The sequence below is a fragment of the Nonomuraea sp. 10N515B genome (genome assembly GCF_052245915.1).
GTDB lineage: Bacteria > Actinomycetota > Actinomycetes > Streptosporangiales > Streptosporangiaceae > Nonomuraea.
Map to the genome: position 1 here is coordinate 1 of NZ_JBQQBQ010000069.1, position 45,250 is coordinate 45,250.

A 45,250-nucleotide genomic window follows, 5' to 3' on the forward strand; every position below is an offset into this window, starting at 1 on the left:
CGAAGAACAGTTCGATGACCTCCAGCCGTGTGCCCGACCGGCGCACGGTGCCCGCCCCACCCCCCAACAGGGGTGGACAGCGTCCGGCGGGCCAAGCACCCCAGACGACCCGCCCACCCGCGGGACGCACAGGACTTGCACGCGATCCTCACCAGCGGACCGGCTTCCACCGCGTCGCGGCCACCCCCGTACTCCCCCTGGGACAGTACGCAGACGGCCCGCCACGGCCACGCCCGCCCGACTTGCCGGAAATACTCAGGTAAACATAGAGAATCGCAGACGCTGGAGGCGAGATGGATGAGACACAGCTGCTCGACACCGCGACCGAGGCGGCCAGGTCCGTCGGCCCCCGGCTCTGCAAGGCGTTCCGCTCCCGGCCCGAGGTGAGCACCAAGCGCGACTTCCACGACCCCGTCACCGAGCACGACCGGGCCGCCGAGGAGGCCATCCGCGCGGTCATCGAGGCGCGCGTGCCCGGCAGCGCGATCGTCGGCGAGGAAGGCGGCGCGACCGGCTCCGGCGACCTCACCTGGTATGTCGACCCGATCGACGGCACCGCCAACTTCGCGACCGGGCTGCCGTTCTTCTGCGTCTCCATCGCCGTCGCCGTGCGCGGCGAGCTGGTCGCGGGCGTCGTGTACGACCCCGTGCGCGACGACGAGTTCACCGCCACCACCGCCGGCGCCTGGTGCAACGGCACCCCGATCCGCAGCCGCGGCGCGCGCGCCGACCGCGAGGCGATGCTCCTGTGCGCCTATCCCACGCCGCTCGACCTCGCCACCGAAGGGGAGGAGGCGCTGCGGCGCTACGGGCGGCTCCTGGAGTCGTTCTCCACGGTGCGGCGGCCCGGCAGCGCCGCGCTCAACCTCGCCCACGTCGCCGCCGGGTGGTCGGACGCCACGTACGGCACCGGGTCCCACCCGTGGGACGTGGCGGCCGGGGCGCTGCTGGTCCGCCAGGCGGGCGGCGTGTACGTGGGCGACCCGCTGGCGAAGGGCGACTATCTGGCGCACGTGGGCGGCTTCGACCTGGCCGGATCGGTGCTGGCCGAGGTGAGTGTGCGCTCCTCCGGCTGAGCCGCGCTAGTGCGGGAACGGGTCAGCGGACCAGGCCGGGCAGGTCGGTCAGCGTCGTGATGCGGGGGAAACCCGGCGGCGCCGGCTCGACGCCGAGGCGGTCGAGCCAGACCGAGCGCATCCCGGTCGGCGCCGGCCCGGTCACGTCCTTGTCCACGTCGTCGCCCACCAGCAGCACCTCCTCCGGCGCCAGCCCGAGCGCGGCGGCCGCCCCGGTGTAGGCGGCGGGCGACGGCTTGAAGAAGCCGCCGAGCACCTCGCCCGTCAGCACCGTCCCCAGCGGCCCGGCCAGCCCGATCGCGTGGACCTTCGCCTCCTGCATGCGCTGCCCGCCGTTCGTCAGCACGCCGAGCGCGAGCCCGGACAGCGCCGCCACGGCCTCGGCCGCGTCCGGGTAGGCGGCCCAGCCCTGACGGTAACGCTCGGCGAAGTCGGCGTAGGCCGCGTCCAGATCGCCCGGTTCGTCCACCAGCAGCTCCCGGCAGAGCGCCCGCAGGCGGTGGCGCCGCTGCTCCTGCAGCGAGCACTCGCCCGCCTGCCACATCGCCAGATAGGGCCCTTCCAGCCCGGCCCAGAGCCCGGGCACATCGGCCAGGCGCGGGTGGCCGGGGGAGTGCGCCGACAGCCAGCCGATGATCGCGGCGTCGGCGGCGGCCCGGTGGTCGAGCAGGGTGCCGTCGAGGTCGAACAGGATGCCTTTGATCATGACCCTCCCAGCCTACCGGCTCACGCCATGGCCTCGGCGGCGATGCGGGCGGCGGTCTCGCCGGGCGGGTAGCCGAGGGTGAGGCCGCGTACCGACAGCGGGGTCAGCGCGAAACGGGCCTCGCCGTCGTCGCCCAGGACGTAGTCCAGCGCGGGGGAGCGGTGGCGGTGCGCCTCCAGCGCCGCGGCCTCCCGCTCGGCAGGCTCCGGCGGGAGCACGTCCCGGTAGTCGGCGATCAGCGCGTCCAGGTCGAACAGGTGCGCGTACGGCTCCGCCCGCCCGGCCACCACCCGGATCACCTCCCCGATCACCCGCGCCTGGTACACCAGCCCGGCGCCGCCGCATTCGGCGAGCCAGGCCAGCGCCTCCTCGGGCGGCAATGTGAACGCCCCGTACGGCTTGCGCCCGTACAGCAGCGCCTCGGCGATCCACCGGTCGCACCAGAGCTCATCCGCGTACGGCACGGGCGCGGTGGGGTCGAGCGCCACCCCCAGGGACAGCACCGGGTTCCACGGCGACACCATGGGGTTGCTGAAGCGCGGCATGCGTGGGCCGAGCCAGCGGCTGAGCGGGTAGCCGAACCAGACGGTCACGATCTCCGCCTGCCGATCCGGCAGGAGGCGCTCGTAGACGCCGTTCATGAGCTGGCCCCCGTCAGGGTGCCGCCAGGGGCCGGGCATGACACCCTGGGGGATCGGTGGAGTGCGGTAGTCGGGATGCAGGATCCACGCGTCCGCCACGGTCTCCGTCCTTCCGGGTCGCCGTCTGCCAGAGCACCAGAGTGGCACATGGGTCAGCGGTGGGCGCGGAACTCGCCGGCCTGGCGGACGTGGTCGATCATGATGCGCTCCGCGGCGGCGCCGTCGCCGGACTCCAGGGCGGCCAGGATGCCCTCGTGCGCCTCCAGCTGCACCTTGACCTGGGCGTCGTCCAGCCACAGCGACGCCTCGGCGGGCACGGGGAGGCTGTTGCGCACCGCCCTGGCGTGCGCGCCCAGGAACGCGGGCCCGCCGATGTCCACGATGCGCAGGTGGAAACGCCTGCTCTGCTCGCCGAGCCGGCCGTTGCCGCCCTCCGCCGCGTCTGCGGCCATCGCGGCGTGCAGCTCGCGTAGCTCCGCCAGCTCCTCCGGAGTGATCCGGGCCGCCGCCAGGCGCGCGCCGAGGCCCTCGACGACCGCGCGCAGGCCGTAATACTCCGCCAGGGCGTCGTCTCCCAGGTCCACCACGGTCGCCCCGTGATGTGCCTCGTAGCTGATCAGCCGGTCCTTCTCCAGCCTGCGCAGCGCCTCGCGCACCGGCGTCACCGACACACCGAGCCGCCTGGCCACGTGCCCGGCGCGCAACGCCGTGCCGCCGGGGATCCGCGCGCTGCGGATCTCGTCGAGCAGCACGGTGTAGACGTAGTCGGCCTTGCTCATGGGCGGCCGCGGCTCGGTGCCTGACATATCCCCAGTGTCCCGTATTGCAGTCACAAAGGTTGACCTATGACATATTTCTTATAAGTTACATACCCATGACGAGCCTGGGCGACCTGCGGGTCATCGACGCGGCGACGTTGTTCGCCGGTCCTTCCGCCGCGATGATGCTGGGCGACTTCGGCGCCGACGTGATCAAGATCGAGCATCCCCGGCGCGGCGACCCGTCGCGCGGCCACGGCGCCTCCGTGGACGGCGTGGGCCTGTGGTGGAAGACGCTGTCGCGCAACAAGCGCAGCGTGGCCGTCGACCTGTCCGGCGCGGAGGGGCAGGAGATCCTGCGCCGCCTGGCCGAAGGCTCCGACGTGCTGATCGAGAACTTCCGCCCCGGCACCCTGGAGCGCTGGAACCTCGCCCCCGACGAGCTCATGAAGCTCAACCCGCGGCTGATCGTGGCGCGGATGACCGGGTTCGGGCAGAGCGGGCCGATGGCCCGGCAGCCCGGGTTCGGGACGCTGGCGGAGGCCATGAGCGGGTTCGCGGCCATGACCGGGCAGCCCGACGGGCCGCCCACCCTGCCGCCGCTGGCCCTCGCCGACGGCATCGCGGGCCTCGCCATGTCGTACGCGATCATGGTGGCGCTGCACGCCCGTGACCGCACGGGACGCGGCCAGGTCATCGACATGGCGATCATCGAGCCCATCCTGGGCCTGCTGGGACCGCAGATGACCGCCTACAAGGCCCTCGGCGTCGTGCCGCGGCGGACCGGAAACCGCTCGAGCAGCAACGCCCCGCGCAACACCTACCGCACCCGCGACGGCCGCTGGCTGGCGATCTCCACCAGCGCCCAGCCCATCGCCGAGCGCGTCGTCACCCTGGTCGGGCGGCCCGACCTGGTCGAGCAGCCGTGGTTCGGCACGGGGCACGGCCGGGTCCAGCACGTGGACGAGCTGGACGAGGCCGTCGGCTCCTGGATCGCCGAACGCGACGCCGCCGAGGTCATCGCCCGCTTCGAGGAGGTCCAGGCCGCGGTCGCGCCCATCTACGACGTGACCGACATCGCCGAGGACCCCCAGTACGCGGCGCTGGGCACGTTCGTCGAGCTGCCCGACGAGGAGCTCGGCTCGCTCACCATGCAGAACGTGATGTTCCGCCTGTCGGACACGCCCGGCGAGATCCGCTGGCCGGGGCGGCCGCTCGGCCGGGACACCGACGAGGTGCTCGCCGAGCTCGGCTACTCCGGCGAGCGGATCGCGGCGCTGCGCGCGGCCGGGGTGATCGCATGAGCGTGCCCTGGGCGCCCGTGACCTGGTTGTACGTCCCCGGCGACCGGCCCGAGCGGTTCGCCAAGGCCGTCGCGTCCGGCGCCGACGTGGTCATCATCGACCTGGAGGACGCGGTCGCGCCCGCGCGCAAGGACGAGGCCCGCGCCAACGCCGCCGCCTACCTGCGCGCGGGGACAACCGGCGTCCCCGTGCACGTGCGGATCAACGACCTGGCCACCGAGCGGGGGCAGGCCGACCTCGCGGCGGTGGGGGAGCTGGCCGCCGCCGTGCGGGTGCCCAAGGTGGAGTCGGCCGCGGTGCTGGACATGGTCGCCGGCGCGCGGGCGTACGCGTTGCTGGAGTCGGCGGCGGGGATCGTCGCCGCCCGGGACATCGCCGCGCACCCGCGTGTGGCCGGCGTCGCGCTCGGCGAGCAGGACCTGGCCGCCGAGCTGTCCATCACCGACGAGAGCGCCATGAACCACCTCAGGCTGCAGGTCGTGCTCGCCGCCGCCGCGGCCGGCCTGCCGCCGGTCTCCATGTCCGTCTACCCGCACGTCAACGACGAGGCCGGGCTGGTCGCCTCCTGCCGGGCCGGCCGTGCGCTCGGCCTGTTCGGCAGGACCGCCATCCACCCGCGTCAGATCCCCGCGATCAGGCGGGCGTTCCGCCCCACCGAGGAGGAGGCGGCCAGGGCCGCCGAGATCGTCGAGGCGGCCGAGCATGCCGAGCGTTCGGGGATCGGCGCGGTCGCGCTGCCCGACGGCCGCTTCGCCGACGCCCCGATCGTCGCCCGGGCCCGCCGCACCGTGGCCTTGAACCGACAGCTCGCGGACGATGACCGTGGCGGCCGGGGCCTGTTCCACCGGACGGGCCGCGAGGACTAGGACGGCTGCCACCAGCGGGCCGACAGCTCCTCGTCCTCCGGGGCCGGCCCCGGGAGCCCTCGGTGCGCCGGCGGCACCCGCAGCGAGTCCATGACAAGCGCCAGGTAGCGGTGGCGCAGCTGGGAGGTGCGTTCGTCGTCGCCGAGCTTGATCGAGGCGATCTGCTCGAACAGCAGCGCGATGTCCGCCGGCGTCACGTCCGGGCGCAACACCCCGGCCTCCACCGCCCGGTGGTGCATCTCGGTGGCCAGGCCGCCGGCCCTGACCGCCAGCCGGCCCAGCTCCTCCGTCGGCTGGAACGTCCCCGCCAGCTTGATCGTCAGGGAGTTGGTGTCGGCGTCCACGATGCCGCGCAGGTATCCGGCGAACGCCTCCCACGGGTCTCCTTCGTCGGCCAGCGCCCGCTCGGTCACCTCGATGTAGAGCTCGAGCCCGTCGCCGCACAACTTCTGCAGGAGGGCTTCCTTGCTGGGATAACGGCGGTAGAGTGCGCTGATCCCGACGCCCGCCTTCTCGGCCACGGCCGCGATGGGCGCGCCCGGATCGGCGGTGAAGACCGCGCGGGCCGCCTGGAGGATCAGCTCGTCGTTACGCGCTGCCTGGGCCTTGCGGCCGCTCATGGGAGTGGTGGTCATACGTCCATTATACGGGAACGAATAATTCCGTTCTGCTAGTGGGGCCGCCGCGCCGCGACCATGCGGCTCAGCGCCGGGGAACGATCCTGAGGGACCGCACCAGGGTGTCGACGTCCGGCCACAGGCGTTGGTGCGTGTCGGGAATGGTGATCCACAGGACGGCGGGCCGGGGGCGTCCGGTGTCGACCGCGATGGCGACCGACAGCTCCCGCCTGGCCTTGCGGCCGTCCGGGCTCGGTGGCATCTGGATCATCCGGGCGATCAGCCAGCCGCGCCGCACGGCTGCGAGGCGAGGTCACGGCCCGTCGTCCCCGCGGGGAACGCGCCGGCCTGTTTGTGGTCGAGCATCGCCCGGGCGGCATCGTAGAGACTGTCTCCGGCGTCGAGGTCGGACCATAGATGCTGGGAGTCGATGTCGGCCCACCACTCGCGATCGTCGTCCGGGCCGTAGGTCTCGGTCAGCAGCGTCTGGCGCAGGTTGTAGCGGCCGTCCTGGATGGGACCGTCATCGATCGGGCGGCTGCGCCGCCACGGGGAGCCCAGCTCGGCGAACGACAGTCCGGTTTTGGCGTCGGTCACCCTGCCGATTACGGGAGAGCCGCGGCCCCGGTGGCGGCGGAGCTCGACGACGGTCCCCTCGGGGATTCTCGTGACCTCGGGCCCGCTCGGGGACGGAGTGGGCGTCACGCGGGTGGGGGTGGGCGACGGCTCGGAGGACGGAGGATCGGGAGTGGCGGCCGTCACGCGCGGGGACGGGCTCGTCATCGAACGGGGCGCCGGGGCGGATCCGCTGCCGACGGCCATGGGGATGCCGATGACGAGTTCGGCGAGGAGGACGGCGGCGCCGAGGAGCGGGATCCACGCCGGGAACGGCGCCATGAGGCGCCGCATGCGATCGGAGGTACGCGGCACGGGTCAGCCCTCCCGGGGGATCAGGGTGAGGCCGGCGAGCCGGGCCTGTTCGACGCTGTCGCGCAGGGACGCCTCGAGCCGCCCGGCGCGCTCGGCCAGCTCGCCGACCTCCTCGGCCGCCAGGTCGTCGCGCACGGTCCTGGAGAGCAGCTCGCGGTAGGCGTCGCCGTCATCGGCCAGGTCCTGCAGGGTCCGCCACTCGGCGTACACCTCCTCGGCCTCCTCGGTGCGCCGCGCGTACTCCTCCAGGGACGAGATTCGCTGGGCCAGCGCCCGGGTGGCCACCTTGAGCGCCTCCTCCTGGGATTCGAGCATGGCGGAGATGCGCTCGGTGACGCGGCCCGACCGCGCGCCCGCCTGCTCGCGCCGCAGCCGGGTCAGCTCGGTCAGCGTCTCGGCGATCTCCCACTCCTGGCGGGGCAGGATCACGCGGTTCGCGATGCCGTCGAGCAGGCCGTCCCGATCGAGCCTGGAGCGCAGCACTGTCGCCGTGGCGTCCACCGTCCGTTCCAGCAGCGCGGCATCCAGCGGCTCCAGCATCGCGGCGCTCACGTACCGGCCGCGGTAGCGGCGGCCGTACCTCGCCACAGGGGACTCCCCCGCCAGGGCCACGAGCACCAGCAAGGCTGTGGCCTGCACCGTCAGGGCGGCGAGGAAGAACGTCGTGGGGCCGTACCGGATCCAGACGGCGAGCAATGCGGCCTGCAGCAGCAGCCCGGTGAGGAGGACGCGCCGGCCACGGTGGACGAGGCCGACGACGAGCGGGAGGACACCCCACAGTGCCGATAGGGGCAGGGCGGTCAGGACGTCACCGGGCATCCGCCCGCCCCAGGCGGGCCGCTCCGGATCAGGGGGCAGGAGCTCGGGGCGGGTGGCCATCAGCAGGCGGTGCCCCTCGGGAAGACTGGGGTCGAGGACGAGCGCGCTCACGAACCCTGACTCTCCCGGAACACTGTTTCGGCATGCTTGCGGGCCGCTTGCACGAGCACGGCCCGCAGACGGCCTTTACCTGGGGGCGCGTGGGAGGACCATCCTGGCCGGGTTGACGAGGAGGAGGCCTGCGACGCCGACGATGGGGAGGAGGGTGAGCTGCCAGAGGCCGGCGCCATCCCAGCCGAGGGCGCCTACCAGGCGGGCGAACAGGAGGCCGGAGAAGGCGGCGGCCACGTAGTAGGACAGGATGAACAGCCCAGCGCCGCGGCCGACGTGGTGCGGGCGGACGGCCCGCTGCATGGCGGTGGAGCAGTTGGTGAACAGGAAGCCGCTGGCGAACGTGCCCATGAGGAAGGACAGCAGATACTGCGCCTGCGCCGAGGTGGCGACCTGATACATCAGGTAGGCGGTGGCCGAGGTGGCGACCATGGCGAACATCAGCAGGCGGGGCTGGTTGAGCCGGTCGCCCAGCCAGCCGGCCGGCAGGGCCATCATGGCGCCCAGGCCGCCCATGGACACGGCGAAGGCCGCCTGGTCGGGGGCGAAGCCGAGCCCGTCGCGCAGGAAGGTGGGGTAGAGGCCGAGGTAGCCGTAGAAGACCAGCCCGGACACGGCGCACGCGATGCCCATGCCGAGGGTGTTGCGGTTGTAAGGGGAGGCCGGCACATGGTCGTAGGACGCGGCGTCGCGCTCGGTGGTCGTGCCGGTGACCGCCTCGGTCATCGTGCGCGACACCGTGGCCGCGATGAGCAGGCTCATGACGAGACCGGCGGCGGCGAACAGGAAGAACGGCGCCCGCCAGGTCCCCCAGCTGCCTGCCACCGAGGAGCCGAGGAGCGGACCGAGGAAGACGCCCAGGCCGAAGGCCACCCCCACGACGCCGGCGGCCAGCGCGCGGCGGTGGAAGAAGAACGCCCCGATCACCGCGTACAGGACGGTGGCCTGGACGCCCTCACCGACCCCGGAAACCAGGCGGTAGACGCTCATGTCGACGAAGCCCGCGGCCAGCGGGATGGCCAGCGTGCCGAGCGAGTAGACGAGCACGCTGACGAGGATGATGGCCTTGCGTGAAAGCCGGTCGGCCAGATAGCCGGCCGGAGGCCCGGCGAGCGCGAGTCCCAGCGTGAAACCGGTGGCCAGCAGCCCGCCCTGGTCAAGGGAGAAGCCGAGCTCGGCCCGGATCTCCGGCAAGAGGGGATAGAAGATCTGCCGGTCCATCGCGTTGAGCATGTACGAGGCGCACAGGACCGCGAACCCGATCGCGACGGAGGCCTTCGTCACCTGCTGGGAGCTCACGGGGGAGGTGCCGCCTGGGGGACGGTCGGTGGCGCTGCTCATGGAGTGCTCCTAGGTGCTGGGGGAAGTGAGCCAGCGGCGGACAATCGTCCGTATACCGGTCGCACGGCTGGCCTCAGAATGATGTGCGGCGCGATTGCTGTCAAGAGCCGGGCAAGCGTGACGGTACGCAGCGTCACCACATTCGCGGACAGTCGTCCGTACCATGGCGAGATGTCGGCCGAGCCACACGGTCGCGGGGGCGCCGAAAGCGCAAGGAGCCGGATGGGACGTGGGGTCCCATCCGGCTCCGGACGCACGCCGCGAAGGAGCGGACGTCAGAAGGCGAGCTGCCGCCAGTTCTTCACCTCGTCGGCGGTCAGCGTCCTGGCGATGATGGCGGCCCTGTCCAGCCCGCCGGTCAGTCGCTGGCCGCCGCCCTGGTCGGCGCCGAAGCGCAGCGGGCGCGAGGTGCAGCCGGTGATGCCGTCGGAGGTGGCCTGGCCGGTGGCCTTGCGCTCGCCGTTCACATAGGCGGTGAGGGCGCCGCCGCGGTCCAGGGTGACCACGAGGTCGATCCAGCGGCCGGTGGGCAGGGTGGTGTTCAGGGTGACGTTCACGCCCGCGCCGATGAAGCGCAGCGTGTTGCTCGGGGTCACGTCGAGGAGCACGCCGTCCGTGCCGGGGTCACCGGACCGCTGGGAGTCGAACAGCCGGCGGTAGCCGCTGCCCGCGATCTTGACCTCGGCGGCGAACGTCGCCTCGCGTACCAGTCCGAGGGTGGTGTCCGCGGTGGTCAGGTAGGTGGTGCCGTCGAGGACGAGCCCGCTGCCCGATGGGGCGGTGGCGTCGTACGCGGCGGCGCCGGTGACGGTGGCGTTGCGGCCGTTGCCCGAGGCGTCGGCGACCGTGCTGCCTTCCTGCGGGTCCCAGGCGACCAGGACCGAGCCGCTCTCGGGCGGGGCGCAGGGTTCCAGGGCGAGCACGGCGGAGGCCGCGCCCTTCCAGGAGTCGCCGGTGACCGCCGTGGACAGCACCGCGCGGCGCGAGCCGTCGGCCGGTCCGGGCGTGACGGTGAAGGCGGCGGTACGCCTCTCGCCGGGCGCCACGGCCACCAGGTGCCGGGTGACCGGCTCGACGGTCCAGCCCTGGGGCACGGTGAGCGTCACGGCGGCGGCGGGCACCGCACGCCGCCCGGTGGCGGTGACCGTGACCTGGGCCTCGAAGGCGATGCCCGGCCTGGCCGTGGCGGGCGTCTTCAGGGCGACGGCCGCCTCGTTCTGGATCGTGTACGCCTTGCCCGCGCGGGCGTTCCAGCTCAAGGTGTCGCCGTCGCGGTGCGGGCCGACCTCGTGGCCCTGCTCGTCGTAGACGCGGTAGCGGCCGGCGATGAACGGCGACCTGACCTTGATGGGCCCGGTCTTGCCCGGGCGCACGGTGACGGTGGCGGGGGCGCCGTCCTTCCAGGTGGCGTCCACGGTGACGTCGCCGCGGGCGCGCAGGCCGGACACCGAGCCGTCCCGCCAGGCGGAGGGCAGCGCGGGCAGCACGTGCACCACGTCGTGCTGGCTCTGCACCAGCATCTCGGCGATGCCGGAGGTGGCGCCGAAGTTGCCGTCGATCTGGAACGGCGGGTGGGTGTCCCACAGGTTGTCCAGCGTGGAGGCCTTGAGCTGCTCGGCGAGCATCTTGTGCGCGTGGTCGCCGTCCAGCAGCCGCGCCCAGAAGTTGATCTTCCAGGCCTTGCTCCAGCCGGTGCCGCCGTCGCCGCGCGCGGTCAGCGAGACCTTGGCCGCCTCGGCCTCCGGGGTGCCCGGGGCGATCTGGTTGCCCGGGTGGAGGGCGTACAGGTGGGAGACGTGCCGGTGGGTGTCGGTCTTGGAGTCCCAGTCGCTCTTCCATTCCTGGAGCTGGCCCCAGGAGCCGATGCGCAGGCCCGGGTCGAGCTTGGCCAGGGCGGCGCTCACCTCGGCCTGGAAGTCCTCGTCCACGTTCAGCTTCTTGGCGGCGGCCAGGGCGTTGGTGAACACCTCGCGGACGATCTGCTGGGACATCGACGCCCCGGCTGAGAAGTCGCCGTGCTCGGGGGAGTAGCTCGGGGAGACGAGCAGCTTGCCGTCGCGCGGGTCGGTGTGCAGGAAGTCCAGCCAGAACTCCGCCGCGCCCTTGATGACCGGGTACGCGGTCTCACGCAGGTAGCTCACGTCGCCGGTGAAGCGGTAGCTGTCGTAGAGATGCTGGGTGGTCCAGGCGGCGGCGTCGGGGAACCAGAAGGCGGTGGCCCAGTTGTGCACGCCGGTGAAGCCGAAGGGGTTGGTCTCGTTGTTGACCACCCAGCCGCGGGCGCCGTACATGTCCTGGGCGGTCTTGCGGCCCGGCGCGACCAGGGCCGAGATGTAGCGGTCATACGGCGTGGTGGTTTCGTGCAGGTTGGTCTGCTCGGCGAGCCAGTAGTTCATCTGGAGGTTGATGTTGACGTGGTAGTCGGCCGACCAGGGCGGGCTGGTCGACTTGTTCCAGACGCCCTGCAGGTTGGCGGGCAGCAGGTCGTTCTCCCGCGAGGAGGAGATGAGCAGATAACGGCCGTAGGCGAAGAACAGCGCCTCCAGCGCACGATCGTCTGGCGAGGCGCCGCCGGTGTAGTTCCTGCGCAGCTGGTCGGTGGGGATCGTCGGAGCGGTCTGGCCGAGGTCCAGCTTCACCCGGTCGAACAGCTTGCGGTAGTCGGCGACGTGCGCGGCCTTGAGCTCGTCGTAACCCTTCGCGGCGGCCGCGTCCACCGCGGCGGTGACCGTGGCGTGCGGGTCCTCGCCGCGGTAGGCGGGGTAGGTGCCGGCGTAGTCGGTGCCGGCCGAGAGCACGAACACGGCGCTGTCGGCGCCGGTGACGGTGATCTTGTCCCCGGCGTCGGTACGGGTGCCGCCCTGGGTGATCACCTGCACCTGGGCCTCGAAGGTCATCTTGTTGTCGCTGAGCTGCCCGCGGATGGTGAGCCGCCCGCCGGCGGCCGTGACCGTCTTGTCGTTGCGCGGCGAGGTGTGGCGCAGGGTGAACGTCACCTTGCCGCCCTGGTCGGCGGAGAGCCGGCCGGCGATCACGTTGCCGGGGTTGCCGGCGAAGTACTCGCGCTCGTAGCGGACCCCTTCGGCGGTGTAGCCGACGCGGGCGACGGCCTCGCGCAGGCTTAACTCGCGGCGGTAGCCGGCCGGGTTCTGGGGCGCGCCGGCGAAGTCGAGGTGGAGGTCGCCGAAGGTCTGGTAAGCGCCGAAGCCCGTCTTGGGCTGGCCCAGCTTGGCGGCCACGGCGCCCGGCGCCATCTTGCCATCGCGGTCGATCTGCTGCTGCACCTCGGCGATGGCGCCCGGCCGCGGTGTCTTCCAGTTGCCGAAGTCGTAGCCCGGGGAGCCGGGGCCGCCGGTCCACAGGGTCTTCTCGTTGAACTGGATCTGCTCCGACGCCACGCCGCCGAACACCATCGCGCCCAGGGGACCGTTGCCGATGGGCAGGGCCTGCGTCTCCCAGTCATTGGCGGGCTTGTCGTACCAGAGCGTCAAGTCATCGGGTGTCCAGCCCGAACTGGCCGGCGGCTGCGGGCCTGGTTGCGCGGACGCAGGGGCTGAGAGCCCGGCTGCCAGGGCGAACGCGACCATCAGGCTGACGCTGATTCGTCGCCTCGAGGGGTGAGCCACGGAGTCCTCCGATCACATGGGACATCGATCAAGGAGATAGCACCGAAATGAGCTCGTAACAAGAGTTGACATCCGATGTATTTGGCGCAGCTTCACGGGATTGGCGGGATCCCGCAGAAACAATGCACTAAGCGGCCATATTGATCCGATGTCATGGCGGCGATGGAACCCTGGGGACCAATTAGTCGAGCAGCGCGCGCCGTGGCGACGTCGGTGATGAGTCGCCGTGCTCGGGGGAGTAGCTCGGGGAGACGACCCAGCGCGGGTGCGAAACACCGGGCATGGACCCGGCCGCCGTCCCGGAGGTCACCGGCGAACACATACAGGTGCGGCGACCATCCTGCGGCGATGCCGGCCGACCACTCGCCCCGGTCCAGCACCGCGCGGTCCACGGTCTCGGCGCTGGTCACCTGGACATAGCAGAAGTTCACGCCGACGCCGGCGTACCAACATGCCGCGATGTCGTCCTCGGCCAGCGACAGGGCCGCGACCGCCGCCTGCCTGGCCGGCGCGGCTTTCCGCTTTATGCGGTGTGAGCCGGGAGAGACCTTCGTCCCCGGCAGGTCATCGTCACGCCGCAGCAGCCGGCGCCGCCGCTACTGAGCAGTCCACAGACAGGCGCCCTCGTGGCGCCCTCACGGCCCTGCGCGATGGGGTTCCTTGCGGCGGTTCAAGGCCGCCCGCCCGCGTAGCCGCTTCCATTCCTCGAAGTCTGGGCACACGCACATGATGACGCCCTCACGGCGTGGCGAGCGTGCCGAGCCAAGTGGTCACTCCCCACAGCACGGCATAAGTGGCCACCGCGACGCCGAACACGGCGAGCAACCGCCCGCGTAAGCGCTTCATCCCAGCGATCGAGCAGGCCTGACGGCGCCGCAACGACCGCCACACCAGCACTACGAGTACGGCGAGCCCTGCCAGGCGGAACCACCAGGCGTAGGAGTCGTAGAGCTCGGTCGCCCAGGCGAAGGCCGTGCCCGCGCTGACGAGTCCGAGCAGGGCCAGGACGGTGGGGCCGACGCAGCACAAGATCCCGGTCAGACCGCTCACCAGCCCGATGCGCAGCACCGCGAAAGGGCGATGAACCGACGCGGGACTGGGCGCGGGGTCGCTTTCTTGCGCGTTCTGGAGGTTCACCGCTCACCCGCCATCCGTCCCCGCAACCGTGACATCCACCCGCCGGAGCGGGCCGTTTCCCGGCCGCAGGAGGTCCATGTTCAGCGCTTCCTTGGGGAAGTAGTGATTGCCCTCCACCCGGACCGTCCGCTCGCTTTCGGCGATTACGACGCCGTTCCACACCGCTCGTATCGTCACACGTCCACTCTGCCCGCTATGGCAGGTGGGGCCGACCGGCATTGTCAGCCAGCTGACACGATCCCCGAGGGGCAACGCAGTTTTGTCAGCGGGCGAACACTTGCAATCACGAGGGATGTCTCCGCGTCCATCCTGGTGAAAGGGAGCCATCCCGATGAGGGAGGGAGCAGCGCCATGCTCACGTCCCGGATCGCTGCGCTTACCGTGATCGCGCTGGTCACCGCCGCTTGTGCCAGCGGCGATTCCACTGGAACGCGTCCCACCGGCGCCTCGCCGACGCCGGTCGTGCTGGAGTGGTCGCGGCCCTCTCCCGCTGAGGACGTGCCATCGGCGCTGGACGACCCGGCGGGCAAAGACCTGCCGCGGCCGCTGGTCAAGGTGGATCGGCTGGTCAGCGGCGGCCCGCCGCCGGACGGCATCCCCTCCATCGACCGGCCCCGTTTCCAGCGATCCGACCAGGTCGGCTGGCTGGCCGATCAGGAACCGGTGCTGGCGGTCGAGGTCGGAACGCACCGCCGCGCCTATCCGGTGCAGATCATGATCTGGCATGAGATCGTCAACGACACCATCGGCGGCGTGCCGGTCGCGGTCACCTATTGCCCGCTGTGCAACTCGGCGCTGGCCTTCGATCGTCGCAGCGCGGGGCGGACGCTGGACTTCGGCGTGTCCGGTCTGCTGTACAACTCCGACCTGGTCATGTTCGATCGGCAGACCCGCTCGCTGTGGTCGCAACTCGAAGGCCGCGCCGTGGCCGGGATGCTGACCGGCACGCGGCTGCAGCGCGTGGCGGTGGCGACCGTCCCCTTCGGCCAATGGCGCCAGGCCAACCCGCTGGGCTGGGTGCTGTCGCGCGACACCGGCGTTGCGCGCGACTACGGGCGCAATCCGTACCTCGGCTACGACCAGCCCGGCGAGGATCCCTTCCTCTTCGATCAGAAAGCCGACCCGCGACTGCCACCCAAGACGCGCGTCGTGGGTCTCGGCCACGGCACCGACGCCGTCGCCGTCGCCGTCGCCGTCACGCTCGACCGGCTCGCCCGCGAGCGCGTTACCGAACTCCAGGTCGCCGGGCGGCCGGTGACCATCTGGGCGCAACCTGGACTGGCCTCCGCGCTGGACACCGACCAGATCGCCCAGGGCCGCACAGTGGCAGCCACCGGCGCGTTCGATCCGGTGGTCGACGGGCGGCGGCTACGCTTTTCGGCCCAGAGCCAAGGCGAGCACGTCACCGACGACGCCACCGGCAGCCGCTGGAACCTGCTCGGCGAGGCGATCTCCGGCCCGCTGAAGGGCACGCGCCTGGCCAAGGTCGATCACGTGGACACCTTCTGGTTCGCCTGGGTGGCCTTCTCGCCCAAGACGGAGATCCTTTCATGAAGCACCGGATGCGCGCCTGCGCCCTGTTCATCGCGGCAGCACTCATGCTGACCGCATGCGGCGACGGCGGCCGAACGGCGCCCACGCCGGATCGCCTTGACTTCAGCCTGACGACCCTGGACGGCGGCACCTTCGACGGCTCATCACTGCGGGGCAAGCCCGGCGTCCTGTGGTTCTGGGCGCCCTGGTGCACGATCTGCCGAGCTGAGGCGCCCGAGGTGGGCCACGCGGCCGAACGCTTCAAAGGCAAGGTCACCGTGGTGGGAGTGCCCGGACGAGGGCAGGTGGCGGACATGCGGCAGTTCGTCAAGGACACCGGCCTGGGACACCTCACCCACGCCGTCGACTCCGACGGCAGAGTGTGGGCCGCCTTCGGCGTCGCCTCCCAGCCCGCCTTTGCGTTCATCGACCGGACAGGGGCCGTCGAGATGTTCACCGGATCCCTGCCACCGGCCGACCTCACCGCCCGGATGACAGCGCTCGCCTCCTGAAAGACATTAGGCCAGATCAAGCCGGCTTCCCTCGCCGAACGTGTCAGCTTGCTGACACAACAGCGGCCGCGCCGGCCCGGCTGCGCTGAGTTGGAGATAGGCGCAATCAGTGCCCCCTGTCACCCGTCCGTAGAGGTGATGGGAAAGGGAACGAACGATCGCGTAAGGAGTCGATGATGGCTGCTGAACCTCTCTTCGCCCGGCTTGTCCGCGGCGCGGTGGGCGGCCTGGTCTCCGGCATGATTTTCGCCGGAGTGACCATGTGGTTCGCTTCCACCCAGCCGCCGGGCAAGGCGGACATGCCGCTGCACATGATCGCCAGCATCGTCCAGGGCGGCAAGCCGGCGATTATGGCCGGTGCGACCAGCGCCGGAGTGGGGCTGGCGGTGCATGTGGTGCTGTCCATGGCCTTCGGCGTGATGTTCGCGCTGATCGTGCCGATGCTGCGCACCAACGGCACCATCGCCCTGGTCGCCACCGTGTACGGCGGGCTGCTGTATGTGGTGAATTTCTGGCTGCTGTCGCCGCTGCTGTTCCCGGTCTTCCAGGACGCCAACCAGCCGTTCGAGTTGTTCGCCCACCTGGTGTTCGGCACCGTGCTGGGGTTCTTCTTCTACGGCTCCGGCGCCCGCCGCCAGGAGGGCTTCGTCTCGATCGGCCCGGCCCAGCACACGGCGCCCCGGTGAGATGATGGCCCAGCGGCACGACCGTTTCCTCCAGGCCACCATGCCCGCAGCGGACCTGGTCTTCAACCTGGCCCGGCAGCTGACCCGCAGCCCCGCGGACGCCGAGGACCTGGTGCAGGAGACCTATGCCCGGGCATGGGCGGCCTGGATCGACGGCCGCACGCCGCGCAAACCGGCGCCGTGGCTGGCCACCATATGCCTCAACCTGGGCCGTGACCGGCTGCGCCGGACCGCCACGCACACCGAGACCGCCTGGCAGCCCGGCTTCGACCCGCCAAGCCAGGCGGATGTGGAGAACGAGGCGATCACTCATACGGTGATCGAGGCGGCGCTGCGCAGCCTGCCGCAGGAGCAGCAGATCGCGATCACGCTGATGGACCTGTGCGGGTTCACCGCGGCCGAAGTCGCGTCCATCACCCAGACTCCTCGGGGCACCGTGCTGGCCCAGGTGCACCGGGGCCGCAAGAAGCTGGCGCAAGTCGCAAAGGAGGTGAAGCCGAATGCGCCACGATCCTGAACGCGACTCTGCCGCCTACCTGGCCGACGAGCTCGGCATGTTCGCCCGGCTGCGCTTCGAGCGGCACATGCTCGACTGCGACGACTGCTGGCAGGAGGCCAACACCGCGCGTCAGGGGCGGATGCTCGCCGAATCCCTGCGCGAGGTGGCCCCGCCCTCGACGCGCGAGCGGATCCGGGCGGTCGCCGAGTGCGTGGAATTCCCGACGAGCCCCCCGATGCGCTGGCCGTACCTGCTGGCCGCCGGGGCGGCGGTGCTGATCGTGCTCGCCGCCGTGCTCGTCCCCCTGGCAACCGAGCGCGGCCCCACGGAGACAGATCGCGGCTCACCGGCTCCGTTGACGGTCGCCGCCAAGCTGATGGAGTCGGACACGCTGAGCCTGAGCCCGGAGCCGGCCCCAGCAGCGAAGCACATCGGGGCGTATGACTGGCGCGGCACGGCCCAGCGCGACGTGGGCGGACTGCCCGCCACCATCTACAGCTACACCGATCCCGCCGGTCGCCGGATGCTGGTCCTGGCCTCCCCGCAGGCGTTTCCGCGTGCCGAGGGCGCCCGCGACATCGAGCCGGCGCCCAGTTGGCTGGCCACGGTCAACGGCGCGTCGCTGTTGTGCGCGGACCGGAACGGGGTGTCCTGGCTCGCCGTAGCGACCGACGACGCCACAGCTATGACGGCAGGCCGCACCCTCGGCCTGACCTGAACCCCACGTGCCGAAAGCCGTACGGAAGTCAGAAAGCGAGACGGTACAGAGTGCTGGTGATCTTCATGAGTCTGACCGGAAGGGAGCGCCGCACCCTCGCCGAGATCGAGGACGCGCTCGTGCGGGAGGACCCCGCGTTCGCCCAACGGATCGCCGCGATCAACAGGATCGAGGCAGGAGACACCCCTGTCAGGCCGGCGTCTTCGGCTTTTTGGCCCAGACCGTGGATCGAACGCCGCGTCGTGCTCCTGCTGCTGGCCGCGCTGGGAGTCATCACCCTTCTGGTGATTGCCGTGCTCCTGACATGATCGCCCACGGCCGTTTCACGATCGATAGGTCGTTGGCTTGATGGCTGGGCGATGAGGTAGGCCATGATCACAGCGGGACTCAACCAGGAGGAACTATATGCAGCAATTTCCCATTCATCCCGCAATCGACATTCATGGCGACACGGTGTATACGGGATTGGATGCCCGTGTGGCTCTGCAGGTTCCTCCTGTCCCGAGTCTGGAAGGGGCATGATGTACCTGCCGTCGCTGGCGGAGAACGCGACGCTGCTCGACGTTTTCCGGGCCTACCCAGACACTGCACGACCGCTGCTCGACTACCATCAGGCGCTGATGCGCGGCCCTTCGCCGCTGGAGGTGGCCGAGCGGGAACTCATCGCCGCCTATGTGTCGGCGCTCAACGCCTGTGGCTACTGCCACGGCATCCACAGCAAAGTCGCCGAGTCATTCGGAGTAGGTCAGGACACCTTGGCTGCCGCGCTCGACGACCTCGAAACCGCACCGGTCGCCGAGAAGATGAGACCGGTGCTGCGCTATGCCCGAAAACTCACCCTCACCCCGAGCCGCATCACGCCGGAGGACGCCTCCGCCGTCCTTGAGGCGGGCTGGGCCGAGCGGGCCCTCCATGATGTGGTGGCGGTGTGCGCACTGTTCAACTTCGCGAACCGCTTCGTGGACGGTCTCGGCGTCACTGCCGGTCCCGACTATTTGGCCATGTCAGCCCAGCGACTCACCTCAATCGGGTATGCGGGGCTGAAGGACATGTTGTAGGCAGGATCGCGCGCACGGTGGGCCATGAGGGGGCCAGGCCTTAAGGTATCGACCTCCGGTTGGCGGGAGAGGAGATCGGCTGGGCGGTATGCCCACCGTAGGTCCCGAAGAACTGCGCGGCGGCCTGCTGCACCGCCATGGACCAGGTTGGGTATGCGTGGGTGGTCTGGGCAAGGCGGCCGGTGAACATGCGGGTGCGCATGGCCAGAGCGAGCTCGTTGATCATCTCTCCGGCTCGTGGGGCGACGATGGTGGCGCCCAGCACCCGTCCGCCGCCCACCTGGCGCAGGATCCGGCGCGGGCCGGCGATGATTTTGATGAACCCGTCCGTCGCGCCTTCGGTGACGGCCCGGTCGAGCTCGCTCATCGGCAGGTAGGCCGCCCGTGCGCCCCGTCCGGCGGCCTCGGCTTCGGTGAGGCCGACCTGCGCCACCTCCGGGCCGGTGAAGGTGACCCGCGGGATGGCGGATTCGTCATAGGCGCGTTTCCTTCGATGCAGAGCGTTGTGCACGGCGGTGCGGCCCATCAGGTACGCGGCATGGGTGAGCTGCAGTCGCCCGGTCACGTCACCGGCGGCATAGATACCGGGCGCGGTGGTGGCCAGGTGGCGGTCGGTGCGCACGCCGCCGCGGTCGTCATCGACCCGGACGCCTGCCCGCTCCAGGCCCAGCCCATGGATGTCCGGGCTGTGCCCGACCGCGAGGAGCAGCCGCTGGACGTTCAGGGTCGTGTCGTCGTCCAGCGTCAGGCGCACGCCATCGCCGTCCCGTTCGACGCGCGCCACGGTCGCATCCGTCACGAGCGTCACCCCCTCCCCGGTCAGCGTCGCGGCGATCACCTCCGAGGCCTGCCGATCCTCACCGGGCAACACACGTTCCGCGGCCTCGACGAGGGTGACGTCGACACCGAGACGGCCGAAAGCCTGAGCGAGCTCGCAGCCGATCGCGCCGCCGCCCAAGACAGCCATCGAGTGCGGCTTGTGTACCAGCTCGAAGACGTCGTCACTGGTCAGATAGGGCGAGGTGGCCAGCCCGGGAACGAGTGGGACGGATGGCCGGCCGCCCGTGGCGATGATGAACGCTGCTGCCCGCAGCCGACGGTTGCCCACCTGGATGGTGCTGGGCGAGTGGAAGGCGGCGTAGTCCCGGCATACCTCGATGCCTTCCTGGGTGAGGGCGTCGGCGTCCTCGGTTGCCGCGATGTGTGCTACGGCGTGCCGTACACCGCGCATCGCCTGGTCGAACGGCTCGCCCCGGGCCGCGGCCGCGATCAGTGTCTTGGACGGCACGCAGCCGGTGAAGGTACAGTCGCCGCCCGGCTCCCCGCCTGAGACCAGCAGCGTGCGGGCGCCGTATCGGACCCCGGTGCGGGCGGCGGCCAGCCCGGCCGCGCCCGCGCCAATCACGATCAGGTCGTAGTCCTCGCCCACGGAACGCCTCTCCCATCGGTTCGTCCGGTCCTGGATCGATCTCATCCCGTCATGCCCCCTCACGCCGGGCGTGTGTCAGGGCACTGACGGGGTCGCCTGCCCGGCAGGATCCCGTCCTCCTGAGGGAGGGTGATGTGGCCGACCGTCGCGGCCACAGCGGCGGCAGGCGGCAACGGTCTCGCGTTCAGACGGCGTGCAACCGGCGTGGCCGCCACCACGAGGGCAGGCCCCAGGCCGGCCGCCCATGGCCGTCGGGAACGGCCGTCCCGTGCGGTCACGGGCTCCACCCCTGCTGCGGCGTAGACGTCAGCGGCTGACGGGTTGACCATGGCGTGGCGGCGGACGACCACGGTGGGCACGATCTCATCTCCTCCGGTGATCTGTCGAACCCTGGCGGCGGCTTGCGGGTCCGCCCAGATGTTGACCTCTTCGATGTCCAGGTTGTCGCCGGCGCGCAACTCCCAGCGCAGCATGGTGCAGCAGGGGCAGCCGGGCCGCCAATACAGCCCATCCAGCCTCAGAGTGCGGCGTGGCCGGCGTGCGGCAAGTGTCAGAAATGCGGCAAGGTCTGCTGGTTCGGCCCGCTGGTGGACCGTGGGGTCCGGCGAAGATCAGGCTGCGGCCGTCGCGGTCTTCCCGGCCTCCGACTGCGGCGCTCGCGGTGCCCGCCCGCAGGCTGATCCCCCGACCCGCACCCCGAGGACCTCTTCCCGCAGGCGTGCATGGCCTGCTCGCCGCTCATGGCCGGGACCGGGCCAGCCGCCACGCGACGACCACGACGACAACGAGGGAGGCGAGCGGCACCACCAGCAGGTCGGGCAGTTGCAGACCGGCGGCGAACTCCTGCAGCCCGGCCTCCCAACTGTCCGGGAACGGCACGCTCAGGCTGCGGGTGCCGTCGAAGACGAGGAAGACGATGCCAAGGCCGATGAAGGTCAGCCCGGACAGCAGGGTGGTGGTGTGCAGGTGCAACGGGCCGAGCCGGATGCCGCGCCCACGCAGCCAGCGTCGGCGGCCGAGGTCGAAGCGCTGCCACAGCACGGCCAGGATGAGCAACGGCGTAGCCATGCCGGCCGCGTAGAGCGCCAACAGTATGGCTCCGCGCAGCGTGTTGCCTGAGGAGGCGGCGATGGTGAGTACGGCGCCGAGCACCGGCCCGGCGCAGAACCCGGCCAGCCCGGAGACGGCTCCCAGCGCCAGCACCGCGCCGGGCGAGTCGCCGCGGATGCGGTCCCGCAGCCGCTCCAACGGGCCGATCGCCCAGCCCTGCCCGGCCCATTGGAGGACTCCCAGCGCGATCAGCAGCACCCCCGCCCCGGTGATCAGTAGCTCCTGGTGGCCGTAGAACAGGCGGCTGACCAGGGCCGAGCCCATGCCCAGCGGCACCAGTACGGCGCACAGGCCGATATAGAACAGCAGGGTGCAGCCGATGAGCGCGCTGCGGCCGGGGAAGGCGTAGGCGAAGAACGCCGGCAGCAGCAGCGCGCTACACGGGCTGAGAAGCGCGAACAGCCCACCCAAGAAGGCGGCGGCGTAACCGATGTCAGTCATCGCCGTTTGCGGGCCTTCTCGATCGCGGCGACGAACTTGGCCAGCGGCTGGGCGCCGAAGAAGACCTCGCCGTTGATCAGGAAGGCCGGGGTGCCGGGTACCCCGAGCTGGGAGCCGAAGGCGAAGTCCTGCTCCACCGCCTGGCGCAGCGCCGGGTCGCGCCGATCGGCATCGAACCGGGCTACATCCAGGCCCACCCGGGCGGCGACGGCGCGCAGCCGCTCGTCGGTGAGGCTCCCGGACTGCTCGGCGTACAGCGCGTCGTGGAAGGGCCAGAACTTGTCCTGCCGGGCCGCGGCCCGGGCAGCGATCGCGGCCCGTTCGGACTCGCGGCCCAGAGCGGGAAAGTCACGCCAGAACAGCCGCACGACGCCGGTGTCGATGTAGCGGCGGCGCAGCGCCGGTTCGACGGTGCGGGCGAACCGCCCGCAGTTGACGCATTTGAAGTCGCCGAACTCGACGATCGTCACCGGCGCCGAATCCACGCCCTGGGCCAGTTTCATGTCGATCGGCGGCACTGTCGGGCCTTCCCAGGTCGGCGTCGGCCGCGCGGTTTCGGTCGCAGGCTCGGCCGTCTGGCTGATGCCGCTCTGTTCAGGCTCGAAGACCGCCACCGCGCCGCCGGGATCGGCAGGCTGATCCAAGGCGGTGACGGCCAGAACCGCCAGCAGCGCGGCCGCCGCTCCCGCCGCGGCGAGCAGGCGCATGCGCGGGCCGGCGACGGCTTTCCTGACAGGTTCTAGCCCCACGTTCTCCATCCCTTCCCCACTGGCAGGATAGGATCTCGCAGCCGGGGACCGGTGCTGGAAGGAATGTCAGCAGCACAACAGTCCCCGTGATCCGTTGGTGCTGGGCAACAGCCGTTAACGGCTCACCAGGTGGCCAAATCGGCTGATGCGCCTGTGCTTCGCCGCCCACGACCAGCGTCATAGCATCCCGTACCAGGCTCCCGAGACAGCCTTGGAATACCTCGGGCACCGCAGGGTTGGCCCGTCGCGCAGACGGCCGAAGCGCCATCGCGAGAAAGCGCCGCCGCCTTCTTGGGTGGGTGGGCCGTCCGCGTTTCGTAAGGGCACGGAGCCGCCCTGGCCGCGATGCTCTTTAGGGCGCCGCACTGAGGAGCACGCATGGACAGACAGGGTCGATCCCGACGAGGAGGGGTCGCTGCGGGAGCGGCCTCCGGCCTGCTGGCGGGCCTGATCGTCGGGCCGGTTGCCGCCTACTCGGGCATGATGCGGGCGGCGCCCATGGCGCCCGGGTGGCTGCTGTTCGGCATCTACGCCGCGATCACCGGTGCGGCGCTCGGCGCCGTCGCAAGGCAGCGCCGCCTGGCCCCGATGATCGCGGCCGGGCTGCTGATCGGGCTGCTGGCCTGGGTGGGGTGGACTCTCACCGTGGAGCCCCTGCTGCATGGCCGGCTGCCTACCTGGTCGGTCCGGGCCGCCGCGGACGGTTACCGTGCGCTGGTGGCCGACTCGCTCCATGGGGCGCTGATGGGGGCGCTGCTGTATGGGCTGTCGGCCCTGGTCCGCGCCGCCGCGCCGGTGCAGGAGGCGGCGGGCCGGCGCGTGGTCGTGGTGGGCGGCGGCTTCGCCGGGGTGGCCACGGCGCGGCGGCTGGAGGATCACGCCGCGCGAGGCCGCCCGTTCGAGGTGACGATCCTCAGCGACTCCAACTACCTGCTCTTCACACCGATGCTTGCCGAAGTCGCCGGAGGCGCGCTGGAGGCCCAGCACATCAGCGCGCCGGTGCGTGCCGCCTGCCCGCGAACCCGCTTCGTCAAAGACCGCGCCGAGACAATCGACCTGGAGCAACGGCTGGTGCACACCGCCCGAGGAGCGGTGCTGCCCTACGACCACCTGGTGCTCGCGGTCGGTGCGGTACCGCACTTCTTCGATCTTCCCGGTGTCGCCGAGCATGCCTTCACCCTCAAAAGCCTCGGTGCCGCCACCGCGCTGCGCGAGCACGTTCTGGGGCTGCTGGAGCAGGCCGACGCCGAGCCGGACAAGGACCGCAGGGCGGGGTTGCTGACCTTCGTCGTGGCCGGGGGCGGATTCGCCGGGACCGAGACCATCGCGGAGCTGTTCGACCTGGTCCACGGGGTCTTGCACTTCTACCCCGGCCTGGATCCCAGCGAGCCACGCTTCGTGCTGGCGCACCCGGGGACGCGCATCCTGCCCGAACTGTCGGCGGAACTGGGCGCCTACGCGCTGGAGCGGCTCCGGGCGCGCGGAGTCGAGTTCCGCCTCGGCACGCGGGTGGCCTCGGCCGACGCTCAGGCCGTGCGGCTGGCGGACGGCAGTGTGATCAGCACCAGGACCTTGGTATGGACCGCGGGCAACCGGCCGAGCCCGCTGATCCAGCAGTTGCCGATCGCCAAAGGCCGGGGCGGGAGCGTCGTCACCGATGCCTGCCTCCAGGTCATCGAGGCGGGGGGTGTGTGGGCGGTCGGTGACTGCGCGCAGATTCCCGCCGACGACGGCTCCGCCCAGCCGCCGACGGCTCAGCACGCTCTTCGGGAAGGGCGCGCGGTGGCCGACAACATCGCCGCCGTGACCGCCGGACGTCCGGCCTCGCCGTTCCGGTTCCGGACGCGGGGAACGCTCGTCGCGCTGGGCCACCGTACGGCCTGCGCCGAGATCCGGGGGCGCAGGTTCTCCGGCCTGGCCGCCTGGCTGCTGTGGCGCGGCATCTATCTGGCCAAGTTGCCCGGGCTGGAGAAACGCCTCAGGGTGCTGTTCGACTGGCTGCTCGATCTCGCCTTCCCCCGCGACATCACCGTCACCACGTCCCGGCCGGCCAAGGAGCCGGTGTGATCGCCCGGGGCGCGCTGGCCGGCCTGGCCGGAGGATTGGCGTTCGGGGCTGCGATGGCACGGCTCGGGATGCTGGAGACCGTGGGCTCGATCATCCGGGTGGAATCGACCCTGGCCGGCTTCGCCGTGCACATGATGATCGCCGCGGTGATCGGAGCCCTGTTCGGGCTGCTGATGAACGGACAGGATCCGCGAGCCGGGCAGATGCTGCTGTGGGGGCTGGTCTACGGGGCTCTGTGGTGGTTCATCGGGCCGCTGACCCTCATGCCGCTGCTGCTCGCGCGGCCGGTGGCGTGGGATCTGGGCGCGGCGCAGGCCCTATTCCCGAGCCTGGTCGGCCATCTCCTCTACGGCGTGGTGACCGCGCTGGCTCTTGCGGCGCTCACGCCCGCCGGTCCCCGGGTTTACCGGCGGGAAGGCGTCGGTCCCGCGATGATCCGCGGTGTGGCCTACGGGTTCATGGCCTGGCTCGCGGTCGAGCTGACCCTGCGGCCGCTGATCGCCGGCGGGGGGCTCGGCTGGGCGCCGGGGTTCGCCAAGGCCGCCGCCGGCACCCTGCCCGCGTACCTGCTCGGCGGTGCGGCCGCCCTGGGCGCCGTCACCTGGACGAGCGGCGTTCGCCGAGCGCTGTTCACCGACGACATCCGCCTGCTACGCGAGGAGGGCGCGGGGCCACGGAGCCTGCGCGCGATCGGCCACGGCGCTCTGGCCGGGCTGGTGGGCGGGCTGGTCTTCACGCTGGTCATGCTCCCGCTCGGGCTGCTCCCGATCATCGCCCGTCTCGTCGGCGGCGACTCAACCGGCGTCGGGCTGTTCATCCATCTGCTCATCGCTCAGATCATCGGGATCTCCTACGCCCTGCTGTTTCGGGGGCGCTCCTTCGACCCCGCCTCAGCACTCGGCTGGGGAGTCAGCTACGGATTCCTGTGGTGGATGCTGGGCGGGCTGACGCTCCTGCCGCTGCTGCTCGGCGCCCCTCCCGGCTGGAACGCGCCCGCCATGGCCGCGGCGTTCCCGTCTCTCATCGGGCATCTGGCCTACGGGGCAGCGCTGGGAATCGTCTACTACCGGCTGGAGAGCCGGGTGAGCCCCTGGTGGATCAGCCGCAACCGGCTTGAGAAGGACCGGACGGAGCAGGGACGGCTGCAGACCCTCGGCTCCGCGCCCGCTCTGTGGACGGTCACCGCGCTGATCGCGCTCACTGTTCCGCTGCTGTTGGGCGGCTGAAAGCCGGCACATCCTGGTTCGCGAGCGTGCTGCGCGACAGTTCCGCACTCGCCCCGGCGGGCGGTTGCGCCCAGTTCGCCCGGGCCGCGCGCCGGTTCGGTTCGGTTCAACGGTAGCGGCGCGGGCTGGCCTGTCGGCGGGGGATGTGGGCGCTCCACCGGTCGGGGCCGGTGAGGCCCGCCATCACCCAGCGCGGCACGATCCCCGCAACAAGCGCCGCCCCCGTCAAGACGAGGGGCCGGGGCAGGCGCTCGCGCCGCTCGGCAGCCTGCAGCAAGGCCATGGTCGCAATCTTGTGGAGCCAGTGGTGTAGCGGCGCCCGGTCCGCGTAGCCGCCCAGGCCGCGCCAAGCCCGCAGCAGCGTCTCCTGCACCACCTCCTCGGCCTGGTCGATCGAGCCAAGCATGCGATAACAACGCAGGTGCAGGGCCCGCCTATGCGGCGTGATCAAAGCGTCGAAGGCAGCATGATCATCGCCCATGCGGCGGCCAGCAGGCGCGGGAAAGGCCCTGCGCCCGGCCGCTGAGGGTCACGCTGGTGGTTCGGTGCCCTTGGGCGTAGTGGTCAGACGGGTGAGGAGGGGGGAGCGGCCGCGGAAGCCGCGGTGGAAACGCCCAGGTGGCCCTGAGCCGAGGAACTCTTCCAGCCACGCCTGGTGTTCGATCTTCTCGTTGCGGATCGCCTGGGCGAGGAGATGAGTGCGTGGGTCTTTGCCTTCGGTGAGGTCACGCAGGCCGTCATAAGGGTGGACGGCGCGTCGTACGTCTTCGATGAGTGTCGTGACCGGATCCCGTGCGTCGACGGCACTGTCCTGCGGCGGTTCATGCCTGCTTTTCAGGAACTGCCGGATGTCGTCGGGGAGCGTTCCGTCCAGTTCGTAGATGCGGCCCACGAGCGCGTCGAAATGGTGTCGGTCCTCATCGCGGATGTCCTTGAGGATCTGGCGTAGTTCCTCATCGGCGAAACCGAGCGGATGAGCGGTGAGGATCGTGTAGCGGTAGACGGCGCTCAGCTCCGCTGCGGCGGCGGAGGCGAGCCGGTCGATCAGGATGTTCACATCGACGCCCGCTCGCTCGACGACTTCGCGTGCGCTGATCATGTCGGCTCCAGGATGGGTTCCGGGCGGTCAGGTTGCGGAGGGTTCCAGCGGGGCGCGTTCCTTGGGGTTGAGCGCGAGGAAGGCCAGCCCGGCGAGGGCGCCGCCTGCCAGGTCGGCCAGGAGCCAGATCCAGATCTTGCTCCAGGCGAACAGCCCCATCCAGGCGGCGCCGACGGCGACCGCCGGGTTGAAGGCCCCGCCGGAGATGCCGCCGACGGCGAACGCGCCGGCGGCCACGGTGAATCCGATGGCCAGGCCGTAGAAGCTGTTGCCCGGGTGGTCCCTGCTGGTGGCGGCGTTCAGCACCACGTACGCGAGTGCGAAGGTGAACAGCGCCTCAGCCAGCAGCGCGACCCCCAGCTCCCGCCCGGAGGGCGACAGCGCCGGCACGCTGCCGGGATTGACCATGTAGGTAGCGGTGAGCGCGGCGAGAACGCCTCCGGCCAGTTGGGCGATCCAGTACGGGACGGCGTCGGCCAGGCTGATCCGGCCGCGGAGCAGCACGGCCAAGGTCACGGCGGGGTTGTAGTGGGCGCCGGAGACATGTCCTCCGGCGTACACCATGACCATCAGGATCGCGCCGATGGCCACCGGTGCCAGGGGCGTCTTCGTCAAGACCGTGGCGCCGATGGTGAGTACCAGGAAGAACGTTCCGATGAACTCCGTGATGTAGCGGCGCATGGGCTGTCCTCTCCGCTTGTGGACCGAGACCGATCACGCTCCGCGGCAGCGCATCCAGATCGTGCCATGCGCCTCAGCCTCAGGAGATTGCGTGCTCCTTACGGACGCTTACGGCTCTTTACGGCCCGGCAATCAGAAATGAGGGCTCTTGCCGGACGGCCCGGGCATCCGCTAATGATGCGCGCGCTCAATCACCCGCCCCAGCGCCGATCGGCATAAAGGCCGACGGCACGAACGCTCAGGCGAGCGGTGGTGCCTTCCAGCAGCCCGGTGGCGCTTCAGGACCACCGCCTGGGCGTGTCCGGGAGAGCACCGTACGAGCATGTGCCCGGTCGCCCGGGTGGCTGTCACCGTCATGGGGTTGTAAGAAGTGACGTAGAGCACCGCCTCTAAGGTGGGGGGCATGTTCCCAGTACGAACGGCGGCTGCCTCGGCGGCACTTGCCCTGCTGGCGGCCGGGTGCGGCGGCACAGGGCAGCGCGAGGCGGCGAGTGACACCACGTCGGCCTCTGCGACCGCCACCATGACCTCCGCGCAGACGACGTCCCCCTCGACCTCCGTAACACCCGAGCCGACCGCGTCGCAGGAGACGGCGAGCAACGGTTCCGTGCCCGCCACGCTGGAGTTCTCCGCCCGGACGCTGGACGGTGAGACCTTCCAGGGAGCGAGCCTGGCCGGCAAGCCCGTGGTCTTCTGGTTCTGGGCGCCGTGGTGTCCCAAGTGCATGTCCGAGGCGCCGCACGTCAAGGCCGCCGCCGCCCAGTACGGGGACGTCGCCTTCGTCGGCGTGGCCGGGCTGGACACCGAGGCGGCGATGAAGGAGTTCGTCCAACGCACCAAGACGGAGAACTTCCCGCATCTCTCGGACGAGAAGGGAGCCGTGTGGACGAAGCTGGGCGTCAGCCAGCAGTCCACGTTCGTGTTCATGAAGCCGGACGGCACCACCGCCAAGGCGTCCGGGCCGCTCGGCAAGGAGCAGCTGGACGAGCTCGTCCGCGCGCTGCGCGACGGGTGACGGCGGTGCCCGGACCTTTCGACGGGGCAGCGACGCCCAGAACCCGCGGAGGGGGAGCGCCCGCGTGAGCTCCGCCGACCTCCCGCTCGCCCTGGCGCTCACCGCCGGCACCGTGGCCGCGTTCAACCCGTGCGGCTTCGCCATGTTGCCCGCATACCTCACTCTGCTGATCAACGATGAGGAGACCACACGCCGCGGTCCCGTCGGACGGGCGTTGACGCTTTCGGCGGCCATGACTGCTGGATTCGTCACGGTCTTCGGCCTGTTCGGGCTCGCGGTGACCGCTCTGGCGGTGTCGGTGGGCGGCTACCTGCCGTGGGCGAGCCTGGTCATCGGGGTGGTACTGGCCGGGCTGGGCCTGTGGTTGCTGTCCGGCCGCGAACTGCTGCTGCGCCTGCCAGGGCTGGCCACCGGCCGCCCCACCACTTCGCCTCTGTCCCTGTACGGCTACGGGCTGTCGTATGCGCTGGCCTCCCTGTCCTGCACGGTCGGGCCGTTCCTCGCGGTCACCTCGGCCTCCCTGTCCGGCAACGGGCTGCTCGCCGGCGTGGCCGCCTTTGCGGCCTACGCGCTCGGCATGGGCATGGTCGTCGCTGTGCTGTCGCTGGCGGTGGCGTTCGCCCGCGCCGCCGTGGTCGCCCGGCTGCGGCGCCTGCTGCCGTACGTGTCCAGAGCCAGCGGCGGCCTGCTCACCCTCGCCGGCCTGTACGTCGTCTATTACGGCTGGTACGAGCTACGCGTCTTCGCCGGAGGGTCCGCCGACGACCCGATCGTGAACACCGCGACAGTCGTACAAGCGACCATCGCCGACTGGCTGGCAGGACTCGGCACCGGCTGGATCATCGTCGCGCTCGCCCTGCTCATCGCCGGGGCGCTCGCGCTGCGCAAGGCACGACGGCGCGATCGGACCCCTGAGTGATGCCGCAGGGCGTTTCAGGGACGTCGGCTGGACCAGCGGGTGAAGACCCCTCGGGCCTGCGCCTGCCAGGTCGACGGCTTGTCAGCGATTTCCGTCACGGACACCGTGGCACGTCACGGCTTGGCCGAGGACGAGCTGCAGGCCGCAAAGTGTTCGGCTCCTGACAATCTCGCGCGTTCGCGGAGCCGAACCGGGGAAAGTTGGCAGGTAGATCCCCCTGATCGACGAGGAGACCCCGGTGAGCGACGCTGTGCCCGTGCCCGTACCCGGCAAGGTCGATCGCGACGAGGTGTTCCTGGAATACACCAAGTCGATCTGCCCGGTGTGCAAGGTCGTGATCGATGCCCAGGTCAACATCCGCGACGGCAGGGTCTACCTGCGCAAGCGCTGCCGCGAGCACGGGTCGTTCGAGGCGCTGGTGTACGGCGACGCGCAGATGTACACCGAGGCGGCCCGTTTCAACAAGCCCGGCACGATCCCGCTCGCCTTCCAGACCGAGGTGGCCGACGGCTGCCCGTTGGATTGCGGGCTGTGTCCGGAGCACAAGCAGCACGCCTGCCTGGGCATCATCGAGGTCAACACCGGCTGCAACCTGGACTGCCCGATCTGCTTTGCCGACTCCGGCCATCAGAGCGACGGGTACTCGATCACCCTGGAGCAGTGCGCGACCATGCTGGACGCGTTCGTGGCCAGCGAGGGCGAGGCCGAGGTGGTGATGTTCTCCGGCGGCGAGCCGACCATCCACAAGGACATCCTGGCCATGATCGACATGGCCCAGGCGCGGCCGGTCCGCTCGGTCAACCTCAACACCAACGGCATCCGCCTGGCCTCCGACAAGGCCTTCGTGGCAGCGCTGGGTGAGCGCAACCGCGTGCCCGGCCGGTCGGTGAACGTTTATCTGCAGTTCGATGGCTTCGACCGGGACACCCATCTCGCCGTCCGGGGCCGGGACCTGCGCGAGATCAAGCAGAAGGCGCTGGACAACTGTGCGGCCGAGGGGCTGACCGTGACGCTGGTCGCGGCCGTGGAGCGGGATCTGAACGAGCACGAGCTCGGTGCGATCGTCCGCTTCGGTGTCGGCCATCCGGCGGTACGCTCCATCGCGTTCCAGCCGGTCACCCACGCCGGGCGCCACCGGGAGTTCGATCCGCTGACCCGGCTGACCAACTCCGACATCATCCACCTGCTGGCCGAGCAGCTGCCCGACTGGCTGCGCGCCTCGGATTTCTTCCCGGTGCCGTGCTGCTTCCCGGCCTGCCGCTCGATCACCTACCTGCTGATCGACGAGGACGGCGTGGTGCCGATCCCGCGGCTGGTCAAGGTGGAGGACTACCTGGACTACGTCTCCAACCGGGTAGTGCCCGACTACGGCGTCCGGGCGGCGCTGGAGAAGCTGTGGAGCGCCTCGGCCACCATGGGCGCCCCGGCCACCGATGAGCAACTGGAGTGCGTGGCCTGCGGCATCGATCTGCCGCAGGCGGTCACCGAGCTGACCGACAAAGCGTTCATGATCGTTATTCAGGATTTTCAGGACCCGTACACGCTCAACGTCCGCCAGTTGATGAAGTGCTGTGTGGAGGAGATCACCCCGGACGGCCGGTTGATCCCGTTCTGCGCCTACAACTCCGTCGGCTACCGCGAACAGGTCCGCGCCCAGATGTCCGGTGTGAACGTGGCCGGCGTCGTGCCCAACGCGACCCCGTTGCAGCCGATCCTCACGGTGTCGCCGTACGGCTCGAAAATCGCCGCCGACGGCGGGAACAGCACACGTAAGGACGCCACCAACACCGGCCGCGGACTGAACGACAGCGGGGAATCGCATGACGCATGACAGGGCGCCTGTCACGCCTGAGGCCATGGCCCAAGAGATCAAGAGGTGCTGTGCGGCGGCCTACTCCAGCGATGTGGTCGCGCTCGTCCTCGGCGACTCCTTCCACCCCGGCGGGCCTGCCCTGACCCGGCGGCTGGCCGACCGGCTGGCCCTGTCGCCCGGCATGCGCGTGCTCGACGTGGCCTGCGGGCGCGGCACCAGCGCGCTGCTTCTGGCCAAGGAGTACGGCGTACACGTGGACGGAGCAGACCTCGGCGCCGACAACCTGGAGCGGGCCCGTACGGCTGCCCAACAGCAGGGGGTCGGCCACCTCACCGCCTTCCACCTCGCAGACGCCGAGAAGCTGCCCTTTCCCGACGGCTGCTTCGACGCGGTGATCTGCGAGTGCGCCTTCTGCACCTTCCCCGACAAGCTCACCGCGGCTCGCGAATTCGCCCGCGTGCTGCGGCCCGGCGGACGGGTGGGCATCACCGACATCACCATGGCCACCGACCGGCTGCCCGACGAGCTCGCCGATCTCGCCGGATGGGTGGCCTGCCTGGCCGACGCCCGGCCCATCGACACCTACACGCACCTCCTCGCCCAAGCCGGGCTGACCGCCGGCCTCACCGAGGAGCACGACCAGGCGCTGGCCGAAATGATCGATCAGGTCGAAGCTCGGCTGCGGGTCCTGCGCATGGCCTCGACCGGCCTGGACCTGACGCGGGCGCTGCAGCTCACCCGGTCGGCAGCCGGTGCCGTACGCGACGGCGTCGCCGGGTACTGCCTGATCGTCGCAAGCAGGTGAAGGCGCTGGTACAAGCTGCCGGCGGCGGCGATCGAGCAGGCCGCCCGGCTGCTCGGCGGATCCCAGGCCGATGCGCGCATCCGCGAGGCCGCCTGGGTGGCCCGCTGCGTCGGCGCGGCGAGGCCGCCCCGCTCACCCCGGACGACCTCGACGCGCTCGCCCAGACCCTGCACAGCGATGACTTTCCGCGTGGTGCGCTGATCTTCCCCGGTGGGCGGTGACATCCAGCTCCTGCTCGGCATGCCGATGCCCTACAGCGCGCGCACGTCCCGCTTCCGCAGCGCACACTGGCGGCCATGCTCGGCGTGCAACGCCCCTCACTCAACAAGATCCTCAAAGAGCTGGAACGTGACAAGCTGATCGCCGTACGCTACGCCGCCATCGACATCCTCAACCCGCAGGCCCTGGCCAAGCGGGCGTCCTGACCGGCCGCTCGGCCACCACCCGCCACCAGCCGCTCCGCGGCCTCGCGCACCGCCGCATCCCGTACCACTTGCCGATCCATGCCGCCCCTCCCGCTGTCGAGGTGCTCTCACGGGAAAGGACGGACAACCGCCACGGCGCTCACGACACTGTCAGCCAGATGACACCATTCGCAGGGGCTTCAGGAGGCGACGGCCAGGATGCGCCGGACGGGAACCGGCATCTCCCACTCGGCCATGGTGAGCAGCCGTAGATACCGCCGAGCCCACCGGCGCCGGGAAGCGGGAAGGCCCGGCAGATACAGCGACTCCAGCAGCAGGTCGGCATCGCGCGGCCCGCGCAACGGGTAGCCGAACCGGCGACGCTCGTCACCCACCACCCGCAGACCCGAGCGGGCGAACAACTCCGGCGCACGACCCAGCGGCCGATCGCCCGGATAGCCAAGCCGCCGCCCCAGCGTCGCCACCAGTCCGGCGACCGGCGGCAGGTCCGTCGCCCGCAACGGCCCGGTGGCCGGAACGGTTGCGGCCAGCATGCCCTGTGGCCGCAACACCCGGCGGATCTCGGCCAGCACCTCGCTCACAGGGGTGAGAACCATCAGCGCCATGGAGCACACCACGACATCCACGCAAGCCGTCGCAACAGGAAGCGCCCGTGCATCGCCCAGCACCAGGCCCATGCGCCTATGTCGGGGAGCCGCCTGCAGTTCCGCGAACGCCGCATCCACCCCGACCACGCGATGCCCGGCGGCCAGATCGGCGCTCAGCGGCGCGCTGCCGCAGGCCAGATCCAGCACCAGCCCACGCTGGGGCAAAGCGGCCAGCAGCCACCGGTACGGATCCTCTCCGCCGCGGTTCCGGCAGCGGCGCAGCACCTCCTCGGTGATCCCTGCTCGTTCCTCGTGAAAGGCACGCAGATAGGCCGCCCAGCTCATGCCCGGAATCTCCCCGGCCCGCGTCAACGCAACCCGAGAACGCCGTGAGGCCCCATGGCACATCACACCCGAAGCGGGACGAATCTACCTTGCGCCGCCGCCCGGCACCTGACCCAGCACCCGGCGCAGCGCTGCCACCGACGGTGCCCCCTCCAGGTGGCCCTCCTCGTCGCGATACATTCGGCAGGCCAGGCCGGTCGGCACCGCGGGGTCGGCGAACGGGTCTCGATCATCGATCAGCAGCGTCGGCGAGCCGCGCATCTGCCACCGCTTGGCCTGCTCGGCGTCGCTCACCGTGCGGCGTGAGATCGAGGCCCTTGCCGCGGCGCCCGTCTCGGCCAGCGCGTGGACCAGCCGCTCCTCCAGCAGCGGCGCGTTCGGGCAGTTCGGCACCGCCACCACCGTCAGCTCCATCGCGTGGCCTCCTTCCGAGCTGCGGGTTGTGCTTACTCCACGACCGTAAACCTTCCATCACGCTGGAAGGTCAAGGCCCCAACCTGGAGCTATGCGCATCGGCACGCTCGCGACTACCCGCCTCAGGTCGCCGAGAGGCTTGTCTTCATCCGCGACGCGCAGGCCGCCGGGCTCACCCTGGCCGAGATCCGTGGCGTGCTGGCCATCCGCGACGCTGGGCAGCCGCCCTGCCACCACGTCATCGCCCTCATCAACGCCCATCCGGAGCAGGTCGACCAGCGCATCACCGAACTACTCGCCACCCACACGGCCCTGCACAACCTGCGCCAGCGGGCCCAGAGCGTCAATCCAGCCGACTGCGCCCCCGGGGAAATCTGCAGCATTGTCACACTCGGGATGCTGCTGCTGGCCAACCGCCTGGTCCGGCGCTACGCCGAGGAGGTGCGGCATTGATCCTCGAGACCCGGGGCATCGGCAAGACGTTCGGCTTGGTGCTGGCGCTGCGCGAGGTGTCGATGGGCGTGGCGGCCGGGCAGGTCGTCTGCGTGCTCGGCGACAACGGCGCGGGCAAGTCCACGCTCATCAAGATCCTCGCCGGGGTCCACCAGCACGACGCGGGCACGCTGCTGGTGGACGGCGCGGAGGTGCGCTTCTCCAGCCCGCGTGCCGCGCTCGACCGCGGCATCGCCACCGTCTACCAGGACCTGGCGATGATCCCGCTCATGTCGGTGTGGCGGAACTTCTTCCTCGGCTCCGAGCCGACCAAGGGCCTGGCCTTCGACGTGGCCCAGGCCCGCCGGGTGGCCCGCGAGGAGCTGAAGGCGATGGGCAGCAGGCGGGCGTGGTGCTGCGCTACATCGCCCGGGCCCGCGACCGGGGGCTCGGCGTGGTGTTCATCACCCACAACCCGCACCACGCCTACCCGGTGGGGGACCGGTTCCTGCTGCTCAACCGGGGGACCAGCATGGGCGAGTACGCCAAGGCCGACATCACGCCGCAGGCGCTGACCTCGCTCGTGGCGGGTGGGGCGGAGCTGGAGGAACTGGCGCACGAGCTGGAGCGACAATGACCGGATTTTGAGGGTTTCGGGCGATACATGGGAGGACTTCGGAGGTACGAAGGGAGCTGACGCAAAAAGCCGGGGGGTTAGCTTTGATCTACAAAGTAAAGGCATCCGGCCTGTTGGTGGACGGGCCATTATTACCCAAGGCACGCCGAGGCCCGGAGGAGCAGATCCTCCGGGCCTGTGCCATGTCTCAGTGGTCCCTCAGCGAGGCGAGTCGATGCTCTCCTCGTCCCCCGTGACGCTCACGCCGCCCACCGTGACCGGCCGGTCCTCGGAGGCGGGCAGCACAGACCGGGGCAACATGGCGGCGACCTCACGCGACAGGTGAGGATCGGCCCGGAAGGCCGCCGAGATGGCGGACTTCAATGCCGCGTGGCTGGGCCCATCGTCAGGCTTCCCCTCGGCCACCGCCTCGATCACCGCCTTGGAGGAGGCGTCGCCGCGGCCGAACACGCGCTGCAGGATGCGGGCGCCGCGGGCGACGGGAGTGTTGGCGGCCAATTCGCTGGTCTTGGCCAGCACGCCCACGCCGTAGGCGCCGATCGCGGAGATGACGAAGGGCATGACGTCGTTCGCAGTGTCCATGGAGACGCTCCCCGAGGTCTTATGGAATGAACGTGATGCTAGCCCGGATGGTTCCGGCGGCGACGGCATTACTCTGTCGGATGTGTCTGCTCCGTACCTCACTCTCACCACCACCGTCGAGCACGAGACCGAGGTGCGGCGATCGCGCTTCCTCTGCGCCGTGGCGCCCGCGCGGAGCGTGGAGGAGGCGGTGGCGTTCATCGCCGGGCGGCGGCGCGAATACGCCGACGCCACCCACAACTGCACCGCCTACGTCATCGGGGAGCGCATCCAGAAGGGTGACGACGACGGGGAGCCGGGCGGCACCGCGGGCACGCCGATGGTGCAGGCCCTGGTGGGGCGGGGGTTCAGCGATGTGGTGGCGGTGGTGACCCGCTATTTCGGCGGTGTGCTGCTGGGGGCGGGCGGGCTGGTGCGGGCCTACGGGTCGGCGGTGACGGAGACCCTGGACCGGGCCGAGCCCGTGCGGATGGTGCCGGCCAAGCGGATCCGCGTCTCGGTGGCGCACGACCAGGCCGGGCGGGTGGAGAACGATCTGCGGGCCTCACGTTACGCGGTCGAGGACGTGGTGTACGCGAGCGACGTCACGTTCGCCGTCGCGGTGGGGGAGGACGAGGTGGCGACGTTCGCCGACTGGGTGGCCACGCTGACGGCCGGCCGGGCCCGCGTGGTCGTGGGCGAAGACGTCCACGTCCCCACCTGAGCGGCGCCGGCCCGGCCCTGAGCGACGCCGCGCCCGGCCCTTGAGAGGAGCCGAGCCGGGCTCAGCCCTCCAGCGCGTACTGCATGACGCGGAACTTGGCCTGCGCCTCGGCCAGTTCGGCGGCCGGGTCGGAGTCGCCCATGATGCCGCCGCCGGCGAACAGGCGGGCGCGGCGGCCCTGGATGAGCCCCGAGCGCAGCGCGATGCCCCACTCACCGTCGCCGTGGGCGTCGATCCAGCCGACCGGCCCGGCGTATCCGGCCCGGTCCATGCCCTCCAGCTCGCGGATGACCTTGATCGCGGTGTCGGTCGGGGTGCCGCCGACGGCCGCGGTGGGGTGCATGGCGGCGACCACGTCCAGCACCGACGCCCCGTCGGCCAGCCGGCCGCTGACGTGGCTGGCCAGGTGCTGGACGTTGGGCAGCATGAGCAGCTCGGGCTCGTCCGGGGTGGTGAGCGACGAGCACAGCGGGGCGAGGGTCTGGCGGACGGAGGCGATCGCGCATTCGTGCTCGTGCCGGTCCTTCGCAGAGGCGAGCAGCGCGGCCCCGCGGGCGACGTCGTCGGCCGGTCCGGTGCCGCGCGGGGTCGTGCCGGCCAGTACGAGCGACTCGATCTCCTGCCCGGTGCGCCGGATCAGCAGCTCGGGGGTGGCGCCGACCAGGCCCGCGACGGAGAACGTGTAGCACTCGGGGTAGCGGCGGGCCAGCCGGGCGAGCAGCAGCCGCACGTCGATGGGGCGTTCGGCGGTGGCGACGAGGTCGCGGGCGAGCACGACCTTCTCCAGCTCGCCGTCGCGGATGCGCTGGGCGGCGCGGGCCACGACATGCTCCCACTCGGGGGCGGAGAGGCTCCCGTCGCCGTAGCTGATGCGGCCGGGGTCGCGCAGGGGCGAGAAGGTCTGCAGCGGCGCTTCCCCGATGGTGGTCAGCCAGGCGTGGCCGTCGCGGCGGGCGAGCACCGCCTGCGGCACGACCAGGACCGAGCCGTCGGCGTCCTCGTCGAAGGTGAAACTGCCGAAGGCGACGGGACCCGAGCCGGGGATGCGGACGGCGTCGTCGACGTACGCGTCGCCGAACACGCCGGTCAGCCACTGCCGTGCCCAGGCGAACCTGCCCGGCCCCGGCGGCACGGCGACCCTGGCGGCCTGGCCCCAGCCGACGAGTCCCTCGCCGTTCCTGATCCAGGCGTACGGCGCCGTGCTTGGCAGAGAGGCTAGCCCAGCCGACAGATTGCCGGGGTCGACCACGGGGGTGGTGCGAACCGGCAGCGGGCGGATTGTTCCGAGCGCGACACTCACTCAAGACATGCTATTCGCGACCTGAACATGTTCGACTCGGACCCCCGTGAATGGCACGTTACGGCCAGCGAACTCGGAAAAAACCGGACGCCATGCGAGATTGGTCACAGCCTGATCATCTTCGGGCTGTCAAGCGGCCATATGAAGACGGTCCTGAAATGGCAGACCTTGCCTCGACGTCATAGTCCGCGCATGATCGGCTCTCTACCTTGGGGCCATGATCGCTCGCCTGGGCCCCATTCTCGCCGCGGCCGTCGTCCTGTCCGGTGCAGCTCCGGCGCAGGCCGCCGCGGAGCCCGTACCCGAGATCATGGCCGCGCTCGGCGACTCCGTCTCCAGCGGATTCAACGCCTGCGGCTGGTACGTCTCCTGCACCTCCCGCTCGTGGTCGGCAGGTGACCACCGGGAGATCACCAGCCACTACCTGCGCCTGTCGAGGTTGTCTGGAACGCTCCACAAACACAACCTCAACTACGCCGTCCCCGGCTCCACCAGCGCCGACCTGCTCGGCCAGGTGAAGAAGGCGGTCGCGGCCAAGGCCGACTACGTGACGATTCTCATAGGCGCCCAGGATGCGTGCGCGCGCACCGAGCAGGCCATGACTCCGGTGGCGACCTACCGGCAGCGCCTGGAGGCGGCGCTGGCCGAGCTGCGGGCCGGCATGCCCAGCGCGCGGGTGCTCATCGCCAGCATCCCCGACCTGCGGCGCTTGTGGCAGGCCGGTCGGCGCAACCCCCTGGCCAGGACGTTCTGGACACTGGGCCGCATCTGCCCCACGATGCTGGCCAACCCGTCCTCCACCAAGCGGGCCGACACCGAGCGCCGCACCCGGGTGCGCGAGCGGGTGATCGCCTACAACCGGGCCGCCGCCCAGGCCTGCGCCGCCTACGGTCCCCGCTGCGACACCGACGGCGGCGCCGTGTTCACCTTTCCCTTCACCCTCGACCACGTCAGCAAGTGGGACTTCTTCCACCCGAGCGCGGCCGGGCAGCGGGCATTGGCCGAGCTGACGTTCACGAACGGCTTCGACTGGATCGACCCGCGTTAGCGGCACTGCGCCAGCATCGTCTTCTTGTCGGCCGCGGTGACCGGCACGTTGTACTTGAACGCGACCTGCGCGAAGCGGGTCACGTACGCGCAGCGGATGCGCCGCTGCGGCGGCAGCCAGCTCGCCGGCCCGGAGGCGTCCTTCTCCTCGTTGGCCTCGCCGTCGACCGGCAGCAGGTTGAGCGGGTCCTGGGCGAAGTCGAGCCGCTTGGACATGGGCCAGCGCGGCGCGCCCATGCGCCAGCCGTAGTTCAGCGGCACCACGTGGTCGACCTGCACCTCGTCGGCGTTGTCCTGGTGCCAGGAGATGGTCCTGCCCGTGTAGGGGTCGTCCAGGGTCATCGACACGACCTCGCAGGCCGAGCCCTCCCGGTACGTCACGTCGCGGCCGTCGCGGGCCAGCAGGTCGTCGCGGGTGCGGCACCCGTTGCCCGCGTACGGCACGCCGGTCGCCGTGTCGGCCCAGTTCTCCCCGTACCGGGTGCGTTCGTAGCCGGTGTTGGGACCTAAGCTCTTGACGCGCAGCCGCTGGATGAGGTCGCGCGCCTTGGCCTTGTCGGCGTCGGAGACGATGGGGGCCAGGCCGGGCAGCGTGCCGCTGACGTTGCCCAGCGGGCTGGCAGCGGTGGCCGGCGGGGTCTTGGCGGTGCCGACGAAGGAAACGACGATGACGGCTCCCGCGAGAAGGGCGATGGCGTCCTTCGTGCTCAACCGGTCCTCCGTGAGCTTGCCAGTTGTCTAGAGAAATTCCCGGCTTCCACCGTTTTGACACGGGGAGAGTTGTGTGACTGATCGACTCGTACGCCGATCTTTACGTCTCCGCGCAGCGCCGGTGACGACCGCCCGCCTGGCGGGAGGCGGAGTTAACGTGTAATCCTGTAAGCAAAGGAGGGCACGTGATGGCGGATCCCCTCGACGCCTACTCGCGCGTCGTCTCTTCCGTGGCGGCCGAGTTGCTGCCGAAGGTGGCCAGCGTGCGGGCCGGCCGGGGCAGCGGGTCCGCGGTGGTGTTCACCGCCGACGGGTTCCTGCTGACCAATGCGCACGTCGTCGGTTCCTCCCGCGCCGGCACGGTCGCGTTCGGCGACGGCACCTCGGGTGACTTCGTGGTCGTGGGTCGCGATCCGCTGTCGGATCTGGCCGTGATCAGGGCGCAGACGGCCACGCCCGCGCCCGCCGTGCTCGGTGACAGCGACGAGCTGGTCGTCGGGCAGCTGGTGGTGGCCGTGGGCACGCCGCTCGGGCTGGCCGGGTCGGTGACGGCCGGGGTGGTGTCGGGGCTGGGCCGGTCGTTGCCCGCACGCAGCGGGTCCAACGTGCGGCTGATCGAGGACGTGATTCAGACCGACGCGGCGCTCAACCCGGGCAACTCCGGCGGGGCGCTGGCCGACTCGCGGGCACGGGTGGTCGGGATCAACACGGCCGTGGCGGGGATCGGCGTGGGGCTGGCCGTGCCGATGAACAGCACGACCCGCTCCATCATCGCCGCGCTGATCAGGGACGGCCGGGTCAGGCGGGCGTTCCTCGGGCTGGTGACGTCGCCGGCGCCGCTGCCCGAGCAGCTGCGGCGGCGTACCGGGCAGGACGGGGCGCTGCGCGTGGTCGAGGTGGTGCCGGGCTCGCCCGCCGACCAGGCCGGGCTGCGGGCGGGCGACCTGGTGCTGAGCGCGGGCCGCAGCCCGGTGGGCGATGCGCAGAGCCTGCAGCGGCTGATGTTCGCCGACGCGATCGGGCGGCCGCTGCCGATCACCGTCTATCGCAACGGGGCGCTGGTCGACGTCATTGCCGAGCCGGTGGAGTTGACGGGCTCTGGAGTGTGAGGTCGGACTCGGGCATGGTGCCGGGCTCGGGCTCGGCTGGTGGCTGGGGTCTGACGTAGGTTCCGTTCCGGCGGGCCAGGAGCTCGGCCAGCAGCGCGTCCCACTTCTGCCCGATCACGTCCGGGTCGTAGGTGTGCGCCGTCTCCAGCGCCCGCGCGGCCAGGTCCCTGCGCAGTTGCTCGTCCTCGATGACCCGGTTGATGGCCTCCGCCAGGTTGGCGTTGGTACGCGGCTTGACCAGCAGCCCGTCCACCCCGTGCGTGATCATCTCCTTGGGGCCGTGCGGGCTGTTGAAACTGACGATCGCCAGTCCCTTGGCCATGGCCTCGAGGATCGTCATGGGGAAGCCCTCGTGGCGGGAGCTGAGCACGTATATGGAGGCCTTCTCGAGCTCGGCGCCCACGTCGGAGGTGGGGCCGGGCAGCTCGACCTTGCCCTCGAGTCCGGCGTCGATGATCTGCTGGCGCAGGTTGTCCTCCTGCGGGCCGGCGCCGAAGATCCGCAGCTTCCAGTCCGGGTGGGCGGCGGCGACGCTCTCCCAGGCGGTGATGAGCCGGTGGAAGCCCTTGATGCGGGTCAGGCGGCCGACCGCGATGGCGACCTTGGCGTCGAGCTTGGCCACGTCCCCCGACATGGGCGGCACGGCGTTGGGGATGCGTGTCAGCTTGCGAGGCTTCTTCGGCAGCGTCTCACGGTAGTCGCGCAGGTCGGCCTTGGTGAGGGTGACCAGGGCGTCGAGGCGGCGGTAGCGCCACTTGATGAGCTCCTGGATCGGCTCGGCCTGGGTGCGCAGCGCCACGTGCTCCTGCCCGATCGTGATGACGCCGGGCGGCGTCAACTGGGCCATCGCCAGGTTGAGCCCCGGCCGGGTGGCCAACAGCACGCCGCTGTCGAGGGAGCGGATGTAGCGGGCCAGCTTGAGGTCGGTCCACAGGTTGAAGCGGTGGAAGGCCGACTCCTCCTTGGGGATCAGCCTGCTGGGCAGCTTCGACAGCACCGCGCGCAGCGGGTCGGGGCTGGGATTGAGCCGGTCGTCGAGGAAGTGGAACCTGACCCGCGGGTCGATCGGGAAGAACGGCTCCTCGGCCTCCTTCAGGATGCTCACGATCTCCACGTCGTGCTCTTTGGCCAGATAGCTCGCCAGGTTGAACACGGTCCTGATCGTGCCGCCCATGCCGTTGGCGTGCAGCAGCAGGATGCGGATGCGCTGCGTGGAGGGCGGCGGCGCGTTGCGCGCCCTGCGCCGGTTGTACCCCCGATAGAGCCGGACCGCGGCCGACTTTCCCTTGCGTGCCAGTGCGCGCACCTGACATGTCCCCCTTTAGGACCAAGAAGTGAACAACACACGTGGCCGGCGACAAAGTCGTGCCCTTTGCCACCGGCCATTGTCTCGCGTCGGCGGAGTGCACCGTTCATCCCCTATGCGCTTTCCCCGCCTCTGATCGTTAGACGCCCGCTACGCACCTAAGGTTGCATTCGCGGCCTATGTGAGGGATCGGGAGTGTGCGGGGGTCGCTCGGCCAGCAGCTCGAGCGCGATGTCGATGGCCTGCTCCAGCTGCGTGTCCACGCCCCGCGCGTAGTCCTGCGGGGTGATGTCGACCTCGATGTCCGGGTCGGTGCCGTAGTTCTCCACCTGCCAGCCGACGTCGTCGAAGGCGAAGGAGAACTCCGGCTGCGTCGTCACGGTCCCGTCGGCCAGCTGGTGCCGCGGCCAGATCCCGATGACCCCGCCCCATGTGCGCTTGCCGACCAGCGGGCCCAGCTTCAGCACCTTGAAGGTGTGGCTGAAGATGTCGCCGTCGGAGCCCGCCCATTCGTTGGTGATGGCCACCAGCGGACCGCGCGGTGACTGCGGCGGGTACGGCTCCGTCGCCCCCCACCTCGGGTAGTCGTAGCCGAGCCGGCGCCGCGACAACTTCTCCAGCAGCAGCGCCGACACGTGCCCGCCGCCGTTGAACCGCACGTCCACGATGAGCGCGTGGCGGTCGTACTCGGCCAGGAACCCGCGGTGGAACTCGCCGAACCCGTCCGTCCCCATGTCGGGCACGTGCAGGTAACCGACCCGGCCGGCGGAGCGCTGGTGGCATCGGGCGCGATTGAGGTTGACCCAGTCGCGATAGCGAGCCGGCTGCTCGTCGGCGATCGTCCGCACGGTGACCGTGAAGACCCGCTGCTCGCGGCGCAGGGTCAGCTCGACCTCCTCACCGGCCTGGTTCACCAGGCGCTCGTTCGGCGTGGCCGCCGCGCCGATGGGCGCGCCGTTGATCGCCAGGACCGCGTCGCCCGGGCGTACGTCCACGCCGAGCCGGCGCAGCGGCGAGGTGGCCGCCGGATCCCACGGGTCTCCGGTGACGACGGCGCGGATGTGGTAGACGCCGTCGCGGTAGTCCCAGTCGACGCCGAGCTTGCCCTGGGTGTATTCGGGGCCGGGCCGGTATTCGCCGCCGCTCTCGTAGGCGTGGCTGGTGGCCAGCTCGCCGTGGAGCTCCCACAGCAGGTCGGAGAACTCGCCCCGGGTCGTGACCCGGTCCACCAGCGGATGGTAGCGGTCGTACACGGCCGGCCAGTCCACCCCCGCCATGTCCTCGCTCCAGAAGTTCTCCCGCTGCAGCCGCCACGCCTCGCGGAACATCTGCCGCCACTCCGTCTCCGGGCACACCGACACCTTGACGCGCGACAGGTCGACCCAGCCGCTCGCGCGCCCCGGGCGCTCGTCGTCCCCTTCCGGCGCCTCGCCGGCCTTGACCACCCGCAGCCTGGAGCCCGCCCGGTACAGCAGCGTCTTGTGGTCGCGGCCCAGCTCGAAGTCGGTGACGCCGTCGGCGAAGGTCTCCTTCTTGCCCTTGGCGAGGTCGTACAGATGCAGCGTGTTCTCACCCTCCGGGTGGCTGGCGAGGATCAGCACCTTGCCCTTGAGCCCGGCCAGCCGCTCATAGCGGCCTTCGGGCAGGGGGAACGCCGTGACGCGGCGGGCCAGCCCGTCGACGTCCACATGCAGCGGTCCCGGCTCCTCGCTGTCGTCCTCGTCCTCCTTCTGCTCCAGCGGGCGCGGCTCGCGCACGAACGGGTCCGGCGCGTCCGCGCGCAGCGCCACCGCGTACGGGCGGGTGCCCAGCGGGAAACCCAGGTCGAACTGGAGCTGGTCGTAGACGGGGGAGAAGGTCCGCTGGCCGATGAAGTACAGGTAGCGGCCCTGCGGGTCGAACGCCGGCCGTGAATCCTTGAGCACCGGCTCGGTGGCCTGCACGGTCAGCCCCGTCTCCGGGTGGTGCAGCTTGATCGCGGTGGTCTGGGCGTTGAGCGGGGCCGCGTAGGCCAGCCACCGGCCGTCGTGCGACCAGGCCAGGTCCTCGGGCGAGCCGTGCGGGTTGGCCTCGACCAGGTCGGAGCGGCCCGTGACCAGGTCGAGCAGGTGCAGCTCGAGACGGTGGTTGACGATCGCCATCCGGTCGTGCGCCGGGTCGGGGACGAGGGCGTTGATCCGGCCCAGCCGGGCGACCTCCGTGCCGGGGCCGCCCTCGCCGCCCTCGAGGATCACGAGTTTCTCCTCGTCGCTGTCGTCGCTGGCCGCCGCGATCAGCCGCGTGCCGTCGTTGAGCCAGGTCAGGCACCGGTAGCGGACGCCGTCCTCCGCGCCGTGCTGGTGGACCGGGCCCTCCCAGTTCGCCATCGCGTACGCCTTGCCGCGCGCCGTGATCGCCAGCGCGCTGCCGTCCGGACTCAGCGTGGCGTTGTCGAGGTAGTCGGCGGCCTCCACGAAGCGGCGGTTGCGCTGCGTGCGGGAGCTGGCCAGCCGCACGTCGAGCCGGCGCGGCCGCTCGCCGGGGTCCAGCAGGTACAGCTCCGCGCCCGCGTGGTAGACCAGCCGGTGCCCGTCGCCCGACAGGTTGCGCGCGTAGTAGTCGTCGTGGTGGGTGTGCTTGCGCAGGTCCTGGCCGCGGGGGTCGCAGGAGTAGACGTTGCCGACGCCCTCGTGGTCGGAGAGGAAGCACACCCGGCCGTCGCTCCAGCAGGGCGAGGCGAGGTTGCCGGGCAGCCTGATCAGCCGCCGGAACTCGCCCTCGCCGTCCGGGTCGATCCACAGGTCGCCGACGGTGCCGCCGCGGTAGCGCTTCCAGCGGGCGGGGTCGGCGGTGTTGCGGCCGAGCACGATCATCCCGTCGGGACCGTACGCGATCGAGTTCGCCGGGCCGTACGGCAGCCGCTCCGGCACCCCGCCGGGCGCCACCCGATGCAGCCACTTACGGCCTTCGAACGGCTGGGCGGCGTCGCTGGCGTACAGGACGCGGCCCTCGGGGTCCCAGCCGGTCACCGTGCAGCGGGCGCCGTGGAAGGTCGCCCGGCGGGCCGCGCCGCCGTCGGCCGGCATGACGTACACCCCTTCCGGGCTCTCCTCCCGGCCGACGAACGCCAGCTGGTCGCCGCGCGGCGAGATCCGCGGATAACCGGCCTCGGCGAGCCCGGCGGTCAGCCGGAAGGCCCGCCCGCCCGGGGCGGAGACCATCCACAGGTCGTCTTCGGCGGCGAAGACGACGACGTCGTGGAAGACGGCGGGGAAGCGCAGGTAGGCCGACATGGCAGCAGCTCCACGGTCGATCGGACAGCTAAGGACGCCCCCCGGCTGTCCGATCATGTCACCCGGCGGGCGGGCGGCTCGCGCCGCC

47 protein-coding genes are annotated in these 45,250 nt (G+C 70.9%); 22 read left to right on the plus strand and 25 right to left on the minus strand.

Going from position 1 to position 45,250, the window contains the following annotated elements; genetic code table 11:
• The first annotated feature begins 293 nt into the window (after positions 1-293).
• Entirely contained in the window at positions 294-1,076 is a 783-nt protein-coding gene (locus ACTWQA_RS49875; RefSeq protein WP_443165854.1) for an inositol monophosphatase family protein, read from the plus strand.
• A gap of 22 nt (positions 1,077-1,098) precedes the next feature.
• On the opposite strand, the gene ACTWQA_RS49880 is transcribed toward ACTWQA_RS49875, so the two are convergent.
• The 3 genes from ACTWQA_RS49880 to ACTWQA_RS49890 are packed head-to-tail and all read right to left on the minus strand — an operon-like array spanning position 1,099 to position 3,229.
• Positions 1,099-1,782, minus strand: a complete 684-nt coding sequence (locus tag ACTWQA_RS49880; protein WP_443165855.1) for an HAD family hydrolase — start codon at positions 1,780-1,782, stop codon at positions 1,099-1,101.
• 20 nt (positions 1,783-1,802) lie between these two features.
• Positions 1,803-2,522, minus strand: coding sequence for a hypothetical protein (locus tag ACTWQA_RS49885; protein WP_443165856.1), 720 nt, complete (start codon positions 2,520-2,522; stop codon positions 1,803-1,805).
• Positions 2,523-2,575: 53 nt separating this feature from the next.
• On the minus strand, positions 2,576-3,229 hold the full coding sequence (locus ACTWQA_RS49890; protein WP_443165857.1) for a GntR family transcriptional regulator: 654 nt from the start codon (positions 3,227-3,229) through the stop codon (positions 2,576-2,578).
• Between the two features lie 68 nt (positions 3,230-3,297).
• Here ACTWQA_RS49890 and ACTWQA_RS49895 point away from each other — a divergent pair, with 68 nt between their 5' ends.
• Both ACTWQA_RS49895 and ACTWQA_RS49900 read left to right on the plus strand, forming a co-directional pair.
• Positions 3,298-4,485 carry a CaiB/BaiF CoA transferase family protein gene (locus tag ACTWQA_RS49895; RefSeq protein WP_443165858.1) on the plus strand — a complete coding sequence of 396 codons (1,188 nt, stop codon included), beginning with the start codon at positions 3,298-3,300 and terminating at the stop codon, positions 4,483-4,485.
• Positions 4,482-5,351, plus strand: coding sequence for an HpcH/HpaI aldolase/citrate lyase family protein (locus tag ACTWQA_RS49900; protein WP_443165859.1), 870 nt, complete (start codon positions 4,482-4,484; stop codon positions 5,349-5,351). The genes ACTWQA_RS49895 and ACTWQA_RS49900 overlap by 4 nt, the downstream gene beginning before the upstream one ends.
• Here the strand turns inward: ACTWQA_RS49900 and ACTWQA_RS49905 are convergent.
• From ACTWQA_RS49905 to ACTWQA_RS49940, 8 genes are all read right to left on the minus strand, one after another.
• Positions 5,348-5,986: a TetR/AcrR family transcriptional regulator gene (locus ACTWQA_RS49905; RefSeq protein ID WP_443165860.1), complete on the minus strand. Its 639-nt coding sequence runs from the start codon at positions 5,984-5,986 to the stop codon at positions 5,348-5,350. The genes ACTWQA_RS49900 and ACTWQA_RS49905 overlap by 4 nt on opposite strands.
• A gap of 67 nt (positions 5,987-6,053) precedes the next feature.
• Positions 6,054-6,266 (minus strand): hypothetical protein, encoded by a 213-nt coding sequence (locus ACTWQA_RS49910; protein ID WP_443165861.1) that lies wholly within the window; start codon positions 6,264-6,266, stop codon positions 6,054-6,056.
• On the minus strand, positions 6,248-6,877 hold the full coding sequence (locus ACTWQA_RS49915) for a hypothetical protein (RefSeq protein WP_443165862.1): 630 nt from the start codon (positions 6,875-6,877) through the stop codon (positions 6,248-6,250). The genes ACTWQA_RS49910 and ACTWQA_RS49915 overlap by 19 nt, the downstream gene beginning before the upstream one ends.
• A gap of 24 nt (positions 6,878-6,901) precedes the next feature.
• Positions 6,902-7,828: a hypothetical protein gene (locus ACTWQA_RS49920; RefSeq protein WP_443165863.1), complete on the minus strand. Its 927-nt coding sequence runs from the start codon at positions 7,826-7,828 to the stop codon at positions 6,902-6,904.
• A 75-nt stretch (positions 7,829-7,903) separates the two neighbouring features.
• Positions 7,904-9,169: an MFS transporter gene (locus ACTWQA_RS49925; RefSeq protein WP_443165864.1), complete on the minus strand. Its 1,266-nt coding sequence runs from the start codon at positions 9,167-9,169 to the stop codon at positions 7,904-7,906.
• Positions 9,170-9,444: 275 nt separating this feature from the next.
• Positions 9,445-12,660: a glycosyl hydrolase family 95 catalytic domain-containing protein gene (locus tag ACTWQA_RS49930; protein WP_443165865.1), complete on the minus strand. Its 3,216-nt coding sequence runs from the start codon at positions 12,658-12,660 to the stop codon at positions 9,445-9,447.
• Positions 12,661-13,533: 873 nt separating this feature from the next.
• Positions 13,534-13,863, minus strand: a complete 330-nt coding sequence (locus tag ACTWQA_RS49935) for a hypothetical protein (protein ID WP_443165866.1) — start codon at positions 13,861-13,863, stop codon at positions 13,534-13,536.
• Positions 13,864-13,935: 72 nt separating this feature from the next.
• The gene (locus ACTWQA_RS49940) at positions 13,936-14,109 is read right to left on the minus strand and encodes a DUF427 domain-containing protein (RefSeq protein ID WP_443165867.1); all 174 of its coding nucleotides are present in this window, start codon (positions 14,107-14,109) and stop codon (positions 13,936-13,938) included.
• Between the two features lie 174 nt (positions 14,110-14,283).
• On the opposite strand from ACTWQA_RS49940, the gene ACTWQA_RS49945 reads away from it, so the two are divergent.
• From ACTWQA_RS49945 to ACTWQA_RS49975, 7 genes are all read left to right on the plus strand, one after another.
• Complete coding sequence (locus ACTWQA_RS49945; RefSeq protein ID WP_443165868.1) at positions 14,284-15,486, plus strand: DUF3179 domain-containing protein; 1,203 nt, start codon at positions 14,284-14,286, stop codon at positions 15,484-15,486.
• Positions 15,483-15,977 carry a redoxin domain-containing protein gene (locus ACTWQA_RS49950; protein WP_443165869.1) on the plus strand — a complete coding sequence of 165 codons (495 nt, stop codon included), beginning with the start codon at positions 15,483-15,485 and terminating at the stop codon, positions 15,975-15,977. Before ACTWQA_RS49945 ends, ACTWQA_RS49950 begins: the two co-directional genes overlap by 4 nt.
• 176 nt (positions 15,978-16,153) lie before the next feature.
• Complete coding sequence (locus ACTWQA_RS49955) at positions 16,154-16,663, plus strand: hypothetical protein (RefSeq protein ID WP_443165870.1); 510 nt, start codon at positions 16,154-16,156, stop codon at positions 16,661-16,663.
• Between the two features lies 1 nt (position 16,664).
• Positions 16,665-17,180, plus strand: a complete 516-nt coding sequence (locus tag ACTWQA_RS49960) for an RNA polymerase sigma factor (RefSeq protein WP_443165871.1) — start codon at positions 16,665-16,667, stop codon at positions 17,178-17,180.
• Complete coding sequence (locus tag ACTWQA_RS49965) at positions 17,164-17,880, plus strand: hypothetical protein (RefSeq protein WP_443165872.1); 717 nt, start codon at positions 17,164-17,166, stop codon at positions 17,878-17,880. The genes ACTWQA_RS49960 and ACTWQA_RS49965 overlap by 17 nt, the downstream gene beginning before the upstream one ends.
• 50 nt (positions 17,881-17,930) lie before the next feature.
• Complete coding sequence (locus ACTWQA_RS49970) at positions 17,931-18,188, plus strand: DUF3040 domain-containing protein (protein WP_443165873.1); 258 nt, start codon at positions 17,931-17,933, stop codon at positions 18,186-18,188.
• Between the two features lie 210 nt (positions 18,189-18,398).
• Positions 18,399-18,938, plus strand: a complete 540-nt coding sequence (locus ACTWQA_RS49975; protein WP_443165874.1) for a carboxymuconolactone decarboxylase family protein — start codon at positions 18,399-18,401, stop codon at positions 18,936-18,938.
• Positions 18,939-18,978: 40 nt separating this feature from the next.
• On the opposite strand, the gene ACTWQA_RS49980 is transcribed toward ACTWQA_RS49975, so the two are convergent.
• The 4 genes from ACTWQA_RS49980 to ACTWQA_RS49995 all read right to left on the minus strand — a co-directional run bounded on the left by ACTWQA_RS49980 (position 18,979) and on the right by ACTWQA_RS49995 (position 22,667).
• Positions 18,979-20,412, minus strand: a complete 1,434-nt coding sequence (locus ACTWQA_RS49980) for a dihydrolipoyl dehydrogenase family protein (protein WP_443165875.1) — start codon at positions 20,410-20,412, stop codon at positions 18,979-18,981.
• A 14-nt stretch (positions 20,413-20,426) separates the two neighbouring features.
• Positions 20,427-20,921 (minus strand): glutaredoxin domain-containing protein, encoded by a 495-nt coding sequence (locus ACTWQA_RS49985; RefSeq protein WP_443165899.1) that lies wholly within the window; start codon positions 20,919-20,921, stop codon positions 20,427-20,429.
• 184 nt (positions 20,922-21,105) lie between these two features.
• Positions 21,106-21,918 (minus strand): cytochrome c biogenesis CcdA family protein, encoded by an 813-nt coding sequence (locus tag ACTWQA_RS49990; protein WP_443165876.1) that lies wholly within the window; start codon positions 21,916-21,918, stop codon positions 21,106-21,108.
• The gene (locus ACTWQA_RS49995; protein ID WP_443165877.1) at positions 21,915-22,667 is read right to left on the minus strand and encodes a DsbA family protein; all 753 of its coding nucleotides are present in this window, start codon (positions 22,665-22,667) and stop codon (positions 21,915-21,917) included. The genes ACTWQA_RS49990 and ACTWQA_RS49995 overlap by 4 nt, the downstream gene beginning before the upstream one ends.
• 378 nt (positions 22,668-23,045) lie before the next feature.
• On the opposite strand from ACTWQA_RS49995, the gene ACTWQA_RS50000 reads away from it, so the two are divergent.
• Together ACTWQA_RS50000 and ACTWQA_RS50005 are read left to right on the plus strand one after the other, a co-directional pair.
• Complete coding sequence (locus ACTWQA_RS50000) at positions 23,046-24,734, plus strand: NAD(P)/FAD-dependent oxidoreductase (RefSeq protein WP_443165878.1); 1,689 nt, start codon at positions 23,046-23,048, stop codon at positions 24,732-24,734.
• A complete protein-coding gene (locus tag ACTWQA_RS50005) occupies positions 24,731-25,960 on the plus strand; it encodes a hypothetical protein (RefSeq protein WP_443165879.1) in 1,230 nt (409 codons plus the stop codon). The genes ACTWQA_RS50000 and ACTWQA_RS50005 overlap by 4 nt, the downstream gene beginning before the upstream one ends.
• A gap of 106 nt (positions 25,961-26,066) precedes the next feature.
• Here the strand turns inward: ACTWQA_RS50005 and ACTWQA_RS50010 are convergent, their stop codons facing one another.
• The 3 genes from ACTWQA_RS50010 to ACTWQA_RS50020 all read right to left on the minus strand — a co-directional run bounded on the left by ACTWQA_RS50010 (position 26,067) and on the right by ACTWQA_RS50020 (position 27,740).
• Positions 26,067-26,411 carry a sigma factor gene (locus ACTWQA_RS50010; protein WP_443165880.1) on the minus strand — a complete coding sequence of 115 codons (345 nt, stop codon included), beginning with the start codon at positions 26,409-26,411 and terminating at the stop codon, positions 26,067-26,069.
• 78 nt (positions 26,412-26,489) lie between these two features.
• Positions 26,490-27,059, minus strand: a complete 570-nt coding sequence (locus ACTWQA_RS50015; RefSeq protein ID WP_443165881.1) for a ferritin-like domain-containing protein — start codon at positions 27,057-27,059, stop codon at positions 26,490-26,492.
• Positions 27,060-27,086: 27 nt separating this feature from the next.
• Positions 27,087-27,740, minus strand: a complete 654-nt coding sequence (locus tag ACTWQA_RS50020) for an MIP/aquaporin family protein (RefSeq protein WP_443165882.1) — start codon at positions 27,738-27,740, stop codon at positions 27,087-27,089.
• Between the two features lie 403 nt (positions 27,741-28,143).
• Between ACTWQA_RS50020 and ACTWQA_RS50025 the strand changes: the two genes are divergently transcribed.
• The 5 genes from ACTWQA_RS50025 (at position 28,144) to ACTWQA_RS50045 (ending at position 32,717) form a co-directional block, all read left to right on the plus strand.
• Entirely contained in the window at positions 28,144-28,755 is a 612-nt protein-coding gene (locus tag ACTWQA_RS50025; RefSeq protein WP_443165883.1) for a redoxin domain-containing protein, read from the plus strand.
• 64 nt (positions 28,756-28,819) lie between these two features.
• On the plus strand, positions 28,820-29,674 hold the full coding sequence (locus tag ACTWQA_RS50030; RefSeq protein ID WP_443165884.1) for a cytochrome c biogenesis CcdA family protein: 855 nt from the start codon (positions 28,820-28,822) through the stop codon (positions 29,672-29,674).
• Positions 29,675-29,912: 238 nt separating this feature from the next.
• Positions 29,913-31,505 carry a radical SAM protein gene (locus tag ACTWQA_RS50035; RefSeq protein WP_443165885.1) on the plus strand — a complete coding sequence of 531 codons (1,593 nt, stop codon included), beginning with the start codon at positions 29,913-29,915 and terminating at the stop codon, positions 31,503-31,505.
• The gene (locus ACTWQA_RS50040; RefSeq protein WP_443165886.1) at positions 31,495-32,292 is read left to right on the plus strand and encodes a class I SAM-dependent methyltransferase; all 798 of its coding nucleotides are present in this window, start codon (positions 31,495-31,497) and stop codon (positions 32,290-32,292) included. The genes ACTWQA_RS50035 and ACTWQA_RS50040 overlap by 11 nt, the downstream gene beginning before the upstream one ends.
• A gap of 296 nt (positions 32,293-32,588) precedes the next feature.
• On the plus strand, positions 32,589-32,717 hold the full coding sequence (locus ACTWQA_RS50045; protein ID WP_443165887.1) for a helix-turn-helix domain-containing protein: 129 nt from the start codon (positions 32,589-32,591) through the stop codon (positions 32,715-32,717).
• A 179-nt stretch (positions 32,718-32,896) separates the two neighbouring features.
• Here ACTWQA_RS50045 and ACTWQA_RS50050 read toward each other — a convergent pair whose 3' ends face one another.
• The gene (locus tag ACTWQA_RS50050) at positions 32,897-33,649 is read right to left on the minus strand and encodes a class I SAM-dependent methyltransferase (RefSeq protein ID WP_443165888.1); all 753 of its coding nucleotides are present in this window, start codon (positions 33,647-33,649) and stop codon (positions 32,897-32,899) included.
• An 84-nt stretch (positions 33,650-33,733) separates the two neighbouring features.
• The gene (locus ACTWQA_RS50055; protein WP_443165889.1) at positions 33,734-34,063 is read right to left on the minus strand and encodes a thioredoxin family protein; all 330 of its coding nucleotides are present in this window, start codon (positions 34,061-34,063) and stop codon (positions 33,734-33,736) included.
• A gap of 3 nt (positions 34,064-34,066) precedes the next feature.
• Between ACTWQA_RS50055 and ACTWQA_RS50060 the strand changes: the two genes are divergently transcribed.
• Together ACTWQA_RS50060 and ACTWQA_RS50065 are read left to right on the plus strand one after the other, a co-directional pair.
• Positions 34,067-34,516: a MerR family DNA-binding protein gene (locus tag ACTWQA_RS50060; RefSeq protein ID WP_443165890.1), complete on the plus strand. Its 450-nt coding sequence runs from the start codon at positions 34,067-34,069 to the stop codon at positions 34,514-34,516.
• Positions 34,513-35,070 (plus strand): ATP-binding cassette domain-containing protein, encoded by a 558-nt coding sequence (locus ACTWQA_RS50065; RefSeq protein ID WP_443165891.1) that lies wholly within the window; start codon positions 34,513-34,515, stop codon positions 35,068-35,070. Before ACTWQA_RS50060 ends, ACTWQA_RS50065 begins: the two co-directional genes overlap by 4 nt.
• Positions 35,071-35,330: 260 nt before the next feature.
• Here ACTWQA_RS50065 and ACTWQA_RS50070 read toward each other — a convergent pair whose 3' ends face one another.
• Positions 35,331-35,714 (minus strand): hypothetical protein, encoded by a 384-nt coding sequence (locus tag ACTWQA_RS50070; protein WP_443165892.1) that lies wholly within the window; start codon positions 35,712-35,714, stop codon positions 35,331-35,333.
• 82 nt (positions 35,715-35,796) lie between these two features.
• Here ACTWQA_RS50070 and ACTWQA_RS50075 point away from each other — a divergent pair, with 82 nt between their 5' ends.
• Positions 35,797-36,417, plus strand: a complete 621-nt coding sequence (locus ACTWQA_RS50075) for an IMPACT family protein (protein ID WP_443165893.1) — start codon at positions 35,797-35,799, stop codon at positions 36,415-36,417.
• A 61-nt stretch (positions 36,418-36,478) separates the two neighbouring features.
• On the opposite strand, the gene ACTWQA_RS50080 is transcribed toward ACTWQA_RS50075, so the two are convergent.
• Positions 36,479-37,717, minus strand: coding sequence for an isochorismate synthase (locus ACTWQA_RS50080; RefSeq protein WP_443165894.1), 1,239 nt, complete (start codon positions 37,715-37,717; stop codon positions 36,479-36,481).
• A gap of 217 nt (positions 37,718-37,934) precedes the next feature.
• Here ACTWQA_RS50080 and ACTWQA_RS50085 point away from each other — a divergent pair, with 217 nt between their 5' ends.
• Positions 37,935-38,765, plus strand: coding sequence for an SGNH/GDSL hydrolase family protein (locus ACTWQA_RS50085; protein ID WP_443165895.1), 831 nt, complete (start codon positions 37,935-37,937; stop codon positions 38,763-38,765).
• Here the strand turns inward: ACTWQA_RS50085 and ACTWQA_RS50090 are convergent.
• Entirely contained in the window at positions 38,762-39,475 is a 714-nt protein-coding gene (locus ACTWQA_RS50090) for an HNH endonuclease family protein (RefSeq protein ID WP_443165896.1), read from the minus strand. The genes ACTWQA_RS50085 and ACTWQA_RS50090 overlap by 4 nt on opposite strands.
• A 188-nt stretch (positions 39,476-39,663) precedes the next feature.
• Between ACTWQA_RS50090 and ACTWQA_RS50095 the strand changes: the two genes are divergently transcribed.
• A complete protein-coding gene (locus tag ACTWQA_RS50095) occupies positions 39,664-40,584 on the plus strand; it encodes a S1C family serine protease (RefSeq protein ID WP_327581072.1) in 921 nt (306 codons plus the stop codon).
• Here ACTWQA_RS50095 and ACTWQA_RS50100 read toward each other — a convergent pair.
• On the minus strand, positions 40,544-41,890 hold the full coding sequence (locus ACTWQA_RS50100; RefSeq protein ID WP_443165897.1) for a glycosyltransferase family 4 protein: 1,347 nt from the start codon (positions 41,888-41,890) through the stop codon (positions 40,544-40,546). The two genes, ACTWQA_RS50095 and ACTWQA_RS50100, sit on opposite strands and share 41 nt — an antisense overlap.
• Positions 41,891-42,048: 158 nt before the next feature.
• Positions 42,049-45,162, minus strand: coding sequence for a S41 family peptidase (locus ACTWQA_RS50105; RefSeq protein ID WP_443165898.1), 3,114 nt, complete (start codon positions 45,160-45,162; stop codon positions 42,049-42,051).
• Positions 45,163-45,250 lie beyond the last annotated feature (88 nt).

Bases quoted from the DNA above. Each gene is read 5' to 3' on its own strand.
- ACTWQA_RS49875 (WP_443165854.1), top strand. From the start codon at position 294: ATGGATGAGACACAGCTGCTCGACACCGCGACCGAGGCGGCCAGGTCC.
- ACTWQA_RS49880 (WP_443165855.1), bottom strand. From the start codon at position 1,782: ATGATCAAAGGCATCCTGTTCGACCTCGACGGCACCCTGCTCGACCAC.
- ACTWQA_RS49890 (WP_443165857.1), bottom strand. From the start codon at position 3,229: ATGTCAGGCACCGAGCCGCGGCCGCCCATGAGCAAGGCCGACTACGTC.
- ACTWQA_RS49895 (WP_443165858.1), top strand. From the start codon at position 3,298: ATGACGAGCCTGGGCGACCTGCGGGTCATCGACGCGGCGACGTTGTTC.
- ACTWQA_RS49900 (WP_443165859.1), top strand. From the start codon at position 4,482: ATGAGCGTGCCCTGGGCGCCCGTGACCTGGTTGTACGTCCCCGGCGAC.
- ACTWQA_RS49905 (WP_443165860.1), bottom strand. From the start codon at position 5,986: ATGACCACCACTCCCATGAGCGGCCGCAAGGCCCAGGCAGCGCGTAAC.
- ACTWQA_RS49915 (WP_443165862.1), bottom strand. From the start codon at position 6,877: ATGCGGCGCCTCATGGCGCCGTTCCCGGCGTGGATCCCGCTCCTCGGC.
- ACTWQA_RS49925 (WP_443165864.1), bottom strand. From the start codon at position 9,169: ATGAGCAGCGCCACCGACCGTCCCCCAGGCGGCACCTCCCCCGTGAGC.
- ACTWQA_RS49945 (WP_443165868.1), top strand. From the start codon at position 14,284: ATGCTCACGTCCCGGATCGCTGCGCTTACCGTGATCGCGCTGGTCACC.
- ACTWQA_RS49950 (WP_443165869.1), top strand. From the start codon at position 15,483: ATGAAGCACCGGATGCGCGCCTGCGCCCTGTTCATCGCGGCAGCACTC.
- ACTWQA_RS49955 (WP_443165870.1), top strand. From the start codon at position 16,154: ATGGCTGCTGAACCTCTCTTCGCCCGGCTTGTCCGCGGCGCGGTGGGC.
- ACTWQA_RS49960 (WP_443165871.1), top strand. From the start codon at position 16,665: ATGATGGCCCAGCGGCACGACCGTTTCCTCCAGGCCACCATGCCCGCA.
- ACTWQA_RS49965 (WP_443165872.1), top strand. From the start codon at position 17,164: ATGCGCCACGATCCTGAACGCGACTCTGCCGCCTACCTGGCCGACGAG.
- ACTWQA_RS49975 (WP_443165874.1), top strand. From the start codon at position 18,399: ATGATGTACCTGCCGTCGCTGGCGGAGAACGCGACGCTGCTCGACGTT.
- ACTWQA_RS49980 (WP_443165875.1), bottom strand. From the start codon at position 20,412: ATGAGATCGATCCAGGACCGGACGAACCGATGGGAGAGGCGTTCCGTG.
- ACTWQA_RS49990 (WP_443165876.1), bottom strand. From the start codon at position 21,918: ATGACTGACATCGGTTACGCCGCCGCCTTCTTGGGTGGGCTGTTCGCG.
- ACTWQA_RS50000 (WP_443165878.1), top strand. From the start codon at position 23,046: ATGGACAGACAGGGTCGATCCCGACGAGGAGGGGTCGCTGCGGGAGCG.
- ACTWQA_RS50015 (WP_443165881.1), bottom strand. From the start codon at position 27,059: ATGATCAGCGCACGCGAAGTCGTCGAGCGAGCGGGCGTCGATGTGAAC.
- ACTWQA_RS50020 (WP_443165882.1), bottom strand. From the start codon at position 27,740: ATGCGCCGCTACATCACGGAGTTCATCGGAACGTTCTTCCTGGTACTC.
- ACTWQA_RS50025 (WP_443165883.1), top strand. From the start codon at position 28,144: ATGTTCCCAGTACGAACGGCGGCTGCCTCGGCGGCACTTGCCCTGCTG.
- ACTWQA_RS50040 (WP_443165886.1), top strand. From the start codon at position 31,495: ATGACGCATGACAGGGCGCCTGTCACGCCTGAGGCCATGGCCCAAGAG.
- ACTWQA_RS50045 (WP_443165887.1), top strand. From the start codon at position 32,589: ATGCTCGGCGTGCAACGCCCCTCACTCAACAAGATCCTCAAAGAGCTG.
- ACTWQA_RS50050 (WP_443165888.1), bottom strand. From the start codon at position 33,649: ATGAGCTGGGCGGCCTATCTGCGTGCCTTTCACGAGGAACGAGCAGGG.
- ACTWQA_RS50055 (WP_443165889.1), bottom strand. From the start codon at position 34,063: ATGGAGCTGACGGTGGTGGCGGTGCCGAACTGCCCGAACGCGCCGCTG.
- ACTWQA_RS50070 (WP_443165892.1), bottom strand. From the start codon at position 35,714: ATGGACACTGCGAACGACGTCATGCCCTTCGTCATCTCCGCGATCGGC.
- ACTWQA_RS50085 (WP_443165895.1), top strand. From the start codon at position 37,935: ATGATCGCTCGCCTGGGCCCCATTCTCGCCGCGGCCGTCGTCCTGTCC.
- ACTWQA_RS50095 (WP_327581072.1), top strand. From the start codon at position 39,664: ATGGCGGATCCCCTCGACGCCTACTCGCGCGTCGTCTCTTCCGTGGCG.
- ACTWQA_RS50105 (WP_443165898.1), bottom strand. From the start codon at position 45,162: ATGTCGGCCTACCTGCGCTTCCCCGCCGTCTTCCACGACGTCGTCGTC.